At 52.1% G+C, this 45,719-nt stretch carries 37 protein-coding genes and 1 pseudogene; 8 read left to right on the top strand and 30 right to left on the bottom strand.

Annotated features, from left to right (window positions below):
• The 7 genes from OCV66_RS13755 to OCV66_RS13725 all read right to left on the bottom strand — a co-directional run.
• Nucleotides 1–4,164, bottom strand: a 4,164-nt coding sequence (locus OCV66_RS13755) for an MSCRAMM family protein (RefSeq protein ID WP_262564721.1), incomplete at its 3' end; no start/stop codon positions are given.
• A 146-nt stretch (nucleotides 4,165–4,310) separates the two neighbouring features.
• Nucleotides 4,311–5,573, bottom strand: a complete 1,263-nt coding sequence (locus OCV66_RS13750) for a CAP domain-containing protein (protein WP_147574528.1) — start codon at nucleotides 5,571–5,573, stop codon at nucleotides 4,311–4,313.
• A gap of 132 nt (nucleotides 5,574–5,705) precedes the next feature.
• A complete protein-coding gene (locus OCV66_RS13745) occupies nucleotides 5,706–6,107 on the bottom strand; it encodes a type II toxin-antitoxin system RelE/ParE family toxin (protein ID WP_147574527.1) in 402 nt (133 codons plus the stop codon).
• 69 nt (nucleotides 6,108–6,176) lie between these two features.
• Nucleotides 6,177–6,764: a Fic/DOC family protein gene (locus OCV66_RS13740; protein WP_147574526.1), complete on the bottom strand. Its 588-nt coding sequence runs from the start codon at nucleotides 6,762–6,764 to the stop codon at nucleotides 6,177–6,179.
• Nucleotides 6,765–6,780: 16 nt separating this feature from the next.
• Entirely contained in the window at nucleotides 6,781–6,975 is a 195-nt protein-coding gene (locus OCV66_RS13735; protein WP_147574525.1) for a hypothetical protein, read from the bottom strand.
• A 78-nt stretch (nucleotides 6,976–7,053) separates the two neighbouring features.
• The gene (locus OCV66_RS13730) at nucleotides 7,054–8,031 is read right to left on the bottom strand and encodes a ParB/RepB/Spo0J family partition protein (protein WP_262564717.1); all 978 of its coding nucleotides are present in this window, start codon (nucleotides 8,029–8,031) and stop codon (nucleotides 7,054–7,056) included.
• The gene (locus tag OCV66_RS13725; protein ID WP_262564715.1) at nucleotides 8,018–8,851 is read right to left on the bottom strand and encodes a ParA family protein; all 834 of its coding nucleotides are present in this window, start codon (nucleotides 8,849–8,851) and stop codon (nucleotides 8,018–8,020) included. Before OCV66_RS13725 ends, OCV66_RS13730 begins: the two co-directional genes overlap by 14 nt.
• A 362-nt stretch (nucleotides 8,852–9,213) precedes the next feature.
• Between OCV66_RS13725 and OCV66_RS13720 the strand changes: the two genes are divergently transcribed.
• Nucleotides 9,214–9,546 carry a hypothetical protein gene (locus OCV66_RS13720; protein WP_147574522.1) on the top strand — a complete coding sequence of 111 codons (333 nt, stop codon included), beginning with the start codon at nucleotides 9,214–9,216 and terminating at the stop codon, nucleotides 9,544–9,546.
• A 105-nt stretch (nucleotides 9,547–9,651) separates the two neighbouring features.
• Here the strand turns inward: OCV66_RS13720 and OCV66_RS13715 are convergent, their stop codons facing one another.
• From OCV66_RS13715 to OCV66_RS13695, 5 genes are all read right to left on the bottom strand, one after another.
• On the bottom strand, nucleotides 9,652–14,472 hold the full coding sequence (locus OCV66_RS13715; RefSeq protein WP_147574521.1) for an LPD3 domain-containing protein: 4,821 nt from the start codon (nucleotides 14,470–14,472) through the stop codon (nucleotides 9,652–9,654).
• 447 nt (nucleotides 14,473–14,919) lie between these two features.
• Nucleotides 14,920–15,183: a phage holin family protein gene (locus tag OCV66_RS13710; RefSeq protein ID WP_054326343.1), complete on the bottom strand. Its 264-nt coding sequence runs from the start codon at nucleotides 15,181–15,183 to the stop codon at nucleotides 14,920–14,922.
• Between the two features lie 13 nt (nucleotides 15,184–15,196).
• A complete protein-coding gene (locus OCV66_RS13705) occupies nucleotides 15,197–15,457 on the bottom strand; it encodes a hypothetical protein (RefSeq protein ID WP_207724524.1) in 261 nt (86 codons plus the stop codon).
• Between the two features lie 190 nt (nucleotides 15,458–15,647).
• Nucleotides 15,648–15,770, bottom strand: coding sequence for a hypothetical protein (locus OCV66_RS13700; RefSeq protein WP_256435243.1), 123 nt, complete (start codon nucleotides 15,768–15,770; stop codon nucleotides 15,648–15,650).
• A 144-nt stretch (nucleotides 15,771–15,914) separates the two neighbouring features.
• Nucleotides 15,915–16,574, bottom strand: coding sequence for a hypothetical protein (locus OCV66_RS13695; RefSeq protein ID WP_107631648.1), 660 nt, complete (start codon nucleotides 16,572–16,574; stop codon nucleotides 15,915–15,917).
• 2 nt (nucleotides 16,575–16,576) lie between these two features.
• On the opposite strand from OCV66_RS13695, the gene OCV66_RS13690 reads away from it, so the two are divergent.
• On the top strand, nucleotides 16,577–16,792 hold the full coding sequence (locus OCV66_RS13690) for a hypothetical protein (RefSeq protein WP_147574520.1): 216 nt from the start codon (nucleotides 16,577–16,579) through the stop codon (nucleotides 16,790–16,792).
• A 92-nt stretch (nucleotides 16,793–16,884) separates the two neighbouring features.
• On the opposite strand, the pseudogene OCV66_RS13685 reads toward OCV66_RS13690, so the two are convergent.
• A pseudogene (locus OCV66_RS13685) lies at nucleotides 16,885–18,046 on the bottom strand (IS110 family RNA-guided transposase).
• Nucleotides 18,047–18,537: 491 nt separating this feature from the next.
• Between OCV66_RS13685 and OCV66_RS13680 the strand changes: the two are divergent.
• Nucleotides 18,538–21,192, top strand: coding sequence for a cation-translocating P-type ATPase (locus OCV66_RS13680; RefSeq protein ID WP_107631647.1), 2,655 nt, complete (start codon nucleotides 18,538–18,540; stop codon nucleotides 21,190–21,192).
• 102 nt (nucleotides 21,193–21,294) lie between these two features.
• Nucleotides 21,295–21,630: an IS66 family transposase gene (locus OCV66_RS13675; RefSeq protein WP_054328221.1), complete on the top strand. Its 336-nt coding sequence runs from the start codon at nucleotides 21,295–21,297 to the stop codon at nucleotides 21,628–21,630.
• 660 nt (nucleotides 21,631–22,290) lie between these two features.
• On the opposite strand, the gene OCV66_RS13670 is transcribed toward OCV66_RS13675, so the two are convergent.
• The 15 genes from OCV66_RS13670 to OCV66_RS13600 form a co-directional block, all read right to left on the bottom strand.
• Nucleotides 22,291–23,565 (bottom strand): L-cysteine desulfidase family protein, encoded by a 1,275-nt coding sequence (locus tag OCV66_RS13670; protein ID WP_054328220.1) that lies wholly within the window; start codon nucleotides 23,563–23,565, stop codon nucleotides 22,291–22,293.
• A 21-nt stretch (nucleotides 23,566–23,586) separates the two neighbouring features.
• Complete coding sequence (locus OCV66_RS13665) at nucleotides 23,587–24,432, bottom strand: nitroreductase family protein (RefSeq protein WP_054328219.1); 846 nt, start codon at nucleotides 24,430–24,432, stop codon at nucleotides 23,587–23,589.
• Complete coding sequence (locus OCV66_RS13660) at nucleotides 24,429–25,607, bottom strand: M20 metallopeptidase family protein (RefSeq protein WP_054328218.1); 1,179 nt, start codon at nucleotides 25,605–25,607, stop codon at nucleotides 24,429–24,431. Before OCV66_RS13660 ends, OCV66_RS13665 begins: the two co-directional genes overlap by 4 nt.
• Before the next feature lie 14 nt (nucleotides 25,608–25,621).
• Nucleotides 25,622–26,365, bottom strand: a complete 744-nt coding sequence (locus OCV66_RS13655; protein WP_054328217.1) for an SDR family NAD(P)-dependent oxidoreductase — start codon at nucleotides 26,363–26,365, stop codon at nucleotides 25,622–25,624.
• Between the two features lie 78 nt (nucleotides 26,366–26,443).
• The gene (locus OCV66_RS13650) at nucleotides 26,444–27,706 is read right to left on the bottom strand and encodes an Nramp family divalent metal transporter (RefSeq protein WP_054328216.1); all 1,263 of its coding nucleotides are present in this window, start codon (nucleotides 27,704–27,706) and stop codon (nucleotides 26,444–26,446) included.
• A 46-nt stretch (nucleotides 27,707–27,752) separates the two neighbouring features.
• On the bottom strand, nucleotides 27,753–28,061 hold the full coding sequence (locus OCV66_RS13645; RefSeq protein WP_082397373.1) for a 2Fe-2S iron-sulfur cluster-binding protein: 309 nt from the start codon (nucleotides 28,059–28,061) through the stop codon (nucleotides 27,753–27,755).
• 16 nt (nucleotides 28,062–28,077) lie between these two features.
• On the bottom strand, nucleotides 28,078–29,886 hold the full coding sequence (locus OCV66_RS13640) for an FAD-dependent oxidoreductase (protein WP_147574519.1): 1,809 nt from the start codon (nucleotides 29,884–29,886) through the stop codon (nucleotides 28,078–28,080).
• A gap of 11 nt (nucleotides 29,887–29,897) precedes the next feature.
• Complete coding sequence (locus OCV66_RS13635) at nucleotides 29,898–30,623, bottom strand: L-2-amino-thiazoline-4-carboxylic acid hydrolase (protein WP_147574518.1); 726 nt, start codon at nucleotides 30,621–30,623, stop codon at nucleotides 29,898–29,900.
• A gap of 36 nt (nucleotides 30,624–30,659) precedes the next feature.
• A complete protein-coding gene (locus OCV66_RS13630; protein WP_147574517.1) occupies nucleotides 30,660–31,109 on the bottom strand; it encodes a MarR family transcriptional regulator in 450 nt (149 codons plus the stop codon).
• A 272-nt stretch (nucleotides 31,110–31,381) separates the two neighbouring features.
• Nucleotides 31,382–33,526, bottom strand: coding sequence for a methyl-accepting chemotaxis protein (locus tag OCV66_RS13625; protein ID WP_242977915.1), 2,145 nt, complete (start codon nucleotides 33,524–33,526; stop codon nucleotides 31,382–31,384).
• Nucleotides 33,527–33,686: 160 nt separating this feature from the next.
• Nucleotides 33,687–34,973: a TRAP transporter large permease gene (locus tag OCV66_RS13620; RefSeq protein WP_054328212.1), complete on the bottom strand. Its 1,287-nt coding sequence runs from the start codon at nucleotides 34,971–34,973 to the stop codon at nucleotides 33,687–33,689.
• Nucleotides 34,974–34,975: 2 nt separating this feature from the next.
• Nucleotides 34,976–35,473 carry a TRAP transporter small permease gene (locus tag OCV66_RS13615; RefSeq protein ID WP_054328211.1) on the bottom strand — a complete coding sequence of 166 codons (498 nt, stop codon included), beginning with the start codon at nucleotides 35,471–35,473 and terminating at the stop codon, nucleotides 34,976–34,978.
• A 35-nt stretch (nucleotides 35,474–35,508) separates the two neighbouring features.
• Nucleotides 35,509–36,564, bottom strand: a complete 1,056-nt coding sequence (locus OCV66_RS13610) for a C4-dicarboxylate TRAP transporter substrate-binding protein (protein ID WP_147574516.1) — start codon at nucleotides 36,562–36,564, stop codon at nucleotides 35,509–35,511.
• Nucleotides 36,565–36,595: 31 nt separating this feature from the next.
• Nucleotides 36,596–37,624: a zinc-binding alcohol dehydrogenase family protein gene (locus OCV66_RS13605; RefSeq protein WP_147574515.1), complete on the bottom strand. Its 1,029-nt coding sequence runs from the start codon at nucleotides 37,622–37,624 to the stop codon at nucleotides 36,596–36,598.
• Nucleotides 37,625–37,658: 34 nt separating this feature from the next.
• Complete coding sequence (locus OCV66_RS13600) at nucleotides 37,659–38,753, bottom strand: mandelate racemase/muconate lactonizing enzyme family protein (RefSeq protein ID WP_054328208.1); 1,095 nt, start codon at nucleotides 38,751–38,753, stop codon at nucleotides 37,659–37,661.
• A 209-nt stretch (nucleotides 38,754–38,962) separates the two neighbouring features.
• Here OCV66_RS13600 and OCV66_RS13595 point away from each other — a divergent pair, with 209 nt between their 5' ends.
• Entirely contained in the window at nucleotides 38,963–39,607 is a 645-nt protein-coding gene (locus OCV66_RS13595; protein WP_242977913.1) for a GntR family transcriptional regulator, read from the top strand.
• Nucleotides 39,608–39,662: 55 nt separating this feature from the next.
• On the opposite strand, the gene OCV66_RS13590 is transcribed toward OCV66_RS13595, so the two are convergent.
• Nucleotides 39,663–40,325 (bottom strand): RraA family protein, encoded by a 663-nt coding sequence (locus OCV66_RS13590; protein WP_054328206.1) that lies wholly within the window; start codon nucleotides 40,323–40,325, stop codon nucleotides 39,663–39,665.
• Nucleotides 40,326–40,460: 135 nt separating this feature from the next.
• Between OCV66_RS13590 and OCV66_RS13585 the strand changes: the two genes are divergently transcribed.
• Together OCV66_RS13585 and OCV66_RS13580 are read left to right on the top strand one after the other, a co-directional pair.
• Nucleotides 40,461–41,576, top strand: a complete 1,116-nt coding sequence (locus OCV66_RS13585; protein ID WP_054328205.1) for an enolase C-terminal domain-like protein — start codon at nucleotides 40,461–40,463, stop codon at nucleotides 41,574–41,576.
• 15 nt (nucleotides 41,577–41,591) lie between these two features.
• The gene (locus OCV66_RS13580) at nucleotides 41,592–42,335 is read left to right on the top strand and encodes an SDR family NAD(P)-dependent oxidoreductase (protein WP_107631638.1); all 744 of its coding nucleotides are present in this window, start codon (nucleotides 41,592–41,594) and stop codon (nucleotides 42,333–42,335) included.
• Nucleotides 42,336–42,510: 175 nt separating this feature from the next.
• Here OCV66_RS13580 and OCV66_RS13575 read toward each other — a convergent pair whose 3' ends face one another.
• Nucleotides 42,511–43,932 carry an MATE family efflux transporter gene (locus OCV66_RS13575; RefSeq protein ID WP_054328204.1) on the bottom strand — a complete coding sequence of 474 codons (1,422 nt, stop codon included), beginning with the start codon at nucleotides 43,930–43,932 and terminating at the stop codon, nucleotides 42,511–42,513.
• Nucleotides 43,933–44,501: 569 nt separating this feature from the next.
• Between OCV66_RS13575 and OCV66_RS13570 the strand changes: the two genes are divergently transcribed.
• Nucleotides 44,502–45,644 (top strand): acyl-CoA dehydrogenase, encoded by a 1,143-nt coding sequence (locus OCV66_RS13570; RefSeq protein WP_107631636.1) that lies wholly within the window; start codon nucleotides 44,502–44,504, stop codon nucleotides 45,642–45,644.
• Nucleotides 45,645–45,719 lie beyond the last annotated feature (75 nt).

The raw sequence follows: 45,719 nt of genomic DNA, 5'->3' as shown, positions 1-45,719 counted from the left end.
CAGCCGGTATCCCTCTGGGCAGGAAACCTCGGTCACAACATAGACGCCGTCCTCCAGTCCAGTCACGGTGGCAAGGCCAGAGGAATCCGTGGTATACGAGCCGACCATCTCGCCGTTTGCCTTTTCCACTGTGAACGTGCAGCTGTCCAGCGGCTGGTTTGTGCCCTTGATGACCTTACGAATCTGCAATCCGTATGCCTTTTTGTTTGTGAACGTCAGTTCATAATTACCGCCCGCCTTGACCTCGATGGTCTTGGGCATGTCCTGCAGGATGTACCCGTCCGGCGCCTCGATCTCAGTCACGATCAGCGTGCAGTCTGTGAGTCCCGTCAAAGTAATGATACCGGTTTCATCGGTTTCCGCACGGTCCTTTACGATCTCACCGTTTGCCTTGGAAATTGAGAAGATCGCGTTTTTCAGTGGCTGGCGGGTGCCCTCATCGATCTTACGGATCGTCAGCCCTGAACGCTTGGTGTTGGAGAAGGTCACCTCGTAGGTCTGGCCAGCGCGGATCTCAACGGTCTTGGGGGGCTCGTCGATGGCATAGCCATCCGGCGCGGAAACCTCCGTGATGATGTATGTGCCGGTATCCAGCTCAGGCAGGTGGATCACACCGTCCGCATCAGTTGTGACGCTCTCACGCACAACCGAGCCGTCCCCGCGCGTGATCTTGAACACCGCGCCCTGCAGCGGCTTCTTCGTCTGGCTGTCGATCTTCTTGATCAGCAAACCCGGCAGGCGGGTGTTCTCAAGCGTCAGGGTATAGGTTTTACCCTCCTCCAAGGAAACGGGGTGCGGGTTGCTGTCGATCAGATAGCCGCCCGGCGCGGTGATCTCGGTCACGATATAATCACCGGCTTCCAGACCCTCAATAAACGCCGTACCGTCCTCGCCGGTGATGATATCCTCCTTGACCATATCGCCATTGGCCTTTTTGATCTGGAACACCGCGTCCTTCAGCGGCTTGCGCGTCTCCGCGTCTATCTTCTGGATCAGCAGGCCGGGGAGTCTGGCGTTCTCAACCGTCAGCTCGGTGTCCTTGGCCGTCGTGTGCTCGATCTCCAGCACCTCATCATTCAGGATGTACTCTTTCAAGGTCTTGGCTTCCTGCACCTTGTAAGTGCCTGCGGGCGCGTTTTTGATCTCAATGCGGCCATTTTCATCCGTGGTGTAATCGCCCAGCAGTATGCCGTCCCGCCAGATTTTGAACTGTACGCCTGCCAGCGGCTCTTTTGTCTCGCTGTCTATCTTCTTCACAATGAAGGATTTCTGCTCGACGTTATCCAGCGTCAGCACAAGGTCGCGGTCTGTGGTGTGCTCGCCCTCCAGCACCTGTGTACTCAGTTCATACCCCGCAAGGGTGTGACGCTCCACAAACTTATATGTGCCGGGGTCTGCATAGTCAATGGTGAACGTGCCGTCCGGTCCGGTCGTGAACATGCCGATGCTCCTGCCATCCTTGAAGCCCTCAAATACAACGCCCTGCATGGGCTTTCCCGTATCAAGGTCGATCTTCTTTACGATAATATCCTTTTTGCGGGTATTGGGGATGGTGAAGAAAGTGGGGTATTCACTGTTGTTCTCGATGGTAAACGTCGTTTCATTGAGGACATAGCGCGGGTCTGTCACGATCTCCTTTGCCTGATATGTCCCCGGCTCTGCATAGGGCAGCCAGATGCGGCCATGCTCGTCCGTGGTGTAGTTGCCCAGCAGCCTGCCGTCCTTCCAGATCTCAAAGGTAACGCCCTGGATAGGCTCCCGTGTTTCCTCGTCGATCTTGTAGATACCGAAGTGCTTCTTGATGGTATTCTGGAAAATCAGCGTGGGGATCTCGGCCTGATCTCTGGCAAGTTCGATGGTCTGTTCCGGCGCGTCCAGGTTGTAATGCTCCTTATCACCGTCCACCTCTACTACACGGTAGGTGCCGGGCTGGAGGTTCTCGATCATCGCTTCGCCGTCCTGACCCGTGGTAACGGAGGTGAGCTTGGCGTCGTTGTAGTATACGTCAAACTTCCAGCCCTGCAGGGGGATCCTGGTGTCCTTGTCCTGCTTGATGATACGGATGGACAGCTTCTTCGTGTTCGGGACATTGACCTCACGGACGATCTGCGTCGGGTCTGCGGAGGGGTCTATGTAGACCTCGTGTTCCACTTCGTCCTTCAGGTAGCCCTGCGGCGGCTCGACCTCGACCACCTGATAAAAGCCCTTGGGGAGGTTGTACACCTTGGCATAGCCGTTCACGTCTGTCTTGACGGTCTGCAGCACCTGGCCGTCCCTGCGGATCTCAAAGGTAGCGCCGGCCAGCGGCTCCTTGCTGTCCTTGTCATACTTGTAAATTTCGATGCCGGGCAGCGGGGCATTTTGGAAAGACAGGGTAATATCGCGGGTATTGTCCCAGCTGAAGGTCTGGATATCCGCACCGTCTGTTGCATACCCCTCCGGCGCTGCGATCTCATACACCTCAAAAGAGCCGGTGGGCAGGTCCCTGCCCTGGATGGTGAACCCGCCCAGCGCGTCCGTTACGTAGGTATTGACAAAATCGTTATCTATGCCCTTGACCTCAAACTTTGCGCCCATCAGGTTCCGGCCGTCCGCGCTGGAGGTTTTATGCACCTTGAAAACGTGGTCGTCACTGTTGGCCAGTGTCACTTCAACAGTTTTGCCGCCAGTGGAGCCAGTGTTTACCACTTTATCCGGCAGCAGGGTATAGCCCTCTGGCGCTTCGGTTTCCTTGATCGTGACATCAACATTAAGCGGAAGTCGATCAAATACCGCTTCACCATTACCATCTGTTGTAGCCTCACGCGGTTTTTCAATGCCTGCGTAAGTGATCTGAAACGTGCAACCCTCCAATGGAGTACCATTCTCATCAGTTTTTAAGACTTTCAGTTTTACTTTATCGTCAGTCGGTAAGGGAATAGAACTAAACGCCATATTTGCAGATAATTTCTGTACAGCAGGCTCCACCATGATAACCGGCTGCACACCCGAACTGGTTGTGCTGGCTGCGTAAACATTATAACGGTCTGCATTCATACTCACTGTAAAGGATGTCTGCAATGATTCGCTGCCAGCGTCCATTTCCTCAGCGGTGGATTTGGGAATACAGAACAGGAAGGTTTCACCATAGGCTGTATCGTTGCCATTCTTGTACAGGTCGTTGTTTTTCTGCACATTCTTCAGCGTAAGGCGCTGCGCCCCGCTTTCGTCATAGCTCTTGTTGCCCTGGCTGTCCATGAGGAACGCACCGGGCGGTACGTTGTCCGCACGGACGAAGATCTGATTGCCGCGCACGAACGTAGCGGACGCCGCCGCCATAGGCAGCACCATGTAGTCCTGGCCGTCTATTTCCTTTTCTGCAAATACACCAGAGTTTACAATACCCTGCGGCAAATCTACTGAGCCGGTCTTTTGTGCGGCGGGCGCATACTCTGTGTTGCCGGGCGTGTAGTTGATGGTTGCGCCTACCCACGGCGCATGCCCTTTGCCATTTGGCCCCCATACGCCATAGAACTCGTTGCCGTATTTCAGCATTTCGATAGCGGCATAAAGGGTAAGCGCTTCCGAGGTGCTGCTGGCGCTGAGCGTTTTGCCGCTGGCACGGTAGCCCAGCGACGTGGAGCTGACGTAATTCACGCCGTAGCTGCTGTTAGCCGCGATCTGCGCATCTCCCAGCGCCGCCCACATGGCCGCCTGCGACGCACTGAAATACATATCCGCTGTAAAGTTTTCATTCGTAAGGGGGCTGCCCACCGTGGAAATGAACTCATTAAGCGACATGCGCGAATCACTGCGCACGGCCACGCCGTATACATGCATATCCGATATGCGGCTGGTGACGGTATACGGCATACCGCCCGTGCCGGGGTTGCCCTTGCTGTGGTCTGCGCAGTATGCGCGGATCTCCGTACCGTCTGACGCTTCCGTGAACATAGGCCAGACGTTGCGCGGCGCGCCGTTCTGCTGGAACCATGCCTTTTGCACGCCTCTGTCCGCGATAGTGTACACCTCGCCTACGTTGATCTCAATGCTGGACGCCTCGTTGTCCTCATCTGCCAACGGCATAATCCCGCCATCTGCCGCGCCGGAAAACGGCACGGTGGTAAGCAGCGTAATGGTAGACAGGGTGCCTGCGGTTACCCGCTTCAAAATATCCTTTATCATTTTTCCTCTCCTATTGTCTGGAATAAAAACGCCGCCTTCAAAGCAGAAGGCGGCGCGCGTTGATCATAATTCACTTTTTTCATCCTCTGGATAAAAGAAAGGAGCGATTAGGTTGATCTAATCGCTCCTACAGTAAATATATTAACTTATCGGCCAAAATGTTGGCAACACCAGATAATACCTTCATCTGAAACAGCAAATCCGACGCCCACACGTGTCCAATCGCTGTCCAAGATGGTATTTCTATGACCCTCAGAATTCATGAAATTGTTCATTGCCAAGGTCATAGGATCGTATCCGATGCCAGTCAGCCGGCCAGCACCAGTGATATTTTCGCCATTAATGATATCCTCAATATCATCTCGAACCGGAACTCCTTGCACATCGGCTAATTCTTTGATTTCACCATATTCAGCATGTCGAAAATCGGTTGTAAGATGTTCTGCCCAAAACCCGGAACTCCACATCAAATCTTCGTCAATCTCCAACTCAGCAACACCAACCTTACGGCGCTCCTCATTAATGCGATCAACCATCTGCAATTCCCAAGTGCGCAGCATTTCGTCCGTTACAGTAGCGGAACTGCTACTGTTACCGGCATTACCGTCCGTGCTCTCGCCGCCACTTGTGACTTCCTGACCCAGCGCCTTGCGCAGTTCATCTGCCCAGAAATGGTTTACCGTGCGGTCGTCTTCGAACGAAACCGCGTCCACCGGCGCGCCTTTCATGGCGTCCAGCGCAGCAATAACGTCCTCTACCGTGCCGTCCGCTTTGCCTGTGATGACCGGCGCATATTTTTTCGCCGTCTCAAGATATTTTCCCGGCCGCCAGTTGCAGTCTATCATGGCCTGATTGAATTCTGACATGGTCTTGTTCCACTTCGTAATGGCGCTGCCGCTGGCAGGTGTTGTGCTTTCCGTGTACGGCGCATCCGTGTCGATACGGACGCTCTCCGTAGCCGCGTCATAGGATACGCCAAAATCGATCTGCTTACCGATATCCCGCAGCTTCATATAGTTGTTTCCACTGATCTGGTAGGCCGTCATGTTGACCTGTACGCCATCCACGGTGATTTTCTGATCCGTCACCTTGGCAGACGCGCCGCTTACGGCCTCGTCCTTAATGCCCGCCGTGCTGAGGGCCGTGCGCTCCGTGCTGATCTCTACGGTCTGCGTCTCGCCGTTCCACTCCACGTCGAAGCCCACAAGCGTACCAATATCGCGCAGTTTGAAATAATTGTTGCCCGCTATATTGTAGCCCGTAGGATAGACGCGGGTGTCATCCACATAAACCGCCTGTCCCTTTTCGCGGGTGGGGATGGCAGTTACAATATTTGCTGCGTATGCAGGTATAATGCTGTTGATGAGGATTGCTGCAGTATAACATAAAAACGGGAGCGATTTTTTCATTTTGAATTCACCTCGTTCTCTATCTTTACTTTACCGCAGCATTTATTGGTTGTCAAACGATTGTTTTGCACCGAAACGTTGTGAAACCGGGCGGCGCTCGCTGCCTGTGAATAAACAGATACATATTTTCTCCTATAGCAATGATGTAAGGTATGTTGACGATGGCACTTCTAAAAGAAACTGCGCCGGGTCGAGTTCGACGCGGCGCAGTTTTGCAAGTGCAGATGCAAGGCTTGCCTCTGTGGTTCGCTTGTGCTTTTTAATGAAGGCTTCCAGCAATATCACATCACCGGAGACGGAGTAAGTGAAAATGATACGGGTCAGCGTATCATGAAGTTTGTCCCGTACTTCATATAAGCCACGGTACCGCTCCATTTGAAAATGTTTGACCGGCGCCTTGCCCGCCATGTCGGGCGGCAGCAGCAGCTTTGCAATCTGCCACAGCAGATGTACCCTCTGAGAGTCAGGCAGCGTACGGAGAAACTGATCGACCGGAATACTGCCTGCATCTCTGTACAAATATAATTTTTTCATAAGCTTTCCTTAAAAGCAAACGCAGGAACAGCTTGTTCCTGCGTTTTTTATGCATATAATTCTCTTTGTTTACACTAAAATTTCATCGAATATCTGGCGCAAATCATCCATAACTCCCGCGGAAGCATGGATTGTAGCAATCATCAGCCGCTCGCTTTCCACCGCGGCAAAGTTCAGGTTATGCCCAAGCCACTGTGCAAGTTTCCGAAAATAGAGTCTCTGCACACGCCCATTTCCCTCTCTGAATGGGTGCAGGTAATTGATAGAATCATATAAGTCGGATAATTCGCACACCAGTTCATTACGCGGAAGATTGGAAAAATAGTGGCATTTTTGCAGCCTTTCAAAAATTGCATATGCCGTTTCTTCAATTTGATTCGCGGGATAGAATGCAGTACGCAGCTTGCTGATATTGATATGTCGCACTTGACCTGCCCAACTATATATCTCATCAAACAAAAGATGATGCAGATGTTTCAAATACGAGAAATCCGGCTCTGCTGTTATAGGCTGCATCTCAATCTGCAACATCTTGACAGAAGTGATAAGCGTTTCATTTTCATTCAATCGTTTCTGATCTGTGATGCCTAACTTATTGATCAGCACGCTTGTCCCCGGATAACAGTCCTCTGCCGAAGGCGTAACACTATATGCCATGCAATATCCCCCGCACTTAGCTGTACTTCATATTTAGACGATACAGGCCATCCTGCAGACTGAGCGTGCCGTCCAATACAGCAAGGCACAATGCGCGAATTTCAGATGTAAGCTCCATTCCCTCCATTTGGCAAGACATCGCAATGTTGTCCAGCGCCTCGCAGAGGGCTGATTCATCTTTCTGCAAACATTCCATAACCGAAGTATTCATGTCATTCGCATCCTTTCGCGCTTACATTTCGAGAAAAGAAGTTCCTTTTCTTATTTTATAGTATACTATAAATTCTCGTCAATTAATAGCCTCCGCAAACCGGTTCTGCAAAAATTCCAGAAATAAATCCTCCAGTTCCTGCTCGTCCTTAACCCGCACGAGATAGGGCGCGAAACGCTCGCCTTCAAACACCAGTTTTTTCGCCTGGTGGGGCACTGCGGCATCACTCCATGCAGCGTCCAGAATGTCCGGCGCGAGCGCAGGCGGCGGACTGAGCTGTTTTACTTGCTGCATAACAGCACCGGTCAGCTTTTCGCCTGTCCTGAGCCGCTCCCATACGAGCCGTTGCCCTTGTTCATCGTAATAGGAGAGTGCAACACCGCACATCAGATTGAGCTTTCGTGCATCGACTGCCTCTAACAAGGGGGCAATCAAATAAGTCAAGCGAATCTCACGCTGCACCTTGTTTCGATCAACGCCGAAAAACGCTGCTACCTTGTCTCGCGTTTTTGACCTATGCTCATTTTGAGCACAAATTAAATCGTTTCTTTTTCCCTGATGCCGATGCGCCTCCAATAGAGCACGGTACGCCCAACCGCGTTCGCTTGGCAGCAGCCCCTGCCGCCGCTGCAAATTTGTGACTGTTGCGATAACGATTGCGCGGTCATCATCGACCTGCTCTACATCTGCCTCGATCTCGCGCCAGCCAAGCAGCCGGCACGCATTGACGCGGTTATGCCCGCTCAAGATTTCATACCCCTCCTGTATCGGGCGAACCTTGATCCGCTCCAACAGCCCGTTCGCTGCAATATCGTCCGCCAGCGCGCGCAGATTTTCCTCGCTGTATGGTCGAAAACCGATATTGGCGGTGCGAAACGGAAAAAGCTGTTCCAGGGCGACCGTTTGCTTGCGCTTGGGAATTGGCGCTGCGGGAACATCGCCGAACAGCATATCATACGCCTGATCGATCGCCTGTTCTGGTGTTTGCAGGTTTGCCAGTGCAGAGGACTGCTCTGCCCGTTTGCGGAGCACGGCAGATAAATCACGCCGACTCATGCCGCAGCACCTCCTCCGCCAAATGCGTATAGGACTGTGCCGCCGGGCAGTCCGGCGCATACGCCAGCAGGCTTTCCCCGTAGGCAGGGTGCTCCGCAACGCGCACCGAATAATCAATCGGCTGCTCAAATACCGGTATTTGGCTGCCGTAGGTTTCTTCGATCTGCTCGCGCACCATGCGAGAGAGCAGCGTGCGCCCCTTATACATGGTCAGCAGCAGCCCCCGTACAGACAAGTTCGGCTGATAGGTCTGCCGCACGCGGCGGACAAGTTCGAGGGTATCCGGCAGCCCCTCGGCGTCCAGATAATGTGCTTGAATCGGGACAATTACACTGTCAGACGCCGCCAGCGCGTTGATCATTTGTAAGTCGGGGTGTGGACTGCAATCAATGAGGATATAGTCGTACCGCGCGGCGAGCGGCGCAAGCACGCTGCGCAGCACAAAGACCGGATTGGTATCGTTGTCGCTCTGCGGGAACATCGAGCCGGAGGCCTGCATCACGATCAGGCGTGTAAGAATGCCGCTCAGCTTCTGATTGGCAGGGCAGAGGTCGAGCGTGTCCTGATGCTGTATCGCTTTGTTCAAGCCGGATTCCAGCTGCTCCGGCGCGTCAATCACTTGGCTCATCAGCGCAGCCAGTGTTACGGTCATCTGTTTCGGGTCATAGCCAAGGGACTTGGTCAGACTGCCCTGCGGGTCGTTATCTACCAGCAGCACGCGCTTGCCCCGCGCCGCCAGTGCCGCGCCTAGGTTGTAGGTGGTGGTCGTCTTTCCGGTGCCGCCTTTGATGTTGACGATGGAGATTGTGATTACCCTCATTCCGTACATCCTTTCACTTTTCACAGTAATCTGTAATGATAGTTTTTCAATTTCATAAGAATCAGTTCTCGAATGATAGCAGGTTTTTTTCATAGATTTTTCTCATAATTTGTATCGTGCAAATGTGTGTAAAAATAAACACGCACTTTCCTAACTTTTGCAGCTTCTTAAGTGCAGCAACAATGCAGACAATCTTTAGGCATTCTCAGCGATTTACCATTTTACTCCGCCACCCAACACACCTTTCTTCTGCACCTGCCTTTTAAGCAGGGTGTCCGGAGTTCGAATCTCCGCTGGATCACCAATTACGAAAAGCCCGCCCTGCGCGGGTTTTTTCATTTCATCAAGACGTGGCGCGGGTTTTGAGTGTTTTTGAAACGTATTTTTATTTTTCTAAACAAGCATCAAAAACGCCAAAAAACCAAGTCATGCAACACGAAAAAAGGGAGGCCGAAGCCTCCCCTTTCACTTGCTCGCCGCATTGGCTGCTTGCGTACATTGTCGTTCTTTGGTATAATTTGATTAAGGCGCAGCCGTGTCCGCGGTTGGCGGTTATTCCCACCGAACCCATAGAGGGGAGGTGGTGCTATGGTTACATACTCGGAGCTTTTTCAGCTTCTTATGTTGCTCGTGGCATTTGCCAGTCTGATTTTTCAGATATGCAAAAGAAAATGACCGCCCTCACGTCCAAATGAAGCGGTCAAATTCTTTGATCAAGTAGTTTGGGAGTAACCGTCAACCGGCTGCGCCCTTTTCTATGTTTAGTATACCTGCCTTAAGCGGAGTTGTCAAGAAAAGGGTTATTTCTTTTTTACAAGCCGGTAAAATCTGGCCGCCTCGGAGTATGTCATCCCTGCCGCCTGCAAATTTGCAATCACCTGCGCCTTTTTCCCTTGCGCTGTTGCGATCGGGTAAACCTTCCGGTAATCTTCTGCGGACATGCCGAATCGGCTGAATTTCCGCTGCGCCGCGTCGCTCATTTGCGTAAGGATAAAACTCGTCGGGTTGGAGTAGTCCACATCGAGGTCTTTCGGAATATACATCCCGTCGTTAATGATGTTCTCATCGATCAGGTGTTTCTGCTCTGCGGAAAGCCCGCTCTGCATCAGGTAGTCACGCTTCAGGGCATTCTGTTCGCCTGCCCCCAGATCGGGATTGTTGTCCTCTATCCGTTGGAACTCATAATAAGCGCGCGCATAATCCGCTGCCGGTACTTTGTCCGCAATTGCGGCATACTTTTCTTCCTGATTGTCGCTGATGCCGTTTATCACAAGGTTCTGTATGGTTTTCTGCTTCTGACTGTCGTTCAGATTATCGTCCGACATGATCTCGCTGACAATATCCGTCATATAGTCATATTTTTTGATACTCTTGTCGGTTTCTGCCTTTGCGTCCGAAATAGATTTTTGCGTTTGGTAAAGGGTATACGCCCATGATGGCACGCCATTCTGCTCCGCATCTTTCGCGCCTGCGATCCAGCCCTCAAGCTGATAGCCGTCGATCGTATCCATCCTGCCCATCGCATCGGCATAGTCATATACTTTCGATACCAGATCCTTTTTATCCTGATTGCTCATATTCTGGTATGCATCCGTATCAACAATCTTGTTCAACATATCGAATGATGCCTGTCCCCGACGGTTGGAATATTTCAGCCACTGTTCGGCAGTAAAATTATGCTCCTCGCCATTGACCTTATAGCTCTTTTGCGGCTTGCTCGGCAGCACTGCGGAATCCCCTGTCGCATTGTACAGCTCCCGCAGCGCGTTTTCCGCGCCGGAAGCGGACCTGTTCCCGATGTACCCAGGCGAAAGGAAGTTCTCGAACGCCCGCAGCACCCAGTTTTCCGTCCTGTCCGGCCTGCCCCACACATCCGTATACGCCGGCTGGTTCTGTGACAGGCCGGGGATTTTATTCGCCTGGCGCTGCAAAAACGTCTGCACGCTGTCAGGGACCCAGTTGTCTTTATCCGCATAGGTCGTGCGCCGCGTGTCGTCTATCGTGCGCGCGATCTGGCCGGACAGCGTCGGGACGACCTGCCCCGCATAGTTCTGCGCTATGTTTCCGGCGATCGCAAAGAGCGGGTTTGTCTGGCTGTAGGTTGCGCTTTCGATCGTGCTGCTGATGCCGGAAAGCATCGTCATGTTGATCATCGGCTCGAACAGGCGGGAAAGCGCATCGGTCGCCTGCTTGAACACCTGCTCCCCGTCGTCGTACTTCTGTGTCAGTGCATTGTAAAATTCCGCGCCGACAAACATCGGGAGCGCCGCGGGGGCCGCCCAGTCGATCGTATAGGAATACGGCCCGATATTCAGCGCATATTCCTGCGAGCCCTGCGCCGCCTCAAAATTGCGCTCCTTATCGTTCTCCGGACTGCTCGCGGAAAGCAGGCCGTTGGACGCAAGGAAGTACCCCACCAGCGCCAGCGACGTACCCGTCAGCCCCTGCGAAATATGGTCGATCGCATCCGTCGCGGTCATGGTCCCCTTTCTCACCTGCCCAAGGTCATAGGTCAGTCCCTTTATCAGCCCTGCCGGAGAAAGCTCGAAGCCGCGCTTTGCAATATTGATCGGCGTGCGCTTGAACGGGAGCAGGCCGCCGATCGCCAGCTTGGTCGCCTTGTTTTTGTTTTCGATGCGCGCAATCGCGTCGGCCAGCGCGGAAGCGTCCTGAAAGGTCGCCCGCTTCGCGTCCTGTATTGCGTGCGTCCGCGCCTGCTCCAAAATATCGGCCGGCACATTCCCCCTGCTCGGGTCGATGCCGCGCGCGGTCAGAAAATCGGCCATGCTGTTGATGTAGGTCATGCGCTTGAAAATCTGATCCTCCACGTCCAGCGCTTTGTTTGCCGTGTCCATTACCGCCTGCAGGGGCTTGGGGAATATCTTTTGCCTGCGCTGCACCTCGGACATTTCGGAGGTATAAGCGTCCCCCGAGATCACGCCTTTCATTTCCGCATAGTCCGCTTTCGCAAATTCCTTTGCCGCGCTGTTCCGCGTCAGGGAGCGCGTGCGCTGGTTCGGGTCCTTTACAAAAGCCTTTTGGAGCGTTGCGCTGACCTTGTTGCTGGCACGGGTCGGGATTTGATAGACAATGTTCCCGACTACGTTTCGGATGTGTGTGCGCGGGTTGCCCAGCATCGCAAAATACCGCCATGCGTTCAGCCGGTCCCCAAGGGTCGCCGGTATCTGTGCGGCAACGTCGTTGTATATCGCATCCATCGCCGCGTTTGCATCTGCGTCTGTTTTCGCATCCAGAAGCCCTTGTGCAAGCGCTTCGTCAATGGTGATCTGCGGCGCTTTGCCGCCCCGTTTCTGGTTCAGCCCCTCCTGAATGTTGTTGACCGCTTTTTGGATGTAGTACAGCTTCCCCTCGCTTGTGGTGCGCTTGAGCAGGCGGAGCGCCTGCACGCTCTGTCCTGCCCTCGTTCCCTCCGCCGCGATCTCTGCGGCAAGCTGCATGGCAAGCCGCGTATCGCCTGCCGCCGCCGCTTCGGAATACAGCACCTGCGCTAGAACAATGTCGTCCTTTCCCGCCGTGCGCCGTCCGCTCGTTACATCCTCCCATTGCGCCAGCGCACCGTCGTAGCCTTTTTGGGCGATGGTGCGCGCCGCAGCGTCCAGGCTGCTCTTATCGCTGCGCGGATTGTAGGAGAACAGGCCGTTTGCCACGTTCTTTTCAAACTCCGGTATCATCTGCTCCGGCGTAGCCTGCGCCTCCATCGCCGTGCGCGCGAACCGGCGCACTCGGTCGCTCCCGTCCGTCGATTGGGGGACATCGACCTCGCGCGCCCGCGGCGCTTCGCCCTGCGCTATCGTCCCGTATTCGTTCGCCATGCGGGTATATGGGTCAAAGTTTGCCGCAGCCGCCCCCACCGACGAATCAGGTGATACGCCCTGCGCGGGTTGGATGATGGGACGGATAGGGTCATTTTGTGCAGCGGGGGTATTGCTATTTCCGTTTGTTTGGGATATACTATTATTAGTAAATGAGCTTGCTCCATCGGGGGACGTCGGTTGTGGACCGGCTGCTTCCGTCGATGGTGTCAGGCTCATTTCGTCTATCACACGGTATGTTCGAAAATTATTCCTGTCCGTATATACTTCAACATCAAATGTCGCTACATAAGGTTTCCCATCTATTACAAGCGTTTTTTCAAAGTAATCGTAACGTTTAACACTTTCTGCCTTAGTCTTGTTCTTATTATAGTTTCCGCTTCCCACATACTCCGCAGTTGAAACGATATTATCAATATCGTTAAATGCCGCCAGTTTTTCAGCGGTCATATTAGGATCAGAGGCGACTTTTGCCGCGACCTTGTTTCCCAAAGCTACATCATACGGCTGTCCATCAAACGTCACTCCCTGCACCGTTACCGTCCGAGTGCCGCCGTTCTGCTGGAATATGTTCTGCAAAACGCTTTTCATCGTCCGTGCAAACGTGCCGCCCTGCTGGCTGGCAAAGATCGCCTGCTGTGCGCCCTCCACGTCGGCTTTACCGATCTGCAGCGGGCGCGTCTGCGCTTCCGTGCCGGCGTTCTGCGGCATTTTCCCCGTGTACGGGCTTTGTATCGTTGTCGCCTTACCCGCCCTTACCGGAGCCGCGCTTGCATCCACGGATGCCTGCTGGATGTTCGGCCGGATCGCGGCTTGTGCGCCTTGTATTTGCGGGCGCACCGGCGTTCTCGCCGCGCCAAAGCCGCCGCCAAGGATAGCGCCCGCGCCGAAATTCTGGAGCGCGCGCCCCAGGTCAAACACGCCGTTTTCTCCCGCCCATGCCTTGTCCGGATTGTACGTCCCTTTCTCAACAATCGACTGTGCCAGGTCCTGCAGGACTTCCTCGGAGCCTTCCTCAAGCGCTGTATTCAGCGCGTTCCGCAGTCTGGACGCGCTGCCCTGCGGCACGTCAATGCCGCCCATGGTTTCTATTCCGGCGGTAGCGGCCGAAGAGAGGATGTCCGAAAACGCGGCCTCCGCGTCCGATGCGCCGGCCGCTTTCGCCCTCTCGTAGTCCGTCCCCACCGTGGACGCAAAGCTGCTCATGTATCCCGCGTTCTTCGTAAGCTGCCGCGTAATGTTGGAAACAATGTCGTCCGCAGCTCCGGCCAACGTGCTGCCTCCCTGCGCCGCCGCGCTTGTGCCGCCCGACATTACCGCGATGACCGCCTGCGGGATCATCCCGAGCGCGCTCTGGTACAGGTCGCCTATCGCGCCTCCGATTTTCCCGCCGCGCTCGTAGTTGTACCGGCGCACCTTTTCCTGAATATCCTCGTTCGTCCGCTTTGCCGCATCAATCTTGTCCTGCACAAATTGCGGCGTGATTACATCCGGAAGCAGGAAATCAAGCGTAGAGTAAAATCCCCTGTTGATTCCCGCAATGCCCGCCATGGTGTTATGTCCTAATACCGAAAGCGGGGTTTGCGCGTTATAGCTCTGCTGCGTCCGCACCTCCTCCGCGACCGGAGCGGAGAGGTTCACGCCGGCGTTATTATAGGTTTCGCCAGTTCCAGGCAGATAGGCAAGGTTGTATTTTTGACGGATTGCGTTGTTCGCTTCAAAAAGCGCCCGCTTCTGTGCATCGTCCGCGAAATGCCATGCGACGCTGTTTGCGGTAAGCTGGTCCAAATCTGCCTGCCGCTGTGCCCTCGTCGTCCCCCGAACCGCGGGCAGCGGGGAAACCGCTCCGCCTCCCCCGCTGAACCCTCCGCCCGTTCTGCCCGTGCCGCTCCCCCTCAGTTTCAATGTACAATAAAAAGCCCCACCTTGACACTGGCGGGGCTTATGGTATAATATCTATAAAAGGGGCGTTGCCGACGAGCGGTTGACCCTGAATGAAGAAGTTATGAAATAACCGCTACATTTTGGTCGATGGGGCGGTTATTTCGCGTTTATGGTCAAAATATGTAGCAATAAGATTGCACATATCAAAACTCGGAAGAGTTTTATGCCCATAAGCACCACCTCCCTTTTACAGGAGAGTGGCCAACCGCCCGCCGCTGGGAACGACAGCGCCCGACATATTATACCATCGCACGCCGCGCTGTGTCAATTTGCCGCCATCGGGCGGCTTTTTTATTTCTGTCCGAGCTGTTTGACAATCTGGTTTACACCCGTCGCCGCAAGGCCGGACACAATGCCGATTGCAATTGCCGTCAGCGGGTCGTTTGCGCCATACTCCGGCATAATCCGCATCGCTGCAATTCCCAGCACCGCGCCGGAAATGCCGCAGATGATCGGCAGCCACTTGTTGTCAAGCGCCGTAGCCTTTACGGTCTGTGCGATCAGATAGCAAATTACCATGATTGCCGGAATCGCCGTAAATCCCAAACTTTCCATAAGTACGCTCCTTTCAAAGTCCAATTCTTGCAAGCAGGAATGCGATTACTGCCGCCAGAACTGCCCATACCGACTTGTCCACAATGCTTTCCCACCGTCTTGCGGGCTTGCTTGTAACCTCCGCGACGGTAGCGGTCAGGCTGTCCAGTTTCTCAATAATGGTGTTATACCGTTCCTCCTGTACCGCGCTGTCCTGCTCCAATGCGCGGATACGGTCAAAGAACTCCTTGTGCGTGTCGCCCGCCCTGTCCATCCGCTTTTCCAACGCTTCCACGCGGGCAAGCGTGATGCACTCGTGCGGATTGTTTGTTCATTGGTTTTCCATAGGCAAGTGGGGCGGTTTGACCCGCCCCGTCACCTCCTTCCTGATCAGCCCTGCAGGAACCCGTTTTCAATCAGCAGGTTCTTGTACATCATACTTTCCTTTTCAGCTTTCGCCTGTGTTTTTATATTGTCACGCCATTTCAAATACTGTCATAGCTCCACCCCGTCATAGCCGCGATAAAATCCACGTCCGCGCGGAGTTGCTCTTCCTGCGTCGGTTCCGGCTCCGGTTCAGGAGGTCGGGCGGTCGGCGTAATATCCACCAGCGCGCCGTCCTCAATCGCCAACTCGCAGTACGGGCAGTAATACGCGCACAGGGTTCAAGACTGACAGGGACAGCCACCCATTCGGTGCTTGTCCGTGGTGGAGGGTGCGCATCTGTCTGGTAACTTCATTTACAATGAGCATCATTCAACACCCCATTTCTTCATTGCAATGTATTTGTATAGCTTTTCGTTTGCATTTGGCATCGTAGTGCCATTGAGTGTGCCAGTAAGAGTAACGCCTGTATCAGACCAGGCCAAACTAATCGAATAGCTAACGCTCGCACTAAACGGTGATCGAATTGCTGTTTGCTCTGGGAAAATCACGAATTGGGACAATTTAGCCAAATCCGAAGTTTCGTTATAAGCGCTATAAATCGCAACCATCGCGGGCTTAAATCCTACATCAATAGTTGCTTTTGTTGTACCGTCGCCTGTATATTCTCCCGTCACATACCCTCTCGCCCACGGGTCTTTGATTTCCAGCCACTCATCCAGCGGGCTATACGCTGTTACTCCCTCTGAATCGATCATCTGTCCTGCGGTTATGCCCTCGCATGTGCAGTACCCGCCAAAGCCGGTTTTGATGGTTTCGCCGTCCTCGCCGGATTCAAGGGCTATTGCGTCTTTGGAGTTGTTCAGGAACGAGCCTGCGATTTGGTTGCCGAATACTTCAAGGATGGTGGTTGTGCCATAGAAGGAATTATTATTATTGGCGTATGCGATAAGAACTTTATTATCAGTAACAGCGATGTATGCCCGAAGCATATTCAGCATTTTTAATGGTTGTTTCGGCTGTTCCATTAATGACGGTTGCAGAACTTTCTAAACTGTTTGATGACCATACAAAGACGACTTTATTTTTATCTGCATTTGCCGCTAATACTTCGCCAGCTGTATTTGCCCCGCCATATACTGTGTTTGTTCATAAGAAAGTTAAGCAAATGAGCACGAAAAAGTTAAAGCAGGCAGCACCTGTTGATTCTATATGGGCACGAATGTCAAGAACCGAATTGAAATGAACCGCTATTTTTAGGTGCGGCAAAAAGGACACAGAAAACCAAGCCACCGGAAATTTTGACTCTGGCCCAGAATGGACAGGTTCAGGATAAGATCAGGCTTCGAGACTATCCAGATGCTTTTTCACAGTGGCGTAGTAAATGCGCAGGAATTTGTTGGTGGAGGCCATCATGTAAACACGATAGGGCTTTCCCTCAGCACGTTTCTTATCCATGAATTGGTACACCGGCTCATCGGCGGAGGAACGCTGGAAAATCACGCTCATCACCAGGAACAATGTTCTGCGCAGAGCGGAGGAACCCCGTTTGGAGATGCTGCGGCTACGGACTTCCATCTGGCCGGACTGGTATGGAGGGGCGTCGATGCCCGCGAAGGCCACCAACGCGTTCTTGGAGTGGAAACGGCGCACAGCGCCGATCTCCGCCATAAGCTGGAGCCGAGAGCCGGATCACAACACCGAACATCCCCATCACAATGGAGTACTCCGGCAGCGATGCCGCCAGAGACTGCATTTCTGAGCGCAGCCAGTGCAGTGGATACAGCCCAGAGTTGGAACACCGCCTGCTCTATCAGGAGCCTGGTCGTATTGGCCTTGGGCATGACACTGAAATGTCCACAGACGGAGGTATAACTGTCCAGCGCCTTATCCTGGCTGAAGTTGTAACCGTGTTTGTTGCACCACCTCTGGTACTTGGCTGTAAAAGCCTTTTTGGTTAACCCACAGACACACTCACAATGCGGGAAAGCAGCTACAAAGCCTATCCATTTCTCGCTGCCATTCGCCCTGACAGGGCTGATAAACAGGCGGTTTGCACCAGGGAAAGCGGTGGCGAGCAAGGAAATCCGGTTGTTTTTGAGCATGGTCTGCACCTTGGCATATTGCTGGTACTGTCGGTATGTGGTTTTCAGCATGAGCCGTATCTCATCCTCTGGGATGTACTGGGCATCGCCAGCCAGTGGTCAAGGCCGTAATTGGCCAACTTGATCGCGTCTTTCTTGTCGGTCTTGGCCCGCCGTAGACTGTTACTCCCGTAGCCATGCATCAGCATGGCGTTCACCACGGAACCGTAAAACTCGGAATGGTAAAGGAGGCTGGCAACCGGCAAATGGCAGTTCCCCGCAGTCTCCATCAGTATGCGATTTTCGCCGTCCAGTTCCCACAGCAGTTCGGACAGTTCGTACAACTCAACATCTGTGTGTCCCACCTCAAAGGGAGGAGGCACCATCTCTCACAAAGGCCGCATGACGGCGATCATGCTTTTGCCGGCAATATTGTAGTAGCGGCAAATAAAGCATCGGATTACAGGCAGAGGCAAAGGAAGATAATGAATGTTAGGCCATTGATTCTGTAAGTGCTGGCAGTGTCGGCATTTTAATATCCCCTGTGGTATTTTAAATTTTATATCCTCTGAAAATTTCTTTGTGCGCTATATATTGAAATGTTTTATTTTCGAGGTGGAAAGTATTTACAGCAAATCATCAATTCAGCTCTTGACTTATTGAATATCCTCTTGTATACTTTTGAAAGATCGAAAAAAAGGATTGAAAGAACTATCATGGACGACGCCGACAGTAGCGACGCTGACCGAAGTAATATTTGCTGTAAACTGAATATCGTTAATATAGGCATAACCTGCGTCTAATCGTTAGATAGCAGGCTATGCCTTTTTGTATTTCTGTTTGCTGATCACCGCTGAAAGGCGGTCAGAATATCAATTTTATCAAAGAAAGGAGTGATTGATCCTTTATGGATCGACACAGGCAGACACCTTGGCACACACTGAAACTTACGGAGGTCTATCAGGCTCTACATACCTCCGAGAAGGGATTGGCTGATGCCGAGGCTGTCGAAAGGTTAAGAAAAAATGGGCGCAATGAGCTGTGCTCGAAACCGCCAAAAACAATCCCGCAAATGCTGAAAGCGCAAATCCTTGACCCGATGGTACTTATCCTCATCGGCGCGGCTGCTTTTTCCGCAATCTTACAGGAGTGGACGGAGGCGGCTGTAATCTTTACCATTGTTATTTTCAACGCTATCATCGGCATTGTGCAGGAAAAGAAAGCGCAATCCTCTCTGGAAGCACTGCGCAATATGAGCACCCCCACAGCCCGTGTATTACGTCAAGGCGAAGAGAGCGTCATTTCCGCCAGCGAACTGGTAGTGGGTGACATTGTAATACTTGGCGATGGAGATATGGTTCCGGCGGATCTGCGCTTGATTGATTCTGCAAACTTAAAGGTTCAGGAGGCTTCTTTGACAGGGGAGTCTGTACCCTCCGAGAAGGATGCGGAAAACATACTGCCAGAAGTCTGTCCCTTGGGGGACCGCAGCAATATGGCGTACGCCTCCTCCATTGTCACATACGGGCGAGCGGCTGGAGTTGTAGTAGCCACCGGCATGGATACTGAGGTGGGTAATATTGCCGGTCTGCTGGACAATCAGGACGATATGGATACGCCCTTAAAACGCAAGCTAAATGCGGTTGGTAAGACCTTGACTGTTGTTGGCCTAATTATCTGCACCCTGATTTTCGCTATCGGCACTTTTTATCACCGTCCGTTGATTCCACAGTTTCTTCTTGCAATTTCATTGGCGATTTCCATCATTCCAGAAGGCTTGCCTGCCACAGCTACTATTGTGATGGCTTTAGGCGTACAACGTATGGCGAAGCAAAATGCATTGATTCGCAAATTACCCGCAGTAGAAACTCTTGGCAACGCCACTGTCATTTGTTCTGATAAAACCGGTACTCTTACCCTCAATAAAATGACGGTAACTCATATTGCAGTCAACGGGGATTTTGAAACCGGCACAACCACTCCAGTTGAAAGTGTTGCAAAACAGCATCCCGAAGTATATAGGGAATTGGTTTATGCATCAGCGCTCTGCAACGATGCCAGTATTGACCCGGGCAGAAAGGGAGCGGTCATCGGCGACCCTACCGAAGGTGCGCTGATTTATATGGCGCGGGCATTCGGAATCGATCATGAAGAGCTTGAGGATAAATATCCTCGTGTATTTGAGCAACCGTTTGATTCAGAACGAAAAAGAATGACCACGGTTCACCGCATCAATGGAAAGTGGACCTCTTATACTAAGGGCGCAGTGGATGAAATGCTCCCACTATGCACACATATTCTCACATCAGAGGGTGTACGTTTTATTACAGAAGCCGATCGGGATAACATAGCAGGACTTTGTCTTTCCATGTCGAAAAATGCACTGCGTGTGCTTGGTTTTGCCATGCGAATACTCCCAATACTGCCGTCTGATGACGACGAAAGTGTAGAATTTGACATGACCTTTATCGGCGTGGCCGGAATGATTGACCCCCCTCGCAAAGAGGTAGCCGACTCTGTGCGCATCTGCCGACGAGCAGGTATCCGAACAATTATGATCACCGGCGACCACAAGGCGACTGCTCTTACCATTGCAAAGGAATTAGATATTTACCGGAAAGGTAATACGGTCATATCCGTTGAGGATCTGGATGCGATGACGGATGATGAATTAGACGATGCGGTGAAAACAACAACTGTATTCGCCCGTGTATCCCCTTCGGATAAACTCCGTATCATCCAGAGTTTGAAACGCTCCGGTGAAGTAGTGGCTATGACAGGCGATGGCGTCAACGATTCTCCTGCCCTGAAAGCAGCAGATATAGGAGTAGCAATGGGTGTCACCGGCACAGACGTGGCAAAAGATGCCGCTGACATGATCTTGCTGGATGACAGCTTTACCACCATCGCTTGTGCCATCAAGGAAGGTCGTCGTGTTTACCGCAATATCCAAAAGGTGATTCAGTTCCTACTTGTCGGTAATATAGCGGAAATTCTGACTTTGTTTATTGCAACCCTGTTTAACTGGGCTGCACCGCTTCTGGCCGTACACATTTTGTGGGTAAACCTCGCCACAGCTACATTGCCTGCATTGGCACTGGGCATTGATCCGGCCAGCAAAAATATTATGAATCATAAGCCGGTAAAATCAGGCACTTTGTTTGAAAAAGATCTGGTGCGCCGTGTTATTACACAGGGTATCTTTGTGGCGGCTATGACCATCTGTGCTTACTGGATTGGTGCAAGCATAGGTAGTCATGTGACCGGCCAGACAATGGCTTTCTCTGTGCTGGCATTTTCACAGATGCTGCGAGCTTTTAACCAGCGCTCAAACACAGAACCGATTTGGGTGCGAGACGAGGGAATCAATCCCTGGCTGATCCTTTCCTTTGTTGCCTCTGCAATTCTGATGGCGTGTATTCTATTTGTGCCTACGCTTCAAAGTTCGTTCCAACTGACCAGGTTGGATGGCACTCAATGGTTAATTGTGGCGTGCCTGTCCCTTATGTCAATTCTTCAAGTGGAAATTGCGAAAATAATAAAAAAAAGCAACCATAAATAAGCAAAAAAGCAGAGGAGGCGTCTCTGCTTTTCTTAGAACACCAATATTTTGTCTACAAACGCTTTCTAGGAATATAGGGTTGAGTCAACGGAAACGCCGAGCATGAAAAAGAAGAAGATTTCAGCCATGATACTGAGCCGCTTTGCTTCGCCAGAAGCGATTGATCATATCATGGTGCAGAAGTTTGTAAGGGCATCCCCTCTTTATCGCCAAGAGCAGGATCCAAATAGTTCTAATATTAGTTTTTCGCGGCAAACCATGACCATCTGGATACTTCGCGCAACGGATGACCGGTGGGCACCAATCTGCGATGAAATGCACCGCAGACTTATGCAGGCGGAAGTCCTGTATGCGGATAAAACTACTCTTCAGATTCTGAAAAAGAATAAAAAAGGAGCAAATTTCAGGAGTTCACACAAGAGCAGGATATTTCAATGATAACTTTGAATGGATACTTAACCATCCACAAGCAGACTCACTGGCATATCCCGCGGTGAAACATGGCGTTTTACTTGCCGCACTGATATCTGAAGAGGGCTATCCACACAATAATATTCCCCCCCTGTATGGAGACCCTGTGCTGATGAAAATACCAGCCCTGCATCCATACGCCATACCAATCGCATGGGCTGCAGTCTCGCCACCTCAGGACGTATTTTAGATGTTCGATCTGCACGAGTTGCGAGCTTTGGCTCTGTATTCCTCACTCATCCACCAGACGGCAATAGATCTGCATCACTGTGTGACGATGTTTTCGAGTCAGCTTTCTGTCCCCTCCCAGCCTTTTGTCCATACAGTTCCTTTACGCTCAAGTTTTCCTGATATGCAATATTTCTGTACCGTCTGAAAACTTTATCCCGCCCTCCGTGATATTTCTCGCAGACTTAGTCTTTGATATAATCTACCTGAACCCTTCTTAATTTCCGCTACCGCCTTTAGTCTTCGCCAAACTAAGGGCACCTGTTTTTCTGGTGTTGATAACGTCTCTTTTTTCCCCGACCTATTTCAAACTTTTGCGCACCTTTTTTACCGACAATACTTACACATGGAAAAGACCGGAAGCGCAAGCATCCGGTCTTTTTCATATATCTGTTGTATTTATTTTCCCATCATAATATGGAGTATTTCAATATCGGTTTCGTGCATACCCACGCGTCCTACACGTCCCATACTCTCTATTGTTTTCTCAACTGTATCTTTTACAATACCTTCTCCCGGTTGAAATACATGCCCCTTTTTCGCCATATCAAGGCCAAGCAGCGCACACTCTACCGCAGAGGCGATTTTTGTCGCACAGGAGGATTTCGCACCGTCACACACCATGCCGCCAATCGTTGCAATCGTATTTGTGATCGTCCACGATACCAGTTCATATGACCCACCAAGCATATAAGCAATCCCAGCCCCTGCTCCACAGGCTGCACTGACCGCTCCACAATAGGCGGATAGACTTCCAATATACTTTTTCTGATGGATTGCAATCAAATTAGCCGCCGCCAGAGAGCGGTACAGGCGCTCCTTACCAATACTATAGGCTTTGGCATATTCCACCAGCGGCATAGTAATTGTGATACCTTGGTTTCCGCTCCCAGAGTTAATTACTACTGGTAGGGGACATCCACTCATGCGTGCATCGCTACCCGCTGCCGCTGCCGCTTTCGCTCTCGTATGTAGGTCCGCGCTTCCCGTCTCCAGCAGCACACGGCCAGTTTGTGCACCATAGCTTCCTTTAAGCCCCTCTTGAGAAATCGCGGTGTTGCATTCCACCTGCCTTCCGATTATCTCCTCGATATCTGCAAATCGGACTGTGTCCGCAAACTCCAGAATATTTTTTACGGTAAGAAGCGATTTATCTCCGGCCTGTTCGCTATCTTGTTGAAGCGCTCCATCAGAAAATAAGATGTCACCGTCCTTGCAGATTTGCGTGATATGATTATGCCGGTCTTTTACTTCCACCGACGCCCAATGTCCCTCCGTATCAGTCAACCGGACTTCAACATATAGATTTTCTACCCCTTCGGCCAGTGTACAGGTGCAAAAACCCGCCCGCAGCAAAGCCTTTGTCCTTTCAATATGCTCTGGCCGCACGGATTCCAGCACCTGCAATTCACGCGATGCATCCCCACCTACGACACCCAGCACAGCCGCTACGTCTATCCCGCGCATCCCCCCTGAATTCGGGACCGTCACGCCCATCACGTTCTTGACAATATTTCCACTGCAGCGCACAACGCATTCTGCCGGCTCACTCCCCAGCGTTTCACGTGCCCGTGCTGCGGCATAGGCGATTGCGATTGGTTCGGTGCAGCCCAGCGCGACCATCAACTCGCTTTTCAATATCGCCAGGTAGTTGTCGTAAAGCTTACGCTCCATAGCGTCTTCCTCCAATATTTCTCATTCCCAGTGGAAAACTGCTTCCTCTACCGATATCCTCTGCGGCGGATATGGTGATTGGTCTGGGAATCCTACATCCACATAGGTCGTCATTCGAATCTCCTCCGGCAATCCCACATGTTCCCTGATGCGCTGTTTCATCTGCTCGCTTGTGAAAGTGAGCCAGCATCCGCCCAGCCCATAGGCATGTGCGGCAAGTACAAGATTCTGCCCTGCGGCCCCGGCATCCAAAAGCTGGTTGCTCTCTGGCATGACTGGATTGGCACGGTACACGCGCATATCCTGTAAAAGCACGATATGTACCGGCCCCCCTGGGATATCGCTTCCGCGGAACAGGCCTGGACAGTTTTCTTCACGAATTACAAGATACCGTATTGACTGCAAATTGCATGCATGTGCTGCCCACAACCCTGCTTTCAGCACCTTCTTAATCAACTCGTCCGGTACTTTTTCCTCACTCCATTCCCGCACCGAACGGCGCTCATACAGGACACGCTCAAATCCTTGCCGTGCCTCCTCAGATAGGGGAGCAGGCGCGTAAGGCGTCAAATCAAGGTTTCCTCCTTGTATCAATTCCTCAGCAAACGATAACAGCTTGGATGCAAATACATACTCAGGCAGAGTTTCAGGCAACCCTCTTTCCCGCCAGACTTCCATAAACAGTCGTGCGGTTTTTGGTTGATCCGCCGACAGCGTCCGTCCCCGGTATGCAGCCGCATACACCTGTATCTCCATGGTATGATGGCAGCGTTCTCGGAATCGGGCGCGAAATTCGGTTTCATCCATCGACAAAAGCTCTTCTTTGGTTTTATTGAACGCAGCCGAGAAGTTGATCTTATCACTCATTTCTGCACACTCCTTTTCATACCTGCATCCAAGCCGACCTGTGCCAGAACGGCCGCGCCGTTGACCAAGGCCTGTTCGTCGACATCAAAGCATTCATGATGATGGGGCCAGCATTTTCCTGTTTCCTCATTGCGTGCGCCAACGAATACATAACATCCCGGTATCCGCTCCAGGAACCATGCGAAATCCTCTCCACCTGTGGTTTCTTTCAAATGTGCAAGCGCGCTGTCGCCGAACAATGTTTTGACTGCTTTGCGCGCGATCTCGGTCGATGCCGCTTCATTGATCGTTGCAGGAGTGCAGCGGCGGTATTCAAAACGGCAGGTGGTTCCATAAGCCTGTGCGGTCGTGCAGGCGATTTGCTCCAGCCTCCGCTCCACTGCGTCGCGCACCGCTGGCTGGAACGATCTTACCGTTCCCGAAAGCTTAACCTCGTTGGCAATAATATTCGACGAGGTTCCACCGGCGATCGTTCCGATCGTCACGACGGCTGGCTCAAGCGGATCCACGGTACGGCTCACAACGGTCTGCAAGGCGTTTACAATTGCACAGGCGGCCACGATCGCATCGGCTGACTGGTGCGGCTGCGCACCATGTGCGCTTTTTCCTTCCACCGTCAGGTAAATGTTGTCCGCGCTCGCCATGCGGGGGCCAACCTCCGCCGAAATCATGCCGACCGGAAGGTCGATCCATACATGAGCCCCAAAAATCTGCTCGACATCTGCAAGCTGGGGTAACGTATACATCGCATGAGCCCCTTCTATTACCTCCTCTGCCGGCTGAAAGATTAACTTGATCGTGCCGCAAAGCTCATTTTCGTGCGCTTTCAAAATCCGTGCAGCCACCAAGAGCATGGCAACATGGCAATCGTGTCCACAGGCATGCATGACACCCTGATTTTCAGACGAATATTCTGCCTTTCCCTTTTCCGTAATTGGCAGCGCATCCATATCCGCACGAAGCCCTACCACTGGGCCAGACCGCTCGCCCCGCAGCACTGCGATCACACCCGTACCACACACCTTTTCATAAGGAATTCCCAGCTCATCCAGCTCGCGGCAGATGACGCCCTGTGTACGGGTTTCTTTCCAACTCAATTCTGGATGCCGGTGGATATCACGCCGCAGGCTAATCAGGCGTTCCTGATGCCGCCCAGCCTCTTCCAAAATATTCATACCATTTCTCCTGTTTACTGGGTAGTTATAAACTGTCCGCCGCCGCAAACCGCCAGCATATCGCCCGTGATAAACGAAGCACGGTCAGAGGCAAGGAATACCGCGCCATTCGCCACGTCCTCCGGCGTACACATCCGCTTCAGGATATAGCGGTTACGTGTTTTTTGCCTTTCCGCCTCCGGATCGGGAGCATTTTCATAGCGCATTTTTGTCATCGGCGTCTCTGTCAGGCCGGGCAGAATACCATTGACGCGCACCCTCGGTCCACAGTCGACTGCCAAGCAGCGGGTCAGCATCTCCACCGCCGCTTTGGACGGGCAATATGCAACCCGTTCCGGGATACATTTCACACCCAGCTCGGAGACGATATTGATAATTACCGCATGCTCTGAGCAGCGTATCGCGTCGATCGCCGCTTTAGTCATGGTGTACACACCGAATACATTGATCTCAAACTGGCGTCGAAATTCTTCGACCGATGTATTATCGATTGTGCCAATCCCCGTCACACCTGCACAATTAACCAGAATATCGACATGCCCAAATTTCTCCTGACAACCCTTTACCACCGCGGCGGCCTGTACCTCGTCACAAATATTCGCTTTCTGGTAGGCAAAATTCTCATCTGTGATATCCGCACACGTCTCCAGACCACATCCATATACGAACGCACCCTCGTTCAGGTAAAATCGGGCTATCACCGCACCAATGCCGGAGCTGGCCCCTGTTACAATTGCTACCCGCTTTTCTAATTCCAAGCCTCATCTTCCTCTCTTTGTTCCAGATAAGGATATCCTCACAGGAGGGTCCTATGAGGATATCCCCAAAACACATTATTACAGGAAACGCGCGACATATGTCCAGGCAGAATATACATTAAAAGCCAGAATGATAATACCCATCAGCGTGGTATACCATTTGTTCTTATACTCACCTGCAAACTTTTTACTGCTCGTGAAGAATGTCAGGATGCAGATGATCACCAATCCACCCACATTCAGCAGGCCCATTACATTGACCAACAGGTTCATGGCATTGCCGCCCGAAAGGCCGCCGATCAGGCTAATAACAATACCGATCAGAATCAGCCGGCGGACCTTGATATCCGAGTTATCCTCACTGATATGGCACAATGAGTTAATGCAGTAAGACGCCAACGTGCTCATACCGCCGATTGTAGTAAAGACCGCGCCCCAGAAGCCGGCAACAAAAATATAAGTACCAAAGGAGCCTGCCAGCGGTTCGATCGCTTTCGCTGCGTCAAGAGCAGAATCCACCTGAATCCCCGCAGGATGCAGCACTGCTGCACCGGAGAGGAAGATACCAAGACTGAAGATCGTAAACATGGTTGCAAAAACGATCTGGTCATATTTGATGAAGCCCAGCGCCGAGGGCTTATCCCATTTCTGATTTTTCACCGAGTACGAATACCAAAGCGCCGAGGTGCCTGGCGCAGAACCACCGATTATACCCGCGATAATGACGGCCTGCTCTACACCGGACGGCAGCTTGGGGATAATGCCGGTCGCAAGCTGCCCTGCATCCGGCCGGACAAAAAACACATTGATAAAGAATATAATTGCCATCAGGGTACACATGACCGATGCGATTTTTATAATCCGGTTATTTGAGCTGGCCACATATAAATACGCGATAATCAGGATAGTCACCACATACACGATGGATGCTGCCTGCTCGCCAAACATGATATCGTTTAAATGGCGCATTGTGGAACCCTGGCTATAAATAACCATATACCATGTACACAGCACAACGATGAACAGGATGGTAGAGGCTACCTTGCCGATTTTCCCCCGGATAAAGTCGAACACATTCTGTCCGGAGATCGCTGTTACTTTTGCGCCGATATACGCCACGCCGCCGCACATGATACCACTTAAAACAACCACCCACAACAAGTCATAACCAAACAAGGAGCCTGCCTGAATACAGGATGTTGCTGTGCCAGGTCCCATTGAAGTGGAGCAAATCATGGAAGCCGGTCCAACAAACGCCATGATATACAACAGCTTTTTAATCAGTCCGCCTTTTGGAAGTTGAAAGTCATCTACGTTTTTCTGCGGTGTCTGGTTCGCCATGCTACTTTCCTCCTTTAATACCCACTTAATCTTTTTGTGAAATGATCTATTTTGTCACCAAATCCCGTATTACGACACGCCCTGCAGCCGGTGCCAAATGGAGTTCCTGATATCCGGTTACCGGTGTAAGACAGGCAAGCCGTACCTTACCATTTACCGACAGCGTACACCGTCCGCAAATACCATGATCGCATACGCTGTGATGGTAATACGCCAGGGTCGAATCACAATGAAGCGAAATATGGTTAAGCAGCCCCATTACCGTCATACCCTCACAGGCTGAATTCTCGACTTCAAAGGTATCCGTCCGCCGCAGTCCGGTATCCGGATCATACCGGTCGATTAACACTTTCATTCGATACGCCCCTTTCTCATCGTTTGTATTTCAGGGCGGGATCCAGGAAATATTCGATCACGTTTTCCCGTTTGCCCGTCGGCAGCGGCATGCGATCCGCAATCGGCCTGCGTATTTCGGTTTTCATTTCGCCGGCCTCGTCATGGTGAACATATTTTATCAGATAATTATCATGATCCACCTGCGGATAATCCTTGCGGATGTGACATCCGCGGCTTTCCTTACGCTCGATTGCTGCCAAAATACCTGCCTTACAACAGGTCAGAAGATTCTGTGTCTGCAGTGCGCCGAGCCATTCCAGATTGTACGCTCTGCTCTGGCTGACCAGCGTTACGTTTTTCCACTCTGCCTCCAGTTCTTCTATGCGCCGCAGCGCCTTTTTCAGTCTCTCCTCACTGCGAATCAGCCCGAAGCCCTCATCACATGCTTTCTGTATTTCCTCATAGAGCGTCAAGGCGTTCATTCCGCCTCGATGTTCAAAAATACCAAATATTTTGTTTAAGCATTGTGCTGACTGTGCTTCATCCAGAGCATGGAGCTTGCTTTGCTCCGCATATGCCGCAGCATTCCGGCCCGCACGCATTCCTTGGCACATCATCTCCACAAGGCCATCCCCTACTCGGCAGGCTCCGAACACGCCGCTGCCTGCTTCTCCCGCGACGTACAGACCATCTACGCCTGTCTGCATCTGGTCGTCAATTTCAACGCCGCCCATGCAGTACTCCGCGCCAATACCAACCTCAATCGGTTCGTCTGCAAATAGCATCCGCTCGACCGTTGCCAGACTCTCACCCTTGTAGTACCCATGCCTGTGCCACCGGTCAAACCGGTCATAGAAAATCTTTAGTCCTGCCTCTTTCTCTTCGCGGCTGTTGGCAGAATAGTCGTAGAAGAATCCCCCATTCGGCCCCGCCAATCCTTGATCCGCCGCATAACCGAAATAATAGGAGGTGACCAGTTTACTCAGCTTTCCTCCACGAGACAACTTAACGACCTCCTCCGGTATAGGCAACGGATCGCCGTTTTTGTCCCTGATCGTGTATTTGAGATTGCGCATGTTATACTCAAACACATAAGGATAGATCGAGCCTCTCATCTCCTGCGGCACTACCGCAGTCGGGAACGAAAGGATAAATTCCATATCTGTCAGCCGGGCGCCGGCCCTGTACGCCATTGCCGGCCCATCCCCAGTCATATCAGTCACGGTGTTGTTCATCGAAAACGGCATATAGCCGCCGGTTCCAATTACAACAGCCTTTGTGCGGAACAGAACCGCCTCGCCAGTATATATGTCTATACCAACTGCGCCGCAGACCGTTTTTTCATTTGTGAGCACTTCAACGATCATCATGTCTTCAAACGTCTGAATGCCTGCGGTTTCTTTCAACCCTTGTACCAATGCTTTGGTAAAGCTCAGTCCGGAGGCAATCCAGTTGGCTGGCGGACAGCAGAAGAAGTCCTGTCCCGCTCGCTCGGCCCATCCCAGATAATCTTTCATCACGATCGGCCCGTCGTCGATATACTGCCGCACCATATTTTGGTCTGCCAGATAAAATGATTCTTTCACAATACAGTCGAACAGTCGTTCCTTCGTAAAAGAGGGGTCGGCAAAATCCAGGTGCAGCAGGTTTTTGCCGCTCTCTCCATCCACACCAAAGCCGCCTCCGGCCATGATCGCATTGCCGCTCACTCCAATTTTCCCCTTGGAAACCAAGGCAACTCGCGCGCCAGCACGCGCAGCATAAACTGCAGCTGTGATGCCTGCACCAGAGCCGCCGACCGCAACGACATCAGTCTCTATAATACGCCCAAAATCCTGCAGCATAAAAACACTCCTCAGTCTCCGATGCCCTCATAAGCAGGCATCGCGTCATAATCAATATTCGCATACTCGAGCACCAAGTCATGCGCTGCCTTGCCGTATTCCTCTTTGTAGTCTTCCATTGCCAGCGCAACGGCATTTTCTCCGTCTTTGCCAAATGCGGAGACAATCGCCTGCCGCATCGCACTATACAGATGGCCTACATGATATTCCCACGGCATTTTTGCTTTTCCGCCAATTTTGTTCCGTTTTTCTGCAAACGCCTCCATCCGTTCTGTCGGCACACCGCAACCGTCAAAAATAAAATCGCAGAACTCATCCCCCAGTGTCCGGTTCGCCAGCAGCTTCAGTTCCATTCCGTTATAACCGCGTGCCAGCGCTGCGTCTACATCCTTGCAGTAATAGCTTCCGTACTCCAGCAGTCCACGCTTACTCCATTCGGTATACCACGGGCAGCAATGGTTTTCCATATGTACCTCCGGTGCATATTGCGGGAAACGAAGATCCATTTGCCCTGGGAAAGCCTCCCATTCGCCATAAACCAGATAGTTTTCCACATCGAGCGGATTTCCATCCGCCTGCGTGCGCAGCGCCATGCGGCGCCCCCGCTGCTCACCATAATGCCTTACACCCGCCGTTACCGCAGCCTTGCCCGCCTCTCCAAAAGCATCTATCGTCCGTTTTGCCAAATAGGCAAACAGCATTGCGTGATGGGACGCCGACGAAAGAATAACATCCATAGAAAAACCTCCCTTTTGAAAATCAAACACACTTCTTCATCCCAATGTCTGCATCTGTTCCAGATAAAGCTGCAGAAAGTGCAATATTTCCTCCCCCTTTTCTTTTGATACCGCTTCCCCATACTGTTCCATCACGCGATCCATCGCCTCATGGTAGCGCTTATGCCCTTCATACGCCTGTACTCCAAGCTCTGTCAGATGGAAGTATACTTCCTTTTGATTACTTACATATTTGTAGCGGCGCAGTAGTCCAATTTTCTCGAGCTTTCCAACGCTTTTGGACACAGCACCTTTCGTCAATCCCAGCTGATTAGAGAGCTCCGTCAGATTGAGCGCTCGGGTCGCCGCAATGCATTCTATCGCATGAATCTCGGACGGATACAACTCCACCCCTGAGCAGTATTCATGTTTAGAGCGCTGCAAATTGGTATAACAGTTAAAGAGGCGAACCATAATTGTTTCTGTTTCCTGGTAAAAGTTTTCCACATTTCCACCTCTTTTTGTTTCCTGTTAAACAAAATATAACACCACCTGCTTGGTCTGTCAATCTCTTTTCTATCCTATTATATTTTTCATATATTATGACAACTTTTCATTCGTTTATTTGTGATAAAGTAACATATTTCATTTTATTTTTGTATACGCATATTCTTATTTATTATTTATTTTTTCTCAAGAAATTTTTTCAGGAGGCGTACCCTCTCACATCACACAAAAAATACCACAGGCCATATGCCTGTGGTATTTTCCTTCCCTATTCATCGTTCTCCCTGATCACGCAGTTTAAACCTGTCGATCAGTCCTTTCAGCATCTGCGCCTGCCCCGACAATTCCTCACTTGCCGCAGCCGATTGCTCTGCAGTTGCGGAATTAGTCTGCACAACACTGGATATCTGGTCAATCCCCTGCTGGATCTGCACGATCGAATCACTCTGCTTCTCCACAGCTACAGCCACCTCATCCATACCAGATACCGCGCTTCCTGCAGAGTCCAGCACACGGGAGACGGCTTCCGTCACACTCTGCATTATTTCTACGCCATCATCTACCGCGCAAATCGATCTTTCCACCAGCTCCTTTGTCGCTTTTGCCGCTTGGTCGGATTTGGAAGCAAGGTTCCGCACTTCGTCTGCAACGACTGCAAAGCCTTTCCCTGCCGAACCAGCGCGTGCGGCTTCCACCGCCGCGTTCAGGGCAAGTATATTCGTCTGGAATGCAATGTTTTCAATTGTGGCGATAATCTTCCCGATTTCCTGTGAAGCTTCGGATATATTCTGCATAGCTTCGCTCATTTTCGCAATGGATTCATTGCTCAACTTCAGTTCCTCGCCTGCATGATCGACCGCATCCTTAGCCTTCAGCGCCATGGCAGCCGTATGCCGACTACCATTCGAAATATCGTCGATCGTGGCAGACAGCTCCTGTACCGCGCTCGCCTGTTCGGTTGCTCCCTGCGCAAGCGCCTGTGCGCCGTTGGATACCTGCGCAGAACCAGCCGCCACCTGATCGGCCGCTCCATTAATGCGGTTCAACGTATCGCTCAGAGTACGGTTAATCTGCCGTACCGCCAGCAAAATGCTTTGGTACGCGCCTACATAGTGTGCTTCTTCCCGTGTGTGAATACGGAAATTTCCGGCGCTCATCTCATTCAGAAGATAATTGATGTCCCCAATGATTGCTTTCAGACTTTCCACCATATCCTGAAAGGCTTTTGACAGGCTTCCTATCTCATCCTGAGATGATGCATCAAGGTGGATATCCAGATCGCCTTCGGCAATCCCTCGTGCGGCCTGAACCACATGCTGCACCGGTGCCAGCATACGTTTCAGCACCATGGTAACCGTCAGCAGGATCAATACGAGCGCCAGTGCGGAAAGAAGGAGAAGAAGCATGGTGGTACTACGGACAGCCCGCTGTGCATCTGACGTATACAGTCCGGTCGAGGACCACCATGTTTCGCCCCCTACTTTAACAGGGCAATAGAACACCGTCGTTTCTGTACCGTCCGGACGTTCTTTTTCCATCGAGAACGCAGTCTGTGCGGCCATACGGTCGGACAATTCCTGCTTTTGCTTCTCATCCACCGTAAAATCCGTCACAATATTTTTGCCCACATCATCCAGCGTCTCACTGTCCCAGACAATGCTGCCGCTGCCGTTACATATCGTTACCCACATTGAGGAATAGTTATCGCTCGATGTTTTAGTTTCCGCAAAAGCATTGAGGTCCACGCTGGCTATTACCGTACCCAGCACCTTATTGTTATGCAGGATCGGCGTTCCATAGGATACGACCAGCCCCTCCCCATACGAATATGGCTGTGAAATATAGGATCGTTTTTCCTGCACTGGTATCATGTAGGAAGCTTCCTTCGCATAATCTTCATAAGACTGATAGGGGGTAAACGAGGAATCCACGGTATTGGTATCAATATAAAAGCCATAATCCCGTATATCGCTTTCAAACGCATACGGTTCAAACATAACGCCAACACCGATGATGCCATTGTTCTCTTTTACCAGATTGCGCGCCGTTTGCACAATAAACTGCTCCGCACTGTGCGAGATAGGCGTCAGGTTTTTCCCGCTATACAATTCACTCTGAAACAACGCCGCCGCTTCCGGTGATTGCGGCACGGTATTTTCCTCCGGCTTCTGCACCGCTTTTTCAAAGGCGTCCTCCATATAGTTCTGCATTCCCTGCGCCGCATTTTCTACCGAATTGAAAATATTCTGAACTGCTTCTCCGTTTGCTTCTGCCAATGAGGACAGTTCGCCAGAAATCCCTTTTTGAATAGCCGACTGCGTCGTAAAGACCGTTACCGCTACCAGCGCCCCCAAAGCAACAAAAAGTGCCATGCCAATCCAGATTGCCAGCTTGGACGCCAGCTTCAGTTTTTTCAATATGTTCTCCCCCTATCAAGATATATAGATAATATCGTCAATTTGTCAAAAAAGTTTAGTTTTCTTAATCGGCCTTTGAGCAAAAAAGCAAAGCGGCCGTATCATTGAAATACGGCCGCTTTGCGGATATGAAAAAAGTTGTAACAAGCGAACTATCCAATCAATAAATCAGGTTTACCAAGCCGGTCGAGAAAACTGGAACAAAGGTCAAGGCGAGCAAGCATCCGGCCAGCAACAGATAAAACGGCACTGCCTCCTTGATAAAATCCTTTGTTTTACATTCTGTGACGCCGCAGGCTACGAACATCAGCGTTCCCATCGGCGGCGTAAACGCGCCGATCGCATTGGCGAAAATAAATACCATCGCAAAATGGATGGGATCCAGCCCATACGCTGCCGCTGCAGGCGCGAACAACGGGACCAGGACAATCATGCTGGCATTGCCCTCGACAAACATGCCTACAATAATCAGGAATACATCCACCGCAACCAAGAAAACCCACTTATTGTCGATCACATTGATCATCCACTCGGTAAATTGCTGAGGGATCATCTCCTTGGTCAGAATCCATGAGAACGTGGACGCGGCGGCAACGATCAGCATGATAGAAGATGTCGTCGTCAACGTTTCCTGAAGCCCCTGTGCAAATTGCTTTGCGCTCAGGTCATGGTAAAGGATGCCCAGCAGAAGCGAATACGCGATAGCCACCGCACCGGCCTCAGTCGCGGTGAAAATGCCCAGACGCACGCCGCCGATAATAATGATAGGCAGGCACAGCGGCAAAATCGCAGGCTTGAAAGAAGACCAGAACATATCGCCGGTCATTTTCGTGGTGCGGAGCGGCAGGTACTTACGCTTCCTCGAGATCAGGGATACCATGAACATCATCGTAATGCACAGCAGCAAACCGGGTCCGATTCCGGCGACGAACAGCTTACCGATCGATACGTTGGCAATACAGCCGTACAGGATCAGGCCGATTCCGGGCGGGATCAGCGGGGTGATCATAGAAGACGCTGCGGTCACAACCGTGGAGAAAGACTTGCTGATCCCTTTTTTCTCCATTTCTGGGACAAGCATTTTCGCCTCCATTGCGGCATCAGCCAGCGCGGATCCGGACAGTCCGCCCATCAGCGTGGAGAGCAGGATATTGACCTGGCTTAGACCGCCGTACATGCGGCCGGTCAGTACCGAGCAGAAATCCATGATGCGCTTGGTGACACCCGTATAGTTCATCAGGACACCCGCGCATACAAAGAACGGGATCGCCAAAAGAGTAACGCTTTCCGCGCCCGTGATCGCCTGCTGCGCGAACACGGCCGAGTTAATGCCCGGGCTCATGACGAAATACACGATTGACGCACCCAAAACCGATGCAAACACCGGTACTTTCATAAATAAAAGAACAAGCAGCGCAATGACCATCATAACGACAGGAGTATTCATGATTATGCTTCCTCCTTTTCGTTTTGAGCCGGGGTAAGGAATACTTTCTTTACGGTTTCATAAGTATAGCTGATCAGCATGAGGATGATGGATACCGGCGCTACTCCGTAAATCACGGAATAGGGCGCCATCAAAATCGGCGTTTTGCGACCCGTGCGGGCCAGTACGCTGATAAATTCCAGGCTGCGGAAGAAGAAATAAATCAGGATCGCATACATCAGGATCATGATCAGCACTTCTATCACACGCTGCACCTTTTGCGGAAATGCATCCACCAATATTTCGATCGCGACATGGCTCTTGGTGTGGAACGCGACGGGCGCGGCCAGGAAGGTGATCCATACCATGCACGCAACCTGCACTTCTTCCTCCCAGGTAAACGGACTGTTGAACAAATACCGCGCAAGCACGCCGAAAAATGTACATGCAATCAGGATTACTAGGATCGCCGCAGCCAATACAGCCTCCACCTTGACCAGTGCGTCCAGCACTTTTTTCATTATATTGCCCTCCTGCTTCTGTGCGATCCAAAGTTTTATTTGCCCATTGCCGCTTGTACCGTGTCGTACAGGCCTTCGCTCCAGCCAAAGGTGTCGCCCATTTCATAGAAGGGCTGCGCGGCTTCTTTCCACTCGGCAAGCTGGTCGTCGGTCAGTTCGGTGATCTCGACGCCTGCGTCCACCAGCATCTGACGGTATTCCTCATCAGCCTGCTCCTGCAGTTCGTTGTTATAAAGGCCGGCTTCCTCGGCAGTGCTGTAGAGCAGCTCCTGCTGCTCCGCAGAGAGCGTGTTCAGGAAATCCGTTCCAATGCACCAGGTCGTAAAGTTCTTGATATGGCCGGTCATCAGGATGTACTTGGCGACCTCCTGGAAGCTCTGGCCGTACAGCGTGCTGAGCGGGTTCTCAACGCCATCGAGCGTGCCATTCTGAAGCGAGGTGTACACATCGCCCAGCGCCATCGGGACCGCGGTGGCACCCAACGCATTGAAACCCTCCACATAGATCTGGCTGCTCGCCAGACGGATCTTCTTGCCCTTGATATCAGCAGGCGTCACCACCTTGCTCTTGGTCATCAGCTCACGCTCACCATAGATCCAGTTGGACGCAAGGATGGTCAAGCCTTTTTCCTTCAGCTTTTCACATTCGTCCGCATACCAGTCGCTGTCCAGCAGGGTCCAGACATCCTCCCAGGTATCGAAGAAGAACGGGCCGTACAGGATGCCCATATCCGGCAGGCCGTAATCTGCGTAGAACGCGCCATCGGCAATGGTGATGATGTTTTCGCCCATTACCATCTGGTCGATCAGCTCGCTCTTACTGCCGAGCGCGCTGTTTGCGAACAGCTCCAGCTTCATGGTACCGCCGCTCTGCTCCTCTACCAACTCGGCCCACTTTTCCACCGCCTGGCCGATCGGCTCTTCATTGGTGTTTTCAAAGCCCACCTGAATCGTAACCGGAGACGCCGCATTCGCGGCGCCCGCGCCACCCGTGCCATCCGCAGTGTCCGTGTTTGGGGTGCTGCTGGAGCAAGCCGTTAACGATCCAAGGCACATCGCCAAGGCAAGCAAAGCTGCAAAACGTCTTTTCATAGGTAATTCCTCACTTTCTTTTCCTCTTGGTTTATTCTCTTCTAAAATCAAATTCCGCTTTCACGATTTCTGCGGAATGTTGATCCATGTCCTGAAATGCGGCGCCGGCGTCTGCGATCGGGTAGGTGCGGGAAATCAGCTTGGTCAAATCGACAAAGCCGTCCTTTACCAGCTTCATGGTCGCGGCAAAATCCGCTTTTGTCGCGCCGCGGCTCCCGAACACATTAAGCTCCTTGCGCTGCAGCTCCAAAAAATTGAAATCGGCGTTATGCTTCGCGACACCGATGACCACCATCCGCCCCTGGCTTGCCGCAGCTTCCACACAGCCCAAGAAGGTCGACGGGGCTCCAACCGCTTCAATGGTGACGTCAAAGCCGTCGCCGTTTGTGATCTTCTGCACATACGCCCGTAGGGCGTCGGGGCTGTCGTTCACGAAGCTCCCGCTGAAGCCGAACTCGCGCTCTGCCAATTCGAGCTTATCCTTTGCAATATCCGTGATGTGGACCTCTGCCCCAAAGCTCCGCGCGGCCACGCCGGCCAAAATACCAATCGCACCCGCACCGATCACCAGTACCTTATCGCCTGGCTGTACGTCCGCGCGGCTCACACCGTGATAGCTGATGCAAAACGGCTCGATCAGCGCAAGAGACTCCGGCGCGATCCCCTGCCCGTCATACAGGCGTTCTACCGGCATGATAAAGTATTCGCTGAATGCGCCTTCACGCTGCACACCCATTGTCTGGTTATTAACGCAGCAGTTTACAAAGCCGCGGCGGCAGCTATAGCATTTGCCGCAATTGAAATAGGGATTGCCCGTCACGACCATGCCCGGCCGGATACCATACGGATTATCCTCAACCGCAACGACCTCAGCCGCGAACTCATGCCCAATCGTGCGTGGATAGCTGACATAGGCAGACGCACCCCGAAACGAGGCCAGGTCACTCCCGCACACGCCGCCGACCAGCATTTTCAAAAGCGCCTCTCCTTTTGCCGCTTCTGGGCGCTCCTGTTCATCCGTTACTGCCTTCCCGGGCTCGGTGATTACAATGGCTTTCAAGTAAATCGACCTCTTTTCAATCAAAGCATAGGGGTTACTTTACTTCTGTCATGAATTGGGGCAGGAAACGGAAGCCCCAGCCGTCCCCCTCACGCTGCAGGGCAAAGCCGTTTTGAATGGTCATCGGCTCGTCAATAATGGCGTCGATCCAGTCAAAGCTCTCCGCACCATAGGGGTTGGAGACCGTAGCCAGCAGCGGCACATCATAGTCCTTGTAGTAGTGCGGCAGCACCGGAATGTTGTAGGCGTTGGCGAGCGCCGCGCTGTCCCGCCAGGCTTCTACGCCGCCCAGGCGGATCAGGTCCGGCTGCCAAAGGTCAAGCGCGCGCCGGCCGATCAGCTCGCGCAGCGCCACGGTACTGTATTCCCGCTCTCCCATGGCAAGGCTGATATGCGTTTTCGCGTGAATGGTCGCGTAGCCCTCAAAATCCGTGTTGACGACCGGCTCCTCGAACCAGAAGATACCGATGTCCTCCACCAGGCTGATCAGCTTGATCGCACTGGGTACGTCCATCCCCTGATTCGCGTCCATCATGATCTTCAGTTCGGGACCCACCGCTTCGCGGACCAGATGCAGGCGACGGATATCACGTTCCATATCCGGACTGCCAACTTTGATCTTGACGGCAGTGAAGCCTCGCTTCTTATAGTCCACAACCTCTTCGACCAGCTCCTCATCGCTATAACTGAGCCAGCCGCCGCTGCCGTATACCGGAATGGGCTTCCTGTGACAGCCAAACATGCGGTAGATCGGCTGTTTGTTCATACGGCTCCAAACGTCCCACAAGGCGACATTGAGCGTGGCCAGCGCCCAGCGCTGTAGGCCGACGATGCCGAAATACTCGCTCTCGATCTCGTAATCTTTCTGTATCTGCGCGGTTTCATATACGCGGTAGTCGCGCTCCAAAACAAAGCGTCTCAGGTCTTTCAGCGCACCCTCAATAGCATTGGGGCTGTAATGGAAGCTTAACAGGTAGCCCTGACCGATTTCTCCGCTGGCGCTCTCTACCTCCAGCACATAGAACGCGATCTTGCTGATGTCGTGCGTCGCATCCGCGATCGGCTTACTGATTCTGCTGACCGCCTGGTAAATATGTATGTCCTTGATAAGAGTTTTCGAAGCATCCATAGATAGATATTCCTTTCTGATCTTAGAGTGAATAATGGCCTTATTGATATATCACAGATATTATAAAACAGAAATAAATATATTTCAACCGTAAAATATCAAATTAACCACTTGCTTTTTTACCAAAGTTTTTGTATGATAATTGTAAGTTCTGTCAGAAGACTGGGGCAGCGCTTCCGACGGTAAAAAATAGGAAAAGGGGTATTTTTGTGTCGGGAAAACGAGCGAAATCTATGGTTGCCGAGGCGCATAGATATCTTTATGAAAAAATCGTTTCCTGTCAATATTTGCCGGGACAGGCGATCAACGAAAAGGAGCTGTTGGATGAGACTGGCTTTGGCCGGACGCCTCTGCGCGAAGCGCTTCTGGCATTACAAAAGGAAGGCCTGGTGGAGATTTTCCCGCGCAAGGGGATGCGGATCGCCCCCTATACCGAAAAGTCAGTCGTCGAGCTGTATCAGGCACGGAAGCTTATGGAACCAAACATAACAACCGAATATAAAACGCTTTATTCCAAAGACAAGCTGCTGGATTTTCAAACACAGTTCCAGCACTCCGACACGCTGACCGACCTAGCACGGTTCAACCTAGATGCTGATTTCCACTCTTACCTGATAGCTATTACGGGCAACTCCATATTGATCAATATGTACCAGTCCCTCATGGTGCAGCAGGTGCGTCTGGGCATGTATGCCGTGACCCGATCATCGGCCACCCGCTCGGACGATTTGAAGCAGCACGTCGCCATCATCGACGCGTTGCTGCGCGAAAACGAGGAGGATGTGCGTGACGCGATCATCGTACACATCAATCACTCCATGATTCGCTCACTGAACGCGATTCGGGACACATGAAAACAGAAAAGGACGGGGAGCATATCCAAATATGCTTCCCGTCCTTTTTGTCCATTTATAAAATGCCGAATTTCGCGAACGCTTCCGTGGCGGACATCCCTTCTTCGATCGCTTTTCGTACAAGCTTTTCACCGGACGCCTTTTCGATTGCTTTTCCGATGCACTCGGCCGCGGCCTCGCGCGGGATAATCAGCACACCGTCGATATCCGCGAATACGACGTCCCCATCGTGAATCGTGACCTGTCCGATTTCAATCGGGCAGCGGAAGTCCACTACATTGGTGCGAATGCTGGAATCCTGCGCCCACCGGTCCTTGGCAAATACAGGAAAATTTTGGCTGAGGACTTGCGGCGTATCCCGCGTATAGCCATCTACGACTGCGCCGGCGGCGTGGCGCGCTTTGGCTGTTGCGGTCAGCAGCTCCCCCCAGAGCGCACTGTTATGCGCGCCAGTAGCCAAATACACGTCGTTTGGCCTCAGCTGGTCGAGCGCTTCGGTAAGGTAACCGAACGGCTTTTTCTGTGGGCAAAATACGTCCTGCTCTAACACGGTGCAGGCTCGTCCAGCAATTTTCATATCCGGCCGGAGCGGATGCAGATAAGGAGGAAGAAATTGATGGGCAAAGCCCATCGCATCCAGAATATCCCCTACAACCGGCGTATACAGCTTGTCTTTCATCAGGGAGAACATCTCGTCGTCATTTTGAAAATGTTTCATGAAGCATGCTCCTTTTACAGAAAAAATGTTGCGAAAAGAATTCTGATATATCACTTGTATTATAATATCTGTTGTGATATAATTCAAGCAGTTTTTTCGAAGGTGTTTTAATTTCTTTGACAGGAGGCTTGATTTATGGTTATTGCAAAATTTGAAACATGGTGGATCGACCGGGGAAAGTGCCTGTTTGATGAAAAGCGCCAGGGCGGCGCCAAAATGGGCTGGGATGTCATTGCAATCCGGCTTACCACCGATACGGGCATTGAAGGCATCTCCACCTGTATGGCGGCGCGTAGCGGCGGCGTCAGTGAAAGCTATCTCCACGACAGCATCGCGCCTGTTGTATTGGGACGGGACCCGCATGACAGAGAGGCTATTTTCCACGATCTGTGGAACATCGACCGTCATGAGGCCTTTTTCCCTGTATTTCTCCCGGGACCGGTAGATGTGGCCCTGTGGGATATCTGCGCGAAAGCTGCGGGGCTGCCGCTTTACCAATACATCGGGGCATATCGGACGAGCCTGCCGGTTTACGCCAGCGGAAACTTCCACGGGACTGTACAGGAATATGTGGACGAAGCGGTTTACTACAAAAGCCAAGGCATCCCCGGCTATAAGGCCCATCCGGGCGGTCCGGTATCATTTGATATGCAGGTGCATCAGGCGATCCGCGATGCGGTAGGACCGGATTATGTGCTCATGAGCGACCCTGTGGGCGAATACACCATGGGAGATGCCATCCTGGTGGGGCGCCAGCTCGAGCACCTGGGCTATAAATGGTTTGAGGAACCCTTCCGCGATTTTGAGCTGTACAAATACACCGAGCTGTGCCGCGCCCTGGATATCCCGATTGCAGCTACGGAAACCACACGCGGCTGTCATTGGGGGGTTGCGCAGGTGATTGCGCAGCGCGCGGCGGATATTGTGCGCGCAGATGTGAGCTGGAAAGACGGCGTTACGGGGACACTGAAGATCGCCCACATGGCGGAAGCTTTCGGCATGAATTGCGAGCTGCACACGACAACGATGAACTATATGGATCTGGTCAATGTGCATGTAAGCTGCGCGATCCGCAATTGCGAGTATTTTGAGTATTTTGTACCAGAAGATAATTACCGCCTGCCCATGAAAGGCAACCTTCCCATCCACAACGGTGTCATCACCGTGCCGGAAAAGCCCGGAATCGGCACTGAACTAGATTGGGAGTTGATTGAAAAAAGCTGCCACAGCTACCGCTTTCAGGAAATTTAAGAAAGGAGATTTATCATGAAAGCCTTGGAAGGACGTATCGGCATCGTTACCGGAGGAAGCAGCGGAATTGGGTATGCCATATCCAATGTACTGGCAGAGGCGGGCGCAACCGTGTATGCGGTAAGCCGTACCGGAAAAGTAAAGGACGGAATGCCTGCCAGCGCGCTGGGGGTAATCCATGTGCAGGGTGATGTCACGAACGATGCGCGCATGCGCGAGATCGTCGAGCAAGCCAGCGGAAAACAGTCGTTGGATTTTCTGGTCAACAACGCAGGCATCACAAAAAAATGCCGGGCCGAGGATTTCCCAGCAGAGGATTTTGCACATATCCTGCAGGTGAACATCCACAGCGTCTTCCGTCTCTGCCAGTTATGCTACCCGTATTTGAAAAACAGCCGGCATAAGGGGCGCATCGTGAGCATCAGCAGCATGGCCGCGCATCTTGGCTTTACCGAAGTGGTCCCTTACTGCACAAGTAAGGCAGCAGTATGCGGCATGACCCGCGGTCTCGCGGTAGAATGGGCGAATGACAACCTCTGTGTGAACAGCATTGCCCCGGGCTGGTTCCCCAGCGAAATGAGCAAGCAGGTCATGACACCGGAACGGAAAGCCGCCATCCTGGGCCGAATGCCGGTGCATGCGTTTGGCGATACCAGAGATTTAGGCGAAATGACAAAATTCCTGCTGAGTGATGGCGCAAAATATATCACAGGACAGGATTTTGCTGTGGATGGCGGCGCGCTGGCATACGGATTCTGATGCAAGGCACAGGTTGCCATCTATCTGTGTCTTTATCCTCCGCAAAAATAAATGAGAGCGCCGCTCCAGCCCTTAGAACTGGAGCGGCGCTTTTTGTATTTGCGTAAGTTTCCAAGGCAGAACAGGTCAAAAGCCATGTGCATGTGCAGCCGGACGGCAACATCTTGCCAGCCGTTCATTCCATCGCGGCGGTTTGCTCCGCGCCGCTGGCCAGAAACGCTGCGACCCGCCGGCCGACCCGCCGCATCAGCACCAATGCGCAGACCAGCGCTGCGCCCTCGGCGATTGGAAACGCAGACCATACCAGCAACTCCGCGTTCGGCAAGCGAGTGAGCAGCCACGCAAGAGGAAGCGCGACCACGATCAGGCGGATGAGCGACAGCAAAAGCGACTGCACGCCGCAGCCAAACGCCTGGAGTATCCCTTGGAACGCGATGTTCGCCCCCGCAAACAGATAGCCGGGCGTGATAATGCGGATGGCATAAATACAAAGCTGCCGCGCCTCCTCGGATACCGCAAAAATCCCGATCAGTTGATGCGCGAACACCTGCAACGCGACAGCGCCCGCTCCCAGAATCACCAGTGTATACAGCATGCCGTACCGTATCCCACTGTCCACCCGCATTTTGTCCCGCCGACCAAAGTTGTAGCTGATGATCGGGATCATCGCGTTGTTCATACCGAACGCCGCAAAAAAGACAAACTGCTGGATCTTATAATAAATTCCATAGGCAGTCACCGCGGCGGTCGAAAGCGACCCCAGGACAATATTCACTCCGTAGGTCATAAAAGACATCAAAGCCTGCATGATGATGGCCGGAATGCCGATTTTATAGATCTCCTGAATAATGGAACGCTGCGGCGCCAGATACCGCAAGCTGGTGTCAAAATACTTCCGGTTCGCCGCGGTGTGAAAGAGGAAGCCCAGCATAAGCGATACGAACTGCCCGATAACCGTCGCATACGCGGCGCCATCCACACCCATGGCCGGACAGCCGAACCAACCGAAGATCATAATCGGATCAAGGATGATATTAACGACCACACCGGACATCTGTGCAATCGTGGCTAACATGGTGCAGCCGGTCGCCTGTAGCAGCTTTTCATAAATCATGTAGACCACGCAGCCGAACGACAGAACCGAGCAGATGCGCAGATAGCTGCTTGCCAGTTCTATCACCAGCGCATCTGACGTTTGCGACCGGATATAGACCCCCACGCCGAGCAGTCCGAACAGCAGGAACACCGCATAGGTACAGCAGCTCAGGAAAATGGAATTGCCGGATATACGGCTGCTTTTCTCGCGGTTCCCCTCCCCCAGGTTACGGGAGAGCAGCGCATTGGTGCCGACGCCAGTACCGACGCCGATCGCCACGATCAGCATTTGGATCGGGAACGCCAGCGTCAGCGCATTGACCGCGTAATCGCCCAGGTTCGGCACCGCCGGATCGGTCATGCAGCTTACGAAATAGCTGTCCACAATGTTATAAAAGGCCTGTAGCACCATGGACAGGATCATCGGCACCCCCATCGTGAACACCAGGCGGTTCATCGGAACGCTCCCCATTTTGTTACTCACGTTTTCTGTTGTTTTCATGGTTCCTCCTTTTTCTTCCAAGGGAGACTTTTGGGGGAAAGCTGCCATAACCCGTTTTTTTGATTGCACCGCACAAAAAAAGTGTAAACCCGATCCGGATTTACACTTTGCAGCCACTCGATTGATATAATTATAGCAATCTTTTTCTATTCTGTCAAGCGCACAAAAGGGGCTTCTCATGTAGTGATTGGTGATTATCTCTATATTTCCTTTTGTTTTTTCGTCACTTTCACAACCACTTATCAGCCACAACAAAAACTTCAACCAATTTTACATATATTATGGTTCTTTTATTGTTTTATTCCGGTTATTTTGCTGATTGACGCGGCATATTGGGTATGGTATATTGGTTTTTGCAAGCAAGAAATAACAATTATATAACCAAGATATTACACATTTTAACCCGCAACCATTTTGTTTTCCGCTTGCCCGAACGTGCAGACAAACCGTTCCCGATCCCCGAACCGGCCGGAGATCGCCCCTTGTCCTGCTGGTCGGTATAGACACAGGCTGAACGCCGGCGCTCCGTCGGCATGGCAATAAACATCAAACCAGAAGGAGACTTGAACATGGATTTCCAGTTGACCCGTGAGCAGCAATTGGTTCGCCAGATGATGCGTGACTTCACTGAAAACGAAGTAAAGCCCATCGCCGCCGAAACCGATAAAACCAGCACCTATCCGCGCGACACCATCGAAAAGCTTTTCGATATCGGCGTAATGGGTATGATCGTTCCCGAACAGTACGGCGGCGCCGGTGCGGACGACACCTGCTCCGCTATCGCGATTGAGGAGTTATCCAAGCAGTGTGCTTCGACCGGCGATATCCTGGCCACCCACAACGGTCTGTGCTGCGGCCCGATCATGGCGAACGGCACTGAGGAGCAGAAGCAGAAGTACCTCCGCATGCTGACCAAGGGCCACAAGGTCGGCGCGTTCGCACTTACCGAGCCAGATGCCGGTTCGGATGCCGCCAAGGGTACCTGTGTTGCCGAACTGCAGGGGGATCACTATGTACTCAACGGCTCCAAAATCTTTATCACCAACGGCTATGTAGCGGATGTGTTTGTCGTTTTCGCCATGACCGACCGGAGTAAGGGAACAAAGGGTATCTCCGCTTTTATTGTGGAAAGCTCGTTCCCCGGCTTCTCCGTCGGCAAGCATGAGGAAAAGCTCGGCCTGCACGGTTCGCCCACGGCGGAGATCGTGTTCACCGACTGCATCGTCCCTAAGGAAAACCTGCTCGGTGCAGAGGGTAAGGGCTTCAAGATCGCGATGCAGACGCTGGACGGCGGCCGTATCGGCATCGCTGCACAGGCGCTCGGCATTGCGGAGGGGGCCATGGAGGAATCCATCAAGTTTGCCAAGACGCGCGAGCAGTTCGGGCGCCCGATCGCCAAATTCCAGAATACCCAGTTTGTTTTTGCCGACATGCACGTCGCCATTGAAGCCGCCCGTCTCCTCACCTACAAGGCGGCTGCGGTCAAGGCATCGGGCGCACGCTTCACGCTGGAGGCGGCGACCGCCAAGCTGTTCGCCTCGGAAGCGGCAATGAAGATCACCACCAAGGCGGTCCAAATCCATGGCGGCTACGGCTATACCAAGGATTACCCTGTCGAGCGCATGATGCGCGACGCCAAGATCACCGAAATTTACGAGGGAACGAGCGAGATCCAGCGCGTCGTAATCTCTGGCAACATTCTCGGCAAGTAAGAAAAGGAGGAGAACAGAACTATGAAAGCAATCGTATGTGTAAAGCAGGTTCCGGATACCTCCGGCAAGGTAGCG

The organism is Agathobaculum ammoniilyticum (genome assembly GCF_025567315.1).
Classification (GTDB): domain Bacteria; phylum Bacillota; class Clostridia; order Oscillospirales; family Butyricicoccaceae; genus Agathobaculum; species Agathobaculum ammoniilyticum.
The sequence above is the reverse complement of the archived record's forward strand: the minus strand, read 5'-3'. Positions and strand labels throughout refer to the sequence as shown.

Coding starts and splice junctions, on each gene's coding strand:
- OCV66_RS13750 (WP_147574528.1), bottom strand. CDS start 5,573: ATGAAAAAATCGCTCCCGTTTTTATGTTATACTGCAGCAATCCTCATC.
- OCV66_RS13745 (WP_147574527.1), bottom strand. CDS start 6,107: ATGAAAAAATTATATTTGTACAGAGATGCAGGCAGTATTCCGGTCGAT.
- OCV66_RS13740 (WP_147574526.1), bottom strand. CDS start 6,764: ATGGCATATAGTGTTACGCCTTCGGCAGAGGACTGTTATCCGGGGACA.
- OCV66_RS13735 (WP_147574525.1), bottom strand. CDS start 6,975: ATGAATACTTCGGTTATGGAATGTTTGCAGAAAGATGAATCAGCCCTC.
- OCV66_RS13730 (WP_262564717.1), bottom strand. CDS start 8,031: ATGAGTCGGCGTGATTTATCTGCCGTGCTCCGCAAACGGGCAGAGCAG.
- OCV66_RS13725 (WP_262564715.1), bottom strand. CDS start 8,851: ATGAGGGTAATCACAATCTCCATCGTCAACATCAAAGGCGGCACCGGA.
- OCV66_RS13710 (WP_054326343.1), bottom strand. CDS start 15,183: ATGGAAAGTTTGGGATTTACGGCGATTCCGGCAATCATGGTAATTTGC.
- OCV66_RS13695 (WP_107631648.1), bottom strand. CDS start 16,574: ATGGAACAGCCGAAACAACCATTAAAAATGCTGAATATGCTTCGGGCA.
- OCV66_RS13690 (WP_147574520.1), top strand. CDS start 16,577: ATGACGGTTGCAGAACTTTCTAAACTGTTTGATGACCATACAAAGACG.
- OCV66_RS13680 (WP_107631647.1), top strand. CDS start 18,538: ATGGATCGACACAGGCAGACACCTTGGCACACACTGAAACTTACGGAG.
- OCV66_RS13675 (WP_054328221.1), top strand. CDS start 21,295: ATGAAAAAGAAGAAGATTTCAGCCATGATACTGAGCCGCTTTGCTTCG.
- OCV66_RS13670 (WP_054328220.1), bottom strand. CDS start 23,565: ATGGAGCGTAAGCTTTACGACAACTACCTGGCGATATTGAAAAGCGAG.
- OCV66_RS13665 (WP_054328219.1), bottom strand. CDS start 24,432: ATGAGTGATAAGATCAACTTCTCGGCTGCGTTCAATAAAACCAAAGAA.
- OCV66_RS13660 (WP_054328218.1), bottom strand. CDS start 25,607: ATGAATATTTTGGAAGAGGCTGGGCGGCATCAGGAACGCCTGATTAGC.
- OCV66_RS13650 (WP_054328216.1), bottom strand. CDS start 27,706: ATGGCGAACCAGACACCGCAGAAAAACGTAGATGACTTTCAACTTCCA.
- OCV66_RS13645 (WP_082397373.1), bottom strand. CDS start 28,061: ATGAAAGTGTTAATCGACCGGTATGATCCGGATACCGGACTGCGGCGG.
- OCV66_RS13640 (WP_147574519.1), bottom strand. CDS start 29,886: ATGCTGCAGGATTTTGGGCGTATTATAGAGACTGATGTCGTTGCGGTC.
- OCV66_RS13635 (WP_147574518.1), bottom strand. CDS start 30,623: ATGGATGTTATTCTTTCGTCGGCGTCCCATCACGCAATGCTGTTTGCC.
- OCV66_RS13620 (WP_054328212.1), bottom strand. CDS start 34,973: ATGAATACTCCTGTCGTTATGATGGTCATTGCGCTGCTTGTTCTTTTA.
- OCV66_RS13615 (WP_054328211.1), bottom strand. CDS start 35,473: ATGAAAAAAGTGCTGGACGCACTGGTCAAGGTGGAGGCTGTATTGGCT.
- OCV66_RS13610 (WP_147574516.1), bottom strand. CDS start 36,564: ATGAAAAGACGTTTTGCAGCTTTGCTTGCCTTGGCGATGTGCCTTGGA.
- OCV66_RS13600 (WP_054328208.1), bottom strand. CDS start 38,753: ATGGATGCTTCGAAAACTCTTATCAAGGACATACATATTTACCAGGCG.
- OCV66_RS13590 (WP_054328206.1), bottom strand. CDS start 40,325: ATGAAACATTTTCAAAATGACGACGAGATGTTCTCCCTGATGAAAGAC.
- OCV66_RS13585 (WP_054328205.1), top strand. CDS start 40,461: ATGGTTATTGCAAAATTTGAAACATGGTGGATCGACCGGGGAAAGTGC.
- OCV66_RS13580 (WP_107631638.1), top strand. CDS start 41,592: ATGAAAGCCTTGGAAGGACGTATCGGCATCGTTACCGGAGGAAGCAGC.
- OCV66_RS13575 (WP_054328204.1), bottom strand. CDS start 43,932: ATGAAAACAACAGAAAACGTGAGTAACAAAATGGGGAGCGTTCCGATG.
- OCV66_RS13570 (WP_107631636.1), top strand. CDS start 44,502: ATGGATTTCCAGTTGACCCGTGAGCAGCAATTGGTTCGCCAGATGATG.